The 56,851-nt window shown below is 69.4% G+C and carries 53 protein-coding genes (2 of these 53 cut by a window edge); 33 read left to right on the top strand and 20 right to left on the bottom strand.

The genetic code is table 11. The annotated features are described in order from the left end of the window. The 5 genes in view from AB663_RS17290 to AB663_RS02230 are tightly spaced (each overlapping or abutting the next) and all read left to right on the top strand, a layout consistent with a single transcriptional unit that may run on beyond the window. Positions 1-569, top strand: the 3' portion of a protein-coding gene (locus AB663_RS17290; RefSeq protein ID WP_198147907.1) for an ABC transporter permease. 340 nt of this gene lie to the left of the window's left edge; only the last 569 of its 909 coding nucleotides appear in the window; its start codon lies beyond the left edge, outside the window; it ends in the stop codon at positions 567-569. Beyond that, a complete protein-coding gene (locus tag AB663_RS17285) occupies positions 566-1,408 on the top strand; it encodes an ABC transporter ATP-binding protein (protein WP_198147906.1) in 843 nt (280 codons plus the stop codon). Before AB663_RS17290 ends, AB663_RS17285 begins: the two co-directional genes overlap by 4 nt. Further along, the gene (locus AB663_RS02240) at positions 1,405-2,193 is read left to right on the top strand and encodes an ABC transporter ATP-binding protein (RefSeq protein WP_067195334.1); all 789 of its coding nucleotides are present in this window, start codon (positions 1,405-1,407) and stop codon (positions 2,191-2,193) included. The genes AB663_RS17285 and AB663_RS02240 overlap by 4 nt, the downstream gene beginning before the upstream one ends. Next, positions 2,190-3,455: a hypothetical protein gene (locus AB663_RS02235; RefSeq protein ID WP_067195331.1), complete on the top strand. Its 1,266-nt coding sequence runs from the start codon at positions 2,190-2,192 to the stop codon at positions 3,453-3,455. The genes AB663_RS02240 and AB663_RS02235 overlap by 4 nt, the downstream gene beginning before the upstream one ends. Continuing rightward, positions 3,439-4,626: an ROK family transcriptional regulator gene (locus AB663_RS02230; RefSeq protein WP_067195328.1), complete on the top strand. Its 1,188-nt coding sequence runs from the start codon at positions 3,439-3,441 to the stop codon at positions 4,624-4,626. Before AB663_RS02235 ends, AB663_RS02230 begins: the two co-directional genes overlap by 17 nt. Before the next feature lie 7 nt (positions 4,627-4,633). On the opposite strand, the gene eda is transcribed toward AB663_RS02230, so the two are convergent. The 7 genes from eda to AB663_RS02195 are packed head-to-tail and all read right to left on the bottom strand — an operon-like array spanning position 4,634 to position 10,161. After that, a complete protein-coding gene (eda, locus tag AB663_RS02225) occupies positions 4,634-5,257 on the bottom strand; it encodes a bifunctional 4-hydroxy-2-oxoglutarate aldolase/2-dehydro-3-deoxy-phosphogluconate aldolase (protein ID WP_067195326.1) in 624 nt (207 codons plus the stop codon). Further along, on the bottom strand, positions 5,254-5,655 hold the full coding sequence (gene rbsD, locus AB663_RS02220; protein ID WP_232304606.1) for a D-ribose pyranase: 402 nt from the start codon (positions 5,653-5,655) through the stop codon (positions 5,254-5,256). Before rbsD ends, eda begins: the two co-directional genes overlap by 4 nt. Then, on the bottom strand, positions 5,648-6,370 hold the full coding sequence (locus AB663_RS02215; RefSeq protein WP_067195319.1) for an SDR family oxidoreductase: 723 nt from the start codon (positions 6,368-6,370) through the stop codon (positions 5,648-5,650). The genes rbsD and AB663_RS02215 overlap by 8 nt, the downstream gene beginning before the upstream one ends. Positions 6,371-6,427: 57 nt before the next feature. Then, positions 6,428-7,906, bottom strand: a complete 1,479-nt coding sequence (locus AB663_RS02210; protein WP_067195316.1) for a xylulokinase — start codon at positions 7,904-7,906, stop codon at positions 6,428-6,430. After that, complete coding sequence (locus tag AB663_RS02205) at positions 7,906-8,877, bottom strand: shikimate dehydrogenase family protein (RefSeq protein WP_067195314.1); 972 nt, start codon at positions 8,875-8,877, stop codon at positions 7,906-7,908. Before AB663_RS02205 ends, AB663_RS02210 begins: the two co-directional genes overlap by 1 nt. Beyond that, entirely contained in the window at positions 8,874-9,563 is a 690-nt protein-coding gene (gene deoC, locus AB663_RS02200; RefSeq protein WP_067195311.1) for a deoxyribose-phosphate aldolase, read from the bottom strand. Before deoC ends, AB663_RS02205 begins: the two co-directional genes overlap by 4 nt. Next, complete coding sequence (locus tag AB663_RS02195) at positions 9,556-10,161, bottom strand: glucose-6-phosphate isomerase family protein (RefSeq protein ID WP_067195308.1); 606 nt, start codon at positions 10,159-10,161, stop codon at positions 9,556-9,558. Before AB663_RS02195 ends, deoC begins: the two co-directional genes overlap by 8 nt. 119 nt (positions 10,162-10,280) lie before the next feature. Between AB663_RS02195 and AB663_RS02190 the strand changes: the two genes are divergently transcribed. Next, positions 10,281-12,713, top strand: a complete 2,433-nt coding sequence (locus AB663_RS02190) for a glycoside hydrolase family 2 protein (protein ID WP_067195304.1) — start codon at positions 10,281-10,283, stop codon at positions 12,711-12,713. A gap of 30 nt (positions 12,714-12,743) precedes the next feature. Here the strand turns inward: AB663_RS02190 and AB663_RS02185 are convergent, their stop codons facing one another. The 3 genes from AB663_RS02185 to AB663_RS02175 are packed head-to-tail and all read right to left on the bottom strand — an operon-like array spanning position 12,744 to position 15,585. Then, on the bottom strand, positions 12,744-13,682 hold the full coding sequence (locus AB663_RS02185) for a phosphotriesterase family protein (RefSeq protein WP_067195301.1): 939 nt from the start codon (positions 13,680-13,682) through the stop codon (positions 12,744-12,746). Beyond that, positions 13,679-14,653: an NAD(P)-dependent oxidoreductase gene (locus tag AB663_RS02180; RefSeq protein ID WP_067195299.1), complete on the bottom strand. Its 975-nt coding sequence runs from the start codon at positions 14,651-14,653 to the stop codon at positions 13,679-13,681. The genes AB663_RS02185 and AB663_RS02180 overlap by 4 nt, the downstream gene beginning before the upstream one ends. Then, positions 14,650-15,585 carry an SIS domain-containing protein gene (locus AB663_RS02175; protein ID WP_067195295.1) on the bottom strand — a complete coding sequence of 312 codons (936 nt, stop codon included), beginning with the start codon at positions 15,583-15,585 and terminating at the stop codon, positions 14,650-14,652. The genes AB663_RS02180 and AB663_RS02175 overlap by 4 nt, the downstream gene beginning before the upstream one ends. Positions 15,586-15,647: 62 nt before the next feature. On the opposite strand from AB663_RS02175, the gene AB663_RS02170 reads away from it, so the two are divergent. After that, entirely contained in the window at positions 15,648-16,403 is a 756-nt protein-coding gene (locus AB663_RS02170) for an SDR family NAD(P)-dependent oxidoreductase (protein WP_067195292.1), read from the top strand. Between the two features lie 37 nt (positions 16,404-16,440). Here the strand turns inward: AB663_RS02170 and AB663_RS02165 are convergent, their stop codons facing one another. Next, the gene (locus AB663_RS02165; protein ID WP_067195290.1) at positions 16,441-18,954 is read right to left on the bottom strand and encodes a family 78 glycoside hydrolase catalytic domain; all 2,514 of its coding nucleotides are present in this window, start codon (positions 18,952-18,954) and stop codon (positions 16,441-16,443) included. Next, the gene (locus AB663_RS02160; protein WP_067195287.1) at positions 18,951-20,306 is read right to left on the bottom strand and encodes a DUF3863 domain-containing protein; all 1,356 of its coding nucleotides are present in this window, start codon (positions 20,304-20,306) and stop codon (positions 18,951-18,953) included. The genes AB663_RS02165 and AB663_RS02160 overlap by 4 nt, the downstream gene beginning before the upstream one ends. A gap of 183 nt (positions 20,307-20,489) precedes the next feature. Between AB663_RS02160 and AB663_RS02155 the strand changes: the two genes are divergently transcribed. From AB663_RS02155 to AB663_RS02130, 6 genes are all read left to right on the top strand, one after another. After that, positions 20,490-21,752, top strand: a complete 1,263-nt coding sequence (locus AB663_RS02155; RefSeq protein WP_067195284.1) for an ABC transporter substrate-binding protein — start codon at positions 20,490-20,492, stop codon at positions 21,750-21,752. Positions 21,753-21,835: 83 nt separating this feature from the next. Continuing rightward, entirely contained in the window at positions 21,836-23,098 is a 1,263-nt protein-coding gene (locus AB663_RS02150; protein WP_083511310.1) for an ABC transporter substrate-binding protein, read from the top strand. Then, positions 23,095-25,185, top strand: a complete 2,091-nt coding sequence (locus AB663_RS02145) for a hypothetical protein (RefSeq protein ID WP_067195278.1) — start codon at positions 23,095-23,097, stop codon at positions 25,183-25,185. The genes AB663_RS02150 and AB663_RS02145 overlap by 4 nt, the downstream gene beginning before the upstream one ends. Before the next feature lie 155 nt (positions 25,186-25,340). Further along, positions 25,341-26,309 (top strand): carbohydrate ABC transporter permease, encoded by a 969-nt coding sequence (locus AB663_RS02140; RefSeq protein WP_067195275.1) that lies wholly within the window; start codon positions 25,341-25,343, stop codon positions 26,307-26,309. After that, positions 26,306-27,142 (top strand): carbohydrate ABC transporter permease, encoded by an 837-nt coding sequence (locus AB663_RS02135; protein ID WP_067195272.1) that lies wholly within the window; start codon positions 26,306-26,308, stop codon positions 27,140-27,142. The genes AB663_RS02140 and AB663_RS02135 overlap by 4 nt, the downstream gene beginning before the upstream one ends. 54 nt (positions 27,143-27,196) lie before the next feature. Beyond that, a complete protein-coding gene (locus AB663_RS02130; protein WP_067195269.1) occupies positions 27,197-29,911 on the top strand; it encodes a glycoside hydrolase family 2 protein in 2,715 nt (904 codons plus the stop codon). A 58-nt stretch (positions 29,912-29,969) separates the two neighbouring features. Here the strand turns inward: AB663_RS02130 and AB663_RS02125 are convergent, their stop codons facing one another. Both AB663_RS02125 and AB663_RS02120 read right to left on the bottom strand, forming a co-directional pair. Next, positions 29,970-30,980, bottom strand: a complete 1,011-nt coding sequence (locus AB663_RS02125) for an acetylxylan esterase (protein WP_067195267.1) — start codon at positions 30,978-30,980, stop codon at positions 29,970-29,972. A 69-nt stretch (positions 30,981-31,049) separates the two neighbouring features. Next, a complete protein-coding gene (locus tag AB663_RS02120; protein ID WP_067195264.1) occupies positions 31,050-31,595 on the bottom strand; it encodes a CGNR zinc finger domain-containing protein in 546 nt (181 codons plus the stop codon). Between the two features lie 39 nt (positions 31,596-31,634). On the opposite strand from AB663_RS02120, the gene AB663_RS02115 reads away from it, so the two are divergent. From AB663_RS02115 to AB663_RS02035, 17 genes are all read left to right on the top strand, one after another. After that, the gene (locus AB663_RS02115) at positions 31,635-32,606 is read left to right on the top strand and encodes an EamA family transporter (RefSeq protein WP_067195261.1); all 972 of its coding nucleotides are present in this window, start codon (positions 31,635-31,637) and stop codon (positions 32,604-32,606) included. Positions 32,607-32,710: 104 nt separating this feature from the next. Continuing rightward, positions 32,711-33,019, top strand: coding sequence for a hypothetical protein (locus AB663_RS02110; RefSeq protein ID WP_157540825.1), 309 nt, complete (start codon positions 32,711-32,713; stop codon positions 33,017-33,019). After that, entirely contained in the window at positions 33,016-34,224 is a 1,209-nt protein-coding gene (locus AB663_RS02105; RefSeq protein ID WP_067195255.1) for a hypothetical protein, read from the top strand. Before AB663_RS02110 ends, AB663_RS02105 begins: the two co-directional genes overlap by 4 nt. Before the next feature lie 60 nt (positions 34,225-34,284). Further along, positions 34,285-34,893: a hypothetical protein gene (locus AB663_RS02100; RefSeq protein ID WP_067195252.1), complete on the top strand. Its 609-nt coding sequence runs from the start codon at positions 34,285-34,287 to the stop codon at positions 34,891-34,893. Then, entirely contained in the window at positions 34,886-35,452 is a 567-nt protein-coding gene (locus AB663_RS02095; RefSeq protein WP_067195249.1) for a hypothetical protein, read from the top strand. The genes AB663_RS02100 and AB663_RS02095 overlap by 8 nt, the downstream gene beginning before the upstream one ends. Further along, entirely contained in the window at positions 35,445-36,287 is an 843-nt protein-coding gene (locus tag AB663_RS02090; RefSeq protein ID WP_067195245.1) for a hypothetical protein, read from the top strand. Before AB663_RS02095 ends, AB663_RS02090 begins: the two co-directional genes overlap by 8 nt. A gap of 78 nt (positions 36,288-36,365) precedes the next feature. Continuing rightward, entirely contained in the window at positions 36,366-37,025 is a 660-nt protein-coding gene (locus AB663_RS02085; protein WP_067195242.1) for a GntR family transcriptional regulator, read from the top strand. Further along, the gene (locus tag AB663_RS02080) at positions 37,022-38,548 is read left to right on the top strand and encodes an MmgE/PrpD family protein (protein ID WP_067195238.1); all 1,527 of its coding nucleotides are present in this window, start codon (positions 37,022-37,024) and stop codon (positions 38,546-38,548) included. The genes AB663_RS02085 and AB663_RS02080 overlap by 4 nt, the downstream gene beginning before the upstream one ends. Beyond that, the gene (prpB, locus tag AB663_RS02075; RefSeq protein ID WP_067195234.1) at positions 38,548-39,450 is read left to right on the top strand and encodes a methylisocitrate lyase; all 903 of its coding nucleotides are present in this window, start codon (positions 38,548-38,550) and stop codon (positions 39,448-39,450) included. The genes AB663_RS02080 and prpB overlap by 1 nt, the downstream gene beginning before the upstream one ends. A gap of 1 nt (position 39,451) precedes the next feature. Next, positions 39,452-40,585, top strand: coding sequence for a bifunctional 2-methylcitrate synthase/citrate synthase (locus AB663_RS02070; RefSeq protein WP_067195231.1), 1,134 nt, complete (start codon positions 39,452-39,454; stop codon positions 40,583-40,585). A gap of 190 nt (positions 40,586-40,775) precedes the next feature. After that, a complete protein-coding gene (locus AB663_RS02065) occupies positions 40,776-42,170 on the top strand; it encodes a hypothetical protein (RefSeq protein ID WP_067195227.1) in 1,395 nt (464 codons plus the stop codon). Between the two features lie 81 nt (positions 42,171-42,251). Then, positions 42,252-43,265: a LacI family DNA-binding transcriptional regulator gene (locus AB663_RS02060; protein WP_067195222.1), complete on the top strand. Its 1,014-nt coding sequence runs from the start codon at positions 42,252-42,254 to the stop codon at positions 43,263-43,265. 187 nt (positions 43,266-43,452) lie between these two features. Next, complete coding sequence (locus tag AB663_RS02055) at positions 43,453-44,793, top strand: ABC transporter substrate-binding protein (protein WP_067195219.1); 1,341 nt, start codon at positions 43,453-43,455, stop codon at positions 44,791-44,793. A gap of 50 nt (positions 44,794-44,843) precedes the next feature. Further along, positions 44,844-45,776: a carbohydrate ABC transporter permease gene (locus AB663_RS02050; RefSeq protein ID WP_083511057.1), complete on the top strand. Its 933-nt coding sequence runs from the start codon at positions 44,844-44,846 to the stop codon at positions 45,774-45,776. After that, positions 45,776-46,726: a carbohydrate ABC transporter permease gene (locus AB663_RS02045; protein ID WP_083511056.1), complete on the top strand. Its 951-nt coding sequence runs from the start codon at positions 45,776-45,778 to the stop codon at positions 46,724-46,726. The genes AB663_RS02050 and AB663_RS02045 overlap by 1 nt, the downstream gene beginning before the upstream one ends. 50 nt (positions 46,727-46,776) lie before the next feature. Then, entirely contained in the window at positions 46,777-48,288 is a 1,512-nt protein-coding gene (arfA, locus tag AB663_RS02040) for an arabinosylfuranosidase ArfA (protein ID WP_067195216.1), read from the top strand. Then, on the top strand, positions 48,288-49,262 hold the full coding sequence (locus AB663_RS02035; protein ID WP_067195213.1) for an arabinan endo-1,5-alpha-L-arabinosidase: 975 nt from the start codon (positions 48,288-48,290) through the stop codon (positions 49,260-49,262). Before arfA ends, AB663_RS02035 begins: the two co-directional genes overlap by 1 nt. A gap of 73 nt (positions 49,263-49,335) precedes the next feature. On the opposite strand, the gene AB663_RS02030 is transcribed toward AB663_RS02035, so the two are convergent. Beyond that, on the bottom strand, positions 49,336-49,938 hold the full coding sequence (locus tag AB663_RS02030; protein ID WP_067195209.1) for an HD domain-containing protein: 603 nt from the start codon (positions 49,936-49,938) through the stop codon (positions 49,336-49,338). 128 nt (positions 49,939-50,066) lie between these two features. On the opposite strand from AB663_RS02030, the gene AB663_RS02025 reads away from it, so the two are divergent. The 3 genes from AB663_RS02025 (at position 50,067) to AB663_RS02015 (ending at position 52,519) form a co-directional block, all read left to right on the top strand. Next, positions 50,067-51,344: a D-arabinono-1,4-lactone oxidase gene (locus AB663_RS02025; protein ID WP_067195206.1), complete on the top strand. Its 1,278-nt coding sequence runs from the start codon at positions 50,067-50,069 to the stop codon at positions 51,342-51,344. A 160-nt stretch (positions 51,345-51,504) separates the two neighbouring features. Further along, complete coding sequence (locus AB663_RS02020; protein ID WP_232304605.1) at positions 51,505-52,167, top strand: LacI family DNA-binding transcriptional regulator; 663 nt, start codon at positions 51,505-51,507, stop codon at positions 52,165-52,167. Beyond that, on the top strand, positions 52,157-52,519 hold the full coding sequence (locus tag AB663_RS02015; RefSeq protein ID WP_232304604.1) for a substrate-binding domain-containing protein: 363 nt from the start codon (positions 52,157-52,159) through the stop codon (positions 52,517-52,519). Before AB663_RS02020 ends, AB663_RS02015 begins: the two co-directional genes overlap by 11 nt. A 43-nt stretch (positions 52,520-52,562) precedes the next feature. Here AB663_RS02015 and AB663_RS02010 read toward each other — a convergent pair whose 3' ends face one another. The 5 genes in view from AB663_RS02010 to AB663_RS01990 are tightly spaced (at most 33 nt apart) and all read right to left on the bottom strand, a layout consistent with a single transcriptional unit that may run on beyond the window. Continuing rightward, positions 52,563-53,324, bottom strand: coding sequence for an HpcH/HpaI aldolase family protein (locus AB663_RS02010; protein WP_067195203.1), 762 nt, complete (start codon positions 53,322-53,324; stop codon positions 52,563-52,565). Positions 53,325-53,357: 33 nt separating this feature from the next. Next, complete coding sequence (locus AB663_RS02005; RefSeq protein WP_157540823.1) at positions 53,358-54,155, bottom strand: carbon-nitrogen hydrolase family protein; 798 nt, start codon at positions 54,153-54,155, stop codon at positions 53,358-53,360. Further along, positions 54,152-55,069 carry a LysR family transcriptional regulator gene (locus AB663_RS02000; protein ID WP_067195199.1) on the bottom strand — a complete coding sequence of 306 codons (918 nt, stop codon included), beginning with the start codon at positions 55,067-55,069 and terminating at the stop codon, positions 54,152-54,154. The genes AB663_RS02005 and AB663_RS02000 overlap by 4 nt, the downstream gene beginning before the upstream one ends. Positions 55,070-55,071: 2 nt before the next feature. Continuing rightward, positions 55,072-56,757, bottom strand: a complete 1,686-nt coding sequence (locus AB663_RS01995; protein WP_067195196.1) for a dipeptide ABC transporter ATP-binding protein — start codon at positions 56,755-56,757, stop codon at positions 55,072-55,074. Further along, positions 56,754-56,851 carry the end of an ABC transporter permease gene (locus AB663_RS01990; protein WP_067195193.1) on the bottom strand. 748 nt of this gene lie beyond the right edge of the window, so only the last 98 of its 846 coding nucleotides appear in the window; the start codon falls outside the window, past its right edge; the stop codon is at positions 56,754-56,756. The genes AB663_RS01995 and AB663_RS01990 overlap by 4 nt, the downstream gene beginning before the upstream one ends.

Below are 56,851 nucleotides of genomic sequence, written 5' to 3'. Positions count from 1 at the left end.
GACGCTGGGCCGACGAGGCGTTCTCGCTCATCACGAACATCGCCCTCGTCATCCCCGGTCTTCCGCTGATCATCGTCGTGTCGAGCTACGTCGAGAGCCGCGGCCTCGGCGTCGTCGCGCTCATCCTGGCGCTCACGAGCTGGGCGGGCGGCGCACGTGTGCTGCGAGCCGTGACGCTGAGTCTGCGCAGCCGTGACTACGTCGCCGCTGCCCGGGTGGCAGGGGAACGGACCTTCCGGATCATCACGGTCGAGATCCTGCCCAATCTGCTGCCGATCCTCGCATCCTCGTTCATCTTCGGCGTGGTGTCGGCGATCCTCGCCGAAGCGGGGCTGTCGTACCTCGGCCTGGGCGTGACTGCGGACTACACCTGGGGTCGCATGCTCTTCGACGCGCAGATGGGATCGGCGCTCCGAGCGGGGGCGTGGTGGTGGTTCGTCCCGCCGGGCCTGCTCATCGCCACTCTCGGCGCCGCGCTCTCACTCGTCAACTTCGCGCTCGACGAGATCGTCAACCCCAAGCTGCGGCTGCCCGCGGCTGCCCGCCCCCGTCGGAAGGCCGTCTCATGAGCGATGTCGTCTTGAGCATCGAGGATCTGCGTATCGACTACGCCTCCGATCCCGTCGTCCACGCCGTCGCCGGGGCGAGCTTCGAGCTTCGGCGGGGCGAGATCCTCGGCATCGCAGGGGAGTCGGGATGCGGCAAGACGACCCTCGCGTACGGCATCACGCAGCTGCTGAAGCCGCCGGCCGAGGTCGTCGGCGGGGCCGTCCGGTTCCTCGACGGCGACGAGTCGGTGCGCGTCGACCATCTGGAGGGCGCCGCGCTGCGGGCGTTCCGGTGGGACCGGATCTCGATGGTCTTCCAGGGGGCGATGAATGCCCTCAATCCCGTGCTTCGCGTGCGCGCACAGCTCGAGGATGTGCTGACCACCCACAGACCGGCGATGACCAAGCAGGAGCGCCGCGATCGCTGCGAGCACCTCATGCGAGTGGTCGGCGTGCCGGTGGAGCGCCTCGACGCGTACGCGCACGAACTCTCGGGCGGTATGCGTCAACGCGTCATGATCGCGATGGCGCTGCTGCTCGACCCTCCCGTGATGATCATGGACGAGCCGACCACCGCTCTGGACGTCGTGGTGCAGCGTGAGATCATCGCCGAGATCACGCGGCTGCGGGACGAGCTCGGCTTCGCCGTGATCTTCATCACCCACGACCTGCCGCTGCTGCTGGAGATCAGCGACCGCATCGCCATCATGAGGCAGGGCGAGATCGTCGAGCTGGCTCCCACCCGCGACATCTATCACCACCCGAAGGACCCGTATACGCGGGAGCTGCTCGCGGCATTCCCGAGCCTGACGGGCGAGCGGCTGCACTATGCGGGCGCAACGACGGAGGAGGACGCATGAGTGCGATCGAGGCCATCGGGCTAGGCAAGACCTATGGCACGGGCCGTGGTGCCGTCGAAGCCGTGAAGGGAGTCGATCTCACACTCGACTATGGGCGGACCGTGGCCCTCGTCGGCGAGAGCGGCAGCGGCAAGTCGACCATCGCGAAGATGCTGCTGCTTCTCGAGCAGCCGACAGGAGGGGAGATCCTGCTCGATGGCGAGAAGCCGCCGACCCGCGGGCGCGCGGCACGCGAGTACCGCACCGCCGTGCAGATGGTGTTCCAGGATCCGTTCGCGTCGCTCAATCCCTTCCACTCGATCTACCATCACATCGCGCGGCCCCTCGTGATGTCGGGCCGCGCGAGAGGGCGCGCGCAGGTGCGCCACGCGGCGAGTGAGCTGCTCGAACGCGTCCACCTCGACCCCGGTGAGTACCTGCACCGGAGGCCGCACGAGCTGTCGGGCGGGCAGCGTCAGCGAGTCGCGATCGCCCGGGCTCTCGCACCGGGCCCCCGGGTTCTCATCGCCGACGAGCCGGTGTCGATGCTCGACGTGTCGATCCGCCTCGGCGTGCTCCGCCTGCTCGCCGACATCCAGCGTCAGGACGACCTGGCCGTGCTCTACATCACGCACGATCTGGCCACCGCCCGGCACTTCTCCGACGAGATCCTCGTGATGTACCACGGCGAGATCGTCGAACGCGGCCGGGCCGACGACGTCATCCTGCATCCGCAGCACGCCTACACGAAGCGGCTCTCGGATGCGGCGCCCGACCCGCACCGTCGTTTCGCGGACGCATCGTGAGCGGCTCGGCGGTGCGGCCGCAGCGGGCCCACACGTGGGTGACCCCGAAGATCTTCGCCGACCTCGCCGACCCGGCGCCGGGTGTCGCCGCGTTCTTCGACCACTACGCGGACTGGTTCGGCCGCGTCGACGAGGTCGTCGTCACCTTCTGCGCGGGGAACGGCGATCACGTGCTCGCGTATCCGGGGCCGGGCAGCGGAACAGCGCGCTTCGACTGGGGGCGATACAACTCCTATGTCGGCACGACGGTGTCGACGCGAGATCACAACGCCCACTGGCTGCGTGTCGCACGGGAGGACCGCGTCATCGCGGGCAACCCGTATCACGCGGGACCGGCCTTCGTCCTGAGCGAGCAGGAGATGGACTACGACACGCTCGCCGCCATCTACGGCGCCTTCCGTGACGAGGGCCGGCGGCGCGGAATCCCCCTCGTGCTGCTCGAGTACCTCGAACCGGGGTCGGAGTTCTGCGCGTGCGAGTGGAAGACGCGCCGGCATCCCGAAGCGGCGTCCGGCTGGGTGGATGCCGGCGGCAACATCGCCCCTGGACTGCTCGACGTCGCGGCCGTGCTCGACGCCGACGCGGAGGCGTACGCGTCGTATCCGCAGGGCATCCCGCACGGCGAGCCGGTCGAACGGTTCGTGGCGCGTCAGATCGCCGCGTTCGTGGCGGACTTCGGTCTCGACGGCATCACGCTCGGCAATCAGTTCGGGCTGATCGGCCTCTGGCATCCCGAGCACGCCGTCGCGTCGACGCCCGAGCGACGCGCGGCGGTCACGCGGTTCTTCACCAGGCTGCGCGGCCTCTTCGACCGCGATCCGACCGAAGACGGGCGGGTCCGCCGCATCTACTGGCAGGACTCGTTCTGGCCCGTCGAGGTCGAACAAGAGGTCTGGGGGATGACCGACGAGGCCTACGCCTCTCTCAGCGGCATCATCGTCTCGAACTTCGCGGTCCTCGCGCGCGAGGAGAACATCGCGGAATCGGCGCTGAGCAAGATCGCGTTGCGCGAGCGCCTCGGGACGGACCTCGAGGTCATCTACTCGGTGGACTTCGTCGACCCCTGGTACTGGTACCGCGTCTATCTCGACTCGCCGCACTTCTGGCACCGCCAGCGCGCCGTCTACGGGGAGCTGAGTGGGATGCTGGACGGTGTCATGTTCTTCGCCAACGACACGTTCGGGCACTTCGTGATGCCCGACCCGCTCGGCACCACGCTCGCGTTGCTGCCGCGGTTCCGCGCCGATGCGTCCCGCCTCTGACGCCGACGCGGCGCCGGCGCGGCGCCCGACTCGAGCCGTCGTGCTCGAGCTGATCCGCGTGGCCGGCCCGATCAGCCGCATCGAGCTCGCCGAGGCGACCGCGCTCACGCCCGCCACGATGACCACGGTCGTACGGGACCTGATCGCGGACGGGCTCGTCGTCGAGACCGGGGTCGGCGAGCCGACCGGCGGGAAGAGACGCACGCTGCTCGAGGCTCGGCCAGACTCGCGCTACGCGATCGGCGTCGTCCTGGGGTTCGCGGGGACCTCGTATGTCGTCGTGAACGCGTGGGGCGAGCTCGTGGCCGAGCGGCCGGGGCCCGGCGCCGATCGGCTCGAACCAGCCGAAGTGGTGCGCCGCATCGCCGGGGAGGTCGACTCGATCATCGCCGAGACGGGCATCGACCGCGAGATCGTCGCCGGGGTGGGGATGGTGGTCCCCGGACCCATCGACATCGCGAGCGGCGCAGCGGTGCAGCTGCCCTCGTCGTTGCCGTGGTCGGACTTCAGCGTGCGCGACGCGCTGGCGCGTGCGCTCTCGCTTCCGGTCGTGATGGAGAACGACGCCACCGCCGCGGCCGCGGGCGAGTACTGGTCTCGGGCGACCGGCGGTCAGGGCACGTTCGCGACCATCCACATGGGCATCGGCATCGGTGCTGGCATCATGATCGCGGGCGAGCTGCTGCGGGGCATCAGCGGAAATGCGGGCGAGATCGGCCATGTCTCCATCGACCTCGACGGACCGCGCTGTCACTGCGGCAACCGCGGGTGCCTCGAGCTGTTCGCCGCACCTCCCGCAGCCGAGGAGCGATACCTCGCGCTGACCGGTGTGCGCCGTGGCTGGGCGGAGATCGCGGCACGGGCGAACGCAGGCGATGATCCGGACGCGATGATGACGGTCGGCCGTTCGGCGGAGGCGCTGGCCGTCGCCGTGACGAGCCTGGTGAACCTGCTCGACCTCGACCTCGTGGTCCTCACCGGCGCGGGGTTCGCGGGCACGGCGCCGGCCTTTGCCGAGCGGATCGGCTCGGCGCTCGCCGAGCGCTTCTTCGTGCGTCGCTCTCACCCTGTGCGTGTCGTGGCCGCCGCCGATCCCGATCGCTCCGCCGCGCTCGGCGGAGCGGCGATCGTGCTGCGCGAATACCTGGCGTCTCCGCGCCCTCCGCTGTGACGCCGCCTCAGGACGCGCCGGCCACGGCCCCGGACGCCTCGCGGGAGAGACGCTCGACCGTGCCCCAGTCGCCCGCCCGCAGCGCATCGGCCGGCACCATCCACGAGCCGCTGACGGCGAAGACCGCGGGATCGGCGAGGTAGTCGCGGGCGTTCGCCGCCGAGACCCCGCCGGACGGCAGGAAGCGGACCTCGGGGAAGGGGCCGGCGAACGCGCGGACGGCCGCGAGACCGCCCACGAGTCCGGCGGGGAAGAGCTTCAGGTGACGGATGCCGCGGCGCAGCGCGGACTGGATGTCGCTCGCGGTCGCGACGCCGGGCACGATCGGCAGGTCGCGCTCGGCGCAGCGGTCGACCACGTCGGCGTCGAAGCCGGGCGACACCGCGAAGGCGGCTCCCGCGTCGACGACCTGATCGACCTGTTCCCGGTCGATCACGGTACCAGCCCCTACGAGGATGTCGCCGCGTCCGCTCAGAGCGCGGATCGCCTCCAGACCCGCCGGCGTGCGCAGCGTGATCTCGGCGCAGCGGATGCCGCCGGCCACGAGTGCATCCGCGAGGGGGTGGGCGTTCACGGCGTCGTGCAGGACGACGACGGGCACGATCCGCTCGCCGTGCAGCGGGCCGGTCATACCGGGAACCCGACGCCTGCGGTCAGCACGACGTTCGCGTACGGCGTGTCCTCGCCCGTCCGCACGGCGAAACGGAGGTCTCTCGTCTGCTTCAGCTCCGTGTGCGACACGGTGGTCGCATCGGGAAGGTGCCGCCTGAGAGCGGTCGCGAGACCGGGATTCGCCTCCGCGAGCTCGTCGGCCACGACGGCGCTCTCCACGACGACCTCGGCGAGGATCGCCTCGAGAACGGGCACGAATCCGGGCAGGCCGTAGACCACGCGCAGGTCGACGACGGGCACCCCCGCCGGCACGGGGAAGCCGGAGTCCGTCACGGCGAAGCGGTCGGTGTGGCCGAGCGCGGCGAGGCGGCCGGCGAGATCGGCGTTCAGGATGCCCGAGCGCTTCACGTCAGGCATCCTGCGACGTCGGCGCGACCACGATCTCGCGGAAGCTGATGTGCTGCGGCAGCTGGTATGCGGTGAGGATCGCCTGCGCGACGTCCTCGGGCGCCAGCCCGCCGCCGATGCTGCGCTTGTAGTCGAGGTACCCGTCGAGGACCTCGCCGTGCGTGTGCCCGAGCAGCGAGGTGTCGACCATGCCGGGCGCGACGAGCAGCACCCGGACGCCGTACGCAGCGTTCTCCCGGCGCAGTCCCTCGGTCATCGCGTGCACGGCGAACTTCGTGCCGTTGTAGACCGTGTGGTCGCCGTACAGCTGCTTGCCGGCGATCGAGCCGATGTTGATGATGGTTCCGTGGCGGCGCTGCTGCATGCGGGGCAGCACCAGCTGGCTGTTCTTCATGAGCGCCACGCAGTTGACGTCGAACTGCTCTTGGACGAGTGCCGGATCCTGCTCGGCGACGCTCGAGAGCGCCATCAGGCCCGCGTTGTTGATCAGGAGGTCGACGGGGCCGAATCGCTCCTCGGCGCGCGCGAGCGCCGAGGACACCGCGGCGGTGTCGTTCACGTCGCAGGCGGCGAGCTCGGCGTCGGCGATGCCGAGGTCCCGCATCGGCTCGAGGCGTCGAGCGATCAGGAGAAGGGGGTGGCCGGCGGCGGCGAACGCCCTGGCGGTCGCCGCGCCGATTCCGGAGCTGGCGCCGGTGATGACGACGAGCGGATGCTGAGACATGGATTCTCCTCGAGCGGGGTGGGTCTGGGCGGGGTCAGCGGTGAGCGGAACGGACGGTCAACGAGTCGGCAGGTCGCGCAGGCCGGAGGCCGCCGCTTCGAAGCGGGCCCTGGCCAGGTCGTATGCGGCAGGATCGCGGGGCGTGATCCGCTCCGTGTGAGAATGCGCGCGATCCGCCGCGGTGTAGTCGGGCCAGACGCCCAGGCCGACGAAGACGACGGCCGCGGCGCCCAGGGTCGACGCCTGCTGCTCGACGTCGGTGCGCACGAGGGGTCCGCCGAGGACATCGGCGTAGATCGCGTTCCAGACCGCTGAGCGGCTGCCGCCGCCCGTGATCAGCAGTTCCTCGGTGCTGCCGCTCAGCTCGCGCATGAGGCGCAGGGACCGCTCGAGCGAGAAGGCGATGCCCTCGAGGCACGCGCGCACGAGGTCGGCCTGTGCGGTGCCGAGTTCGAGGCCGGCCAGAGCGCCGCGCACGGCCGGTCCACCCTCCAACGGCGTCCCGCCCGCGAGCGTGGGGACGAAGACGGCGCCGTTCGCGCCGGGCGGGCTCGCGGCCGCGGAGTCGATGAACTCGCCGATCGGCCGGCCGGGGTCGAGGAGACGGTGCAGCCAGGTCAGGCTCGTGCCGCTGCTGAACGTCGACAGCGCGCTGATGTGCATGCCTGGGATCGCGTGACGGAAGACGTAGGGGCGCGCCTGCAGATCGATCACCGGAGTGGCGCTGCTCACCGTGATCCAGCTCGACGATCCGAGTGCCGCGTAGATGCGGCCCTCCGAGGTGTCGCGGGAACCCAGGGCCATCGCGGCGTTGTCCACTGCTCCGGCGAACACGGGGACACCTGCAGGCACGCCCAGCTCTGCGGCGGCTGCCGGGAGCAGGGCGCCGATGCGATCGTGGGACTCCCGGGGCTCTGGCAGCATCGAGCGATCGACCTCCGCCGCCGCGAGGATCGCGTCGTCGTAGCCGCCGTCGGCGAGGGAGTACGCCCCGGAGCCGGAGGCCATCGAGTGGTCCGTCGCGACGACCCCGGTGAGTCGGAGGTTGATCCAGTCCTTCGACCCCAGCAGGAGCCGGGTTCTCGACCAGGTCTCAGGATCCTCGCGGCGCAGGGTGCGTACCTTGAACACCGGATAGAGCTCGGCGCCGAAGCCGTTGCCGGTCCGGCGGTACCAGTCCTCCTCGTCGGCCGCGTCGGCCAGCGGTGTCGCGTCACCGCGATCGTCCGACCAGATCGGGGTCGTCGCGGATACGAGCTCGTGGCGGTCGCCGACCTGGACGACGCCGAGGCTCTGACCGGACAGGGCGATGCCGGCGATGCGCCCGGACGCCTCCGGGACACGATCGAGGAGAACGCGGGTCGCCCGCACGATCGCATCCCACCAGTCCTCAGGGCGCTGCTCGCTGCGACCGGGGGCCGGATGCAGGGTCGGGTACTCCACGACGGCCTCGGCCAGCATCCGCGCCTCTGCATGCCACAGCGACGCCTTGCAGCCTCCTGTGCCGAGGTCGTACGCCAGCGCGAGGTCGCCCATCACGGCCTCGCGGACCGGGCGAGCTCGCCGAGCCGCTCGAACGACGGGCCGCTCGTCGGGATGCCCACGTGGAACACCTCCGCGATGACCTGCGTCCAACCGTGCACGAAATAGATCCAACCATCCTCCACCCGCAGCGCGCGAGCGTCCTGCTGGGCCCTGGCCTGATCGAGGAAGACGAGGTCGCCGCGATAATTGAGGTCCCAGGCGATCCCGTGCTCCGGGAAGACGCCGGCGTCCGTGAGCGGAGAGCCGGGGGCGTCCTTGCCGAGCCCTGTCGCATTCACGACGAGCGAGCGCGGCGGGAGCGTGGCGAGCACGCGGTCGTTGTCCTCCCTGGTCGGGGTGAGCACGTACTCGAAAGCGGTGTCGGTGTCGAGCTGTGCGTGGATCTCGCGGAGGTGGTCGAGACGGGCTTCCGAGCGGTTCGTGACGACGATCCTGGCCGGTCGGTCGGCGCCGGACTCCCGCCGTGACAGGTACCAGCTGATCGCGATGGTGGACCCTCCGGCGCCCATGCTCAGCGCATGCGCCTGCGACTGCGACCACCATCCCTCTGGCACGAAGGCGTCGAGGGCGAGACCGCTCGAGATCGGGTCCTTGGCGTGGCAGACGAGCCTGCCGTCGCGTTTGGAGATGCAGCTGGTCTCGCCCATGAGGCGGGCGAACGGATCGATCTCGTCGAAGAGGTCGGAGCACGCGTCGTACAGGTCGATCTTGTGCGTCGTCACGAGGGCGCCGAGGCTGAGCGGGTCGGCCGCGATGAACTCGACCACCCGGCGGTAGTCGTCTCGTGGGGCGTGCAGGGGCAGGTCGATCCCCTGCAGCACCGCGCCGTCGAGCCCGAGTGCGTCCGCCCACAGCGGGAACACGTGCTGGATCGACGAGCTGCCGGTGGTGACGCCGATGAAGTACAGGGTCGGCACTTCGGCGGCGCGCAGCGTGTCGGCCGAGAATGTCGGGAAGGTCATCGGAGCTCCTTCGACGCAGCTACGGCGGCGATCGCGGCTTCGGCGTTCATTCCGAACCGTGTCACACCGAGATCGGCCATCGCGGTGATGGTGTCGATCGAGCGGATGCCGCCCGCGGCCTTCAGCGACGCACGACCCGCGGCACGCTCGGCGATCACGCGGACATGCTCGATCGTGGTCGGCCGACCCGACCAGCCTGTGCCGGTCTTGATCCATGGCACGCCGGCCTCGACAGCCGCATCCACGCCGCGACGGATGTCGTCGTCGGAGAGATGGCCGACCTCGAGGATCGCGCGCAGGGGCACGCGGCCGTCGACGACGGCGACGATCTCGGCGAGCTCCGCGGCCACGTAGTCCTTCTCGCCCGACCGCAGCCGTCCGATCGGCACGACGACGTCGAGTTCTTGTGCGCCGAGCTCCAGCAGCTCCTGGGCCTCGGCCACCTTCACGGACGTCGTCGCTCCGCCGCTCGGGAAGCCCACGGGCGAACCGGCGAGCACGCCGGATCCCTCCAGGAGCGCACGCAGGTCCGCGAGCCGGTTGGGAAGCACATGCGCGCTGACGAACCTTCCGTCGCGCGCCCGTGCGGCGAGTTCCTCGATGTCGGATGCGGTGTGCTGCGCCTGGACGCAGCTGATGTCGATGTGAGCCGCGAGGTCGGCGAGCACGGCGTCGCGATCAGGCACGGTAGCCTCCGTGATCCGGGTTCGGGCGGGTGGTCCAGCCGCCATCGCCGTCGTCGACGACGAGTGTGCTCATCCCGCCGGCACGTTCAATGATGCCGTAGTCCTGTCCTGCTTCGGTCGCGTACGCGAACACGGTGACCAGGAGGTCGGTGCCGACGTTGACGCTCCGGTGCACCCAGCCGCCCGGCACATGCACGCTGATGCCAGGGCCGATGGGCAGTGCGCGGGATTCGCCGGTCACGCTGTCGAGCAGCATCACACCGGAACCGGAGATCCCGTGATAGAGCTCCGCGAATTCGGACTGCGCGTGCAGGTGCCCACGGGTCATCGCGAACTCATCCCCGATCCGTCCGGGGCGCAGCACGCTGAGCCCGACCGTGAGGGCACCGCGACCGGTGTCCGGCGTGCTGCTCTCGACCCAGTAGACCGGTTCGCCGTCGTCGGCGGCGAGGGCGGCCTCGAAGGCGGCATCCGACCTGTAGATGCCTCGCAGGTCGGCGAGGCGTTTCTCGTAACGCTCCGACGACCCGTCGAAGAGGCCGCGGTCGGCGTCGACGCGCAGGACGACGGGTTCAGCCGGATGAGCAACGGTGGGCATGCGGTGGTTCCGTTCTGTCAATGTGTAGTGATACTACGCGAACTGTGGTTCCGGCCGCAATCTGCACCTACCCTGAGCGGAAATCAGTGGATTTTCTGTAGTTGTGCTACTTCTAGAGCATGAGCTTTCGCGAACTGGATGCCGGCTGGACCTTGTCGCTCGCGGGGGGAGAAGCTCCCGAAGGGGTGCGGGAAGCGCTCACTCGGGGCATCCCGGCCCGCGTGCCAGGCGTCGTGCACACGGATCTCCTCGCGGCGGCCCTCATCGACGATCCCTATGTGGACGACAACGAATCCGCGCAGGAGTGGATCGGATATGCCGACTGGGAGTATGCCGTGGAGTTCGACCACGACGATGACGGCCATGCCCGGTACGACCTCGTCGCCGACGGGCTCGACACCGTCGCGACCGTGAGCCTCAACGGCACCGAGGTCGCGCGCACCGTCAACCAGCATCGCGAGTACCGCTGGCCGGTGGCGGAGCTGCTGCGCACGGGGCGCAACGAGCTGCGGATCGCCTTCCGTTCACCCATCGCGTACGCGCGCGAGCGCGAAGCGGTGCTCGGCGAGAGGCCACACTCCTACGTCCACCCCTTCAACGCCATCCGCAAGTCGGCCTGCAACTTCGGCTGGGACTGGGGCCCCGCCCTCGTCACCGCCGGGATCTGGCGCCGAATCGGCATCGAGGGCTGGAGCGGCGCGCGGATCGCCCGGGTCCGCCCCGTCGTCGGCGTCGACGGCGATCCTCGTCGGGTCGACGTGCACGTCGACGTCGAGCGCGAGGGGGCGGGTGGTGACCTCAGCGTCACCGCGGCGGTCGCCGGAGTCGCGGGCGAAGCGATGCTGGCAGGCGACGACACGAGCGCGGTCATCCGACTGCACGCGAAGGGTGCCGCGCTCTGGCACCCCAGGGGGTATGGCGCGCCGGATCTGCACGAGCTCGTCGTCCGCCTCGGCGGCGACGAGACCTGGGCCGGCCGCATCGGCCTCCGCACGGTCGAACTCGACGCCTCGGCCGACGAGCACGGCAGCGGATTCCGCATCATCGTCAACGGGGAGCCCGTGTACGTCCGCGGTGCCAACTGGATCCCGGAAGACACGTTCTTCCCGAGGGTCACGCGCGAGCGCCTCGCCGAGCGCTTCGACGACGCCACCCAGGCGAACATGAACCTGCTGCGGGTCTGGGGCGGCGGCATCTACGAGAGTGAGGACTTCTATGCTCTCGCGGATGAGCGCGGCATCCTCGTCTGGCAGGACTTCCTTCTCGCGTGCGCGGCCTACAGCGAGGACGAGGAGCTGTGGAAGGAGTTCGAAGCGGAGGCGAGGGATGCCGTCGCCCGCCTGACCGCGCATCCGAGCCTCGTGCTGTGGAACGGCGGGAACGAGAACATCTGGGGCTGGGTGGACTGGCATTGGCGGGAACGCCTGCAGGGTGCGACATGGGGCGAGGGCTACTACCAGGAGCTCTTCCCGCGCGTCGTCGCCGAACTGGCACCGACGACGCCGTACTCGCCGGGGAGCCCGTACGGCTTCAGCCGCTACGTGCATCCCAACGATCCTGCGCACGGCACCATGCACATCTGGGACGTATGGAACCGTGTGGACTACGACGTGTACCGGGACTACACGCCGCGCTTCGTCTCCGAGTTCGGATTCCAAGGGCCGCCTGCATGGAGCACGTTGTTCTCCGTGGTGCACGACGAGCCCGCCGACCCGTACGGGCCGCTGATGCTCGTGCATCAGAAGGCGGCCGACGGCAACGGAAAGCTGGAACGGGGACTCGGGACCCATATCGCGGCGCCGCGTAACATCGACGACTGGCACTGGGCCACCCAGCTGAATCAGGCGCGGGCCGTGCGCTTCGGGATCGAGCACTTCCGCTCGCTGCATCCGATCAATCAGGGGGCGATCGTCTGGCAGCTCAACGACTGCTGGCCCGTGATCTCCTGGGCGGCGGTCGACGGACACGGGATCCGCAAGCCGCTCTGGCACGCGCTGCGCGCCGCCTACGCCGACCGCCTCGCGACGATCCAGCCGCGCGCCGGTCAGCTCGCCCTCGTGCTCCACAACGACACGGGGGCGCCGTGGGAGGCCGAGCTCGTCGTGCGCACGCTGACCCTCGACGGCGTCCAGCTCGACGCGCGGCGGAGCACCGCCCTGGTGTCTCCCCGTTCGGCGTCGACCGTCGAGCTCGACCCCGCCCTCGACGATCCGCACACGCAGTTCGTCGTCGCCGAGCTGTCGACCGGCGAGCGCGCGTTCTGGTACGGCGCTGAGGACACACGGCTGCAGCTCGACCGTGCCGCCGTGCATGCCGTCGCCGCCGCGGTCGAGGGCGGCTATCGCGTGCGCGTGGCAGCCTCGTCGCTCGCCAAGGACGTCACGCTGCTGGTCGACAGAGCGCATGCGGATGCGCGAGTCGACCGGTCGCTCGTGACCGTGCTGCCCGGGGAGGAGGCGGACTTCCTGGTGAGGGCGCCGGAGGGCCTCGACCCGGCGATCTTCACCGATCCGCTCGTGGTGCGCTCGGCGAATGACCTCGTCCACGGCTGACGCCGCGTGCTGCCGGAGGCCGTCTGACGTTCAGCCGGCCGGCCTCCACGTGAGCCAGCGCGCGGGATTCGCGCGCAGCACCGCGTCGACCAGGTCGTCGCCGCCGATCGCGCGCAGGCGGGGCACGAAGCGCTCTCCGAGATACGCGAGCCCCGGGATGCCGCCGTAGGCGCGGTACCGGCTGCGGCGAGCGACATCTCCGCCCAGCAGGATGCGATCGCCCCCACCGGAGCCGGCGGTGCGCACGAGGCAGTCCAGAAGCGTCGAGTCCGGCCACTCGCGATGGCGCGCGGGGCCGTCGTAGCCCAGATACGCGCCCGTCGCGGCGAGCTCGGCGTGCAGCCCGGGATCGGGGTTGCGATCCATGTGCGCGAGCACGGTCGATGACGCGGCGACCCCGGCGTCCGCCAGCCGATCCAGCACCTCGAATGCCGCCGTTCCGAACTCCAGGTGCACCATCACCGGCGCACCTGTGATCCGATGAGCTTCGCCGATCGCGGAGATGGCGCGCCCAGCCAGCTCGTCGATCCGCCAGTATCCGAGCCCGACCTTGAGCACTCCTGCGCGGATCTGCGGCGCGCGGCTGCTGTCCTCCTCGACGGCGCCGTCGAGAAGGTCGGCGGTGAAGGCCGCGGCCAGCTCGGATTCGGATGCCGCGAGCAGCGGGTCGTCCGCTGCGTAGTGCTCGCGGCGGTGCACTCCGGTCGTCAGCACGACGATCAACCCGGTCTCCCGCGAGATGCGGGCGATCGCCGAGGGGCGGCGTCCCAGGCCGAGAGGGGTGGCGTCGACCATCGTGTCGAAACCCGAGCGCCGCAGGTGCCCGGCCTCCGCCGCGCTCGCGGTCTCGTCGTCCAGATCGTCGCCGGGCAGCAGCGGCGACACCTGGAACAGGTGCTCGTGGTAGTCGGTGCGGCCCAGATCACCCGGTGACACGTCGCCGGTCGCCGTGCGGACGAAGCCGTTCATGCCGTGGCCGATGCCACGACGTGTGCGGCCGGTCGGCCATCGAGGACGGCGAGCAGATCGTCCGTCGCCATGCGCCCCATTCCGTCCACTCCCTCCCGGGTCTGCGCGGCGAGGTGCGCCGTGACGATGACCCTGTCCGAGATGTCCGGCGCGAGCAGCGGCGAGACGTGGTCGGCGCGGTCGTCGGCGCTGCTCTCCGTGGAGAGGGTGTCGGCGGCGTAGGACGAGACGCGTCCGCGCCGTATGGCCTGCGCGAGAGACGACTCGTCGACGAGGTCGGCGCGAGCGGTGTTCACGAGGATCACCGGACGATCGGATGCGGCGAGCCAGGCCTCGTCGATGACGACGCGACCTCCCGGAGCATGCAGGCTCACGACATCGGCCTCCGTCGCGATCGTCTCGAGATCGACGCGTTCCGCCTGTGCCCATACCGGGTCGTCGTGCGGCACCCACGGGTCGAACCCGAGCAGCCGAGGGTGGAACCCGGAGAGGCGCGCGATGACGCCGCGGCCGATGCGGCCGAGCCCGACGATGCCCACAGTGAGGGCCCCGAGCTCCCGTGTCGACCAGCCCGACCAGTCGCCTGCGCGCACGCGGCGATCGGCTGCGGGGATGCCTCGGAGCGCGGCGAGCAGAAGGGCGACCGTGTGGTCGGCGACCGCTCCGGAGTTCGCACCCGGCGTGTTCGTCACCGTGATGCCGCGGCGTTCGGCATCCGCCAGATCGACGTTGTCGACGCCGACGCCGTAGCGGGAGATCACCCGCAGCCGGGGGGCGAGGTCGAGATGGGCGGGCGTGACGGGACCGGTTCCCGCGATCCAGCCATCGACCCGGGGGAGGACGTCGGCCAGTTCCGCGAGATCGTGGGTCGAGCTTCGTCGCACGACTTCGTGTCCGGCCGCGAGGAGCTCGCGCTCGAGGGCGAGCGCGCCGCTCCCGAAAGACCGCGACGTGACGAGGACCACGCTCATGCTCGTGTCTGCTCCTCCGGCTGCTCCTGCTGGCCCTCGCCGTCAGCGCCGTGGCGCATCGAGGCGAGCTCGCTCTTCATGCGACGGATCGCGGCGGCGCGCTCGGGGCTGCGCAACGCGACGCCGGTGGCGAGCACGTCGATCACGACCAGGCCGGCGATCCGGCTGGTGGACGGCGTGTAGACGTCGGTGTCCTCGAACGTCCGCACCACCAGCGGGACGTCGGCGAGCTCGGAGAGCGGGCTCACGCGGCCGGTGATCGAGATGACCGCGGCGCCGGCCTTCTTTGCGGCCTCGGCGACGATCATGGTCTGCTCGGTGTGTCCCGTGTTCGAGACGGCGACCATCACGCTGCGAGGACCGCTCATGGTCGCGGCGATGAACTGCTGGTGGAAGTCCTCCGGTGCCTGGCAGGGGACGCCGAACAGCGGGAACTTCTGCTGCGCGTCCTGGGCGATGATGCCGCTGGCCCCGAACCCGACGAACAGGATGTCGCTCGCGCCGCGGAGCAGCTCGATCGCTCGCTCGACGGCGTCGGGTGCGAGCGTGCGTCGGGCGCGGTCGAGGCTCGAGATGGTGTGATCGAACACCTTCTCGGCGAGGTCGGCTGCCGAGTCGTCAGCCGTGATGGACGAGTGCGTGACGGGCAGACCGAGGGCGAGGGTCTGTGCGAGCTGGATGCGGAAGTCCTGGAAGCCCTCGCAGCCGATGGAGGAGCAGAACCGCATGACGGTGGGCTCGCTCACCTCGGCGGCGTCGGCCAGGCCGGCCATGGTGAGCTGAGACGCTCCCACGGGATCGTCGAGGACGATCGCCGCCACCCGCTGCTCGGAACGGCGCAGCAGCGGAACCTGCCGCGTGATGCGCTCCAGAAGCGTGTCGGTGGACTCGTCCGCTGCGGCCCCGGTGCCGAGCGAATCCTGGATCGACATATCGACTCCCTCTCCATGTAGTATCGCTACAACCTGAGAGCACGTTAGCAGAGAGGAACCGCATGTACCGAGAACTGCTCGAACTGAACGGCAAGGTCGCCGTCGTCACCGGAGGGTCACGCGGCATCGGCCTGGCGGTCGTGTCGGCACTGCGCGAGTTCGGCGCGCACGTCGTCATCGCGGACCTCCTGGACGAGCAGGGCGAAGCCGCGGCCGCCTCCTTCGGCGGGGGAGTCGAATACGTCCACCTCGATGTCACCGACTCGCGTTCGGTGGAGGAGATGTTCGCCGATGTCGCCTCTCGCCATGGCGGTGTGGACATCCTCGTCACCTCGGCCGGCATCGCGAATCACCAGCCCTCCCTCGAACTGGAGCGCGACGCATGGGACCGCGTTCTGGCCGTCAACGCCACGGGGACCTTCTGGTGCGCACGCGAGGCGGCGCGGCACATGCGCGACGGCGGGGGGTCGATCGTCGCGATCGGCTCCATGTCCGGAGAGATCGCCAACGCGCCGCAGCGGCAGGCGGCGTACAACGCGTCGAAGGGAGCCGTGCACCTGGCGGTGAAGTCGCTGGCGATCGAGTTCGCGGAGCAGGGCATCCGCGTGAACGCCGTGGCGCCCGGGTACGTGGGCACCGAACTGACGAAGGAGGGCGTGCCCGAGGACTGGTGGGACGACTGGGTGCGTCGGACGCCCATCGGGCGGCTGGGCCGGCCGGAGGAGATCGCCTCCCTCGTGGCGTTCCTGGCGAGTGACGCGGCCTCCTACATGACCGGCTCCATCGTGCTGATCGACGGCGGCTACGCGGCCTGGTGAGCTGCGCACCCCGCGCTCGTGCGCTCGGGCGCGGGGGTCACCGCGCCCGAGCGGCCCGGAGCACGTGCGTGCCGGAGCCGAGCACCTGACGGACCCCGGGCAGCTCCACCTCGGCTGCGACCCCGACGGGGATCGTGCATCGCAGCTCGACGTCCTCGCCGTGCTCCCGCCATGACACCGACAGGTCACCGTGCGGAGTGCGCACCGTGGCGGACGCGTGGCCGAGGCCGCGACCCAGCAGGAGGGGTGCGATCCGTGTGTGTCGCCATCCCGCCTCTGCCGGAGCCACGCCCGCGACGTGGCGGAACAGCCAGTCGTCGATCGTCCCGAGGAAGTAGTGCCCTCGTGACCGCGAAGCCTGGTGCCAGTGCTCCCACAGCGAGGTCGCGCCCTGCGCGACCCAGAACCCCCAGCCGGGGAACGTCGTCTGCAATGCGACGGCCATCGCCGCGTCCTCGTGCCCGAACGCCGTCAGCACCGGGAGGATGTGCTTCGTCGCGAGTGCGCCCGTCCACAGATGGTCGCCCCGCTCGCGCACGTCCTGAGCGAGCCGGTCCGCCGCCGCCTGGCGCACGCCGACGGGCAGCACGTCGAAAGCCAGCGCCAGTACGGCATGGGCCTGCCGGTACCCCTCGTCTCCGATGCCCCGCACGGTCGCGGTCGACTCATCCCAGAATCGCCGGGCGAACGCGGTACGGCTGCGTGCCGCGGCATCATCCCACTCCCCGGCGTCCTCTCCGATCACACGCGCGATCGCCGCGGCGGTGTCGCACATCGCGATGAGGTAGGCGGTCGCGGCGATGCGCGTGTCCTCGGGGGCGTTGCCGCCGCCCGGATCCGTCTCGGGGCTCACCCAGTCGCCGAGCGTCGTCTGCGCGATGCCGTCGGGGCAGCGGTCGAGCTCGAAGCGGAGGTAGTCGCTCGCATCGGGCCAGATCTCCTCCAGGAGGCGCACGTCACCGGTTCGGAGGTACACCTCCCACGGCACGAGCAGCAGCGCCGAGTGCCATGTCGGCGCCGGCGTCCAGTCCATGCGCCACCCGCCGTGGGGGGCGATCACCTCCGGCGCGCCAGCGCCGTGGCGCGAATGCGCGATGTCGAGCGACCACTTGGCGAGCAGCTCGTGCACGTCGAGATTGTTCAGCATGAGCTCCGCGCCCAGCATCCCGTCGCCGGTCCAGCCGTTCTTCTCGTACTTCGGGGTGTCGGTGGGGATGCCGTGCAGATTGTTCAGCACCGTGCGCACCGTCAGGTCGTGGATGCGGTTCAGCAGTTCTGATCCCGACTCGAAGGCCCCGGTGCGCTGCGCCGTCGTATGGACGAGCTGCGCCTGGATGCGGGGCCGCATCGCCGCACGGATCTCGACGTGCTGGAACCCGTGCCAGACGAACCGAGGATGCCAGCGCACCGGCCCTCCGTCGAGGATCAGCCGATCGGTCTGGAAGCGGCCGTCGAAGTACCCCTTCTCGTCGACGCAGTTGGGGGACCCGTCCTCCATGAGCGACTCGCCGAACCGCAGCTCGACGGCGGAGCCGGCCGGGCCGTCGGCCTCGACCACGGCCCACCCCGCGATGACCCGCTCGAACGACGCCACCCACCGCCCCGGCTCGAGCTCGCGCACGCTTGTCGGGTCGAGGGTCTCTGCCACGCGGATGCCGGGCTGCCGCTGTGCGACCGCTCGTCCTCGGGGCCCGTCGACGACGCGGGCCCGTTCCCAGGTCGTGTCGTCGAGATCGGGCCGGCTCCACCCGGGGATCCGCAGGCGCGCATCGTGGTCCTCGCCCGCATACAGATCGTCGAACGTCGTCGGGCCGGCGGCTGTGCGCCATTCGTCCGAGGTGGTGAGCGCGCGCTCTCCCGAGGCGGTGCGCACCACGAGCAGCGCGCGCACCGACGGTTCGGCGTGCCAGGGCGCCGTCTCCCAGTTCCAGGTGTTGCGTCCGCGCATGCCGTAGAAGCCCCGGCCGAGCTCGATGCCGATGACGTGTGCGCCGATGCCGAGCCGATCCGTCACATCGACGACCGTGTACTGTGTGACGACGTCGTAGTCGGTGAACCCGGGTCCCAGCACCGTGTCGTCGACAGGCTCTCCGTCCAGCTCGACGTGCGCGAGGCCACCGGCGCCGACAGCGAGGTACGCGCCGAGCACGGGTTCATCCACGCGCAGCGCGTGGCGCAGCAGCGGGGCAGTGGCGCTCTCGGCATCCGCTCCCGCGATCCACTGCGCGCCGCGCCAATCGCCGTCGACCACGCCAGTGACGAAGGTGCTCGACGCCGACGCCGTCCCGGTGCTCGTCTCGACCGTCACCGTCCAGCGGTATCGCTGCAGCGGCGCCAGGGGAGGGCCGCCGTACTCGACGTCTGCGGCCCGGTCGTCACGGATGGTGCCGGAGCTCCACACCGGGCCGGCCGCGTCGGCGACCTCGATCGCCCACGACAGCTGCTGCGTGTCGGGGACGTCCGTCTCGATCCACCAGCCGAACCGCGGCACCGCGTCGACGCCCACCGGTTCGCGGGCGTGTTCGACCGTCAGGTGCGAGAGGGCGATCACGCGCGGTCCCGCGGCGAGGATGCCGTGCGTGCGCGCCCCGCGGCCTCACGCAGAGCGACGAGCTCCGGTGCCGATCCATAGCGCGCGGCCAGAGCCTCATCGATCTCGGGGTGCGCCGCGAGGAAGGTGTGCAGGGGCACCGGAACGTCCTGCGGTCGGGTGCGCTTCTGATTGATCTCGCCGAGCAGGCTCCAGCGGCGGTCACCCAGTTCGGTGGGCTCTCGCTGATCGGTGAGATACGACGTGTGGTCGAAGACCGAGACGCCGTCCGCGTCCTCCACCACGCCGAGGCGGAAGTCCGCAGTCATGAACCACGTCACGGTCTCGCCGGCGCGCGAGGCCTGCACTCCGCTGCCGCTCTGCTGCAACAGGTACGCCAGGGCTTCATTGTCGGGGTGCGCCGCGCGCCACGCTTCGCCGAAGTCCGCGATCGTCGGCATGCGCAGGTCGGGCCAGCGCTGGTGCAGGCCCGAGAGCCATCCCGCCCAGGCGTCCAGCATTCCAGGGTCGGTCGCGAGCCCGCGCGCCACTTCGCTGATCTCGTAGTTCACGGTCAGCCACCCCATGCCGTTGCGTTCGACGTTGCGCTCGTTCAGATGCGCCTCGCTCGTCGCGTACAGCTCGGTCAAGGCGTCTTCCCGAGGGAGCCGGTGCAGGGTCTCGATCGGCCCGAGCCCCAGGCGAGAGTTGAACTCGCTCGACATGCCGGCCGTGCGGGCGGCCACGAGATCGACCGTCCAGCCGTCCAGCTGCACGGCATCGACTCGATCCTCTCCGCGCCCTGGCACGAGGAAGTGTGAGCGCGAGGGATAGTACGGGTACGCGATCGAGCCGTCTCCGTCCTGAAGATCGATGTCGAACTGGCTCCAGATGTTGCCCTGCACGGTGCGCAGGCCGAGCTCGCGCGCGTGTGCGATGTTCTGCGCCGAGAGGAAACCTGCCACCAGCGAGCGCGTAGGGCGGTCGAAGCTCTCGTTCAGGAGCCTCACGGCGTCTTCGATGTCGCGGTTGACCTCGTCGCGGGTGCCGTACAGGTTCGCGAAGAAGCCGCCGGGAACGAAAGCGACGTCGTCATGGTGCTCGTTGCTGATCCGCGCCAGCGTGCGGCGGATGTCGCGGTAGCGTCGTGACGTGTCCGTGATCGCACCCCAGGAGAGCGCCCACGTCACGCGAGCGCCGGGGATCGCCTGCCGAACGGCATCCGAGAACCGCTCCACGAGTTCTGCCGAGTGCAGCTCGGACTCGTCCTCCCAGAGGGAGCGCGTGCGCGTCGCTTCGATCTGATGGCGGCGGATGACGGTGTTCACGGTGAGACTGCGGCCCAGGGGCGCGTGTGCAGCGGGTGCGTTCATGGGTCGACACACTACCGGCGATGAGCGGGATTCACGTAGTTTTACTAGCGAATCTCTCAAGGAAGGCGGTGATTTCCGACATTTCCCTTCCCATTTCAGGGATGTTGTGTAGTATCGCTACCAATCACATTCCACGTCGCGGAGTGCACCACCGCGGCCATCGACGGAGATAAAGGAGAGGCCATGACGAAGTGGCTCAGGGGCGCAGCGTTCGCGGGGGTCGCCATCGCAACGGCCGGGATCCTCACCGGCTGCACCGGCGCCGGCGGAGACGGCAAGGTCGAGATCAGCTTCATGATGTGGGGCGACGGCGGGGACACCCAGACCGCGTATGAGGATGTGATCGATGCCTTCGAGGAGGAGAACCCCGACATCTCGGTCAATGCCGAGTTCTTCAACACGAACGACTACGACAACATCCTGAAGACCCGCCTGTCCGGCGGGGCGGGGCCGGATGTCTACGGCTTCGACCTCGGCAACATCGACAGCTTCATCAAGGACGGCTTCGCGGCCGACCTCTCCGACGGCGGTGAGAGCTACCTTTCCAAGCTGAACGACGAAGCGGCGGAAGACAGCCGGCGTGGCGGTGGCACCTACAACCTCCCGATCTCGGTCTCGGGCAACGGCATCATCTACAACAAGGCCCTCTTCGAAGCTGCGGGCATCACGGAGGAGCCGACGACGTACACCCAGCTGCTCGAGGACTCGCAGAAGCTGAAGGATGCCGGGTACACGCCTTTCGCCATGAGCGCGCAGGACAACTGGTGGCCGCAGTTCATCGTCTACTACCCGCTCGCCGAGCACGGAGCGAACGAGGAGCTCGGAGCCGAGATGGCTGCGGGCAAGGCGACCTTCACCGGCAACAAGGCGTGGACCGAGTCGCTGGACATCGTGAAGGAGCTCACGCCCTATTACATGCCGAACCCCGTCGGCACGAGCCAGACCGCGGCGCAGTCGGCGTTCCTGGCAGGCGAGGCGGCGATGTTCCCCGCCACCTGGATCCTCTCCGACGCGCGGGACGCAGGCCTCGACGTCGGCTACATGAACTTCCCCACCACGGACGACGGGAGTGACGACATCTGGGGCACCTACCAGGTCCGCTTCGGAGTCAACCCCAACAACGGCGACGCCAAGCTCAAGGCTGCGCACAAGTTCCTCGACTTCTTCCTCCAGGACGACGTGTACGCGGAGTTCCTCGGCAAGGTGAAGCTGTTCCCCACCACGACCGGCGTCGAGATCGGTGAGGACGTCGACCCGCTCTTCCCCGACATGCAGAAGTCGTGGGAGGGCAAGAAGTTCATCGCGGCCTTCTCGCCGACCGACCCGAGCATCCAGGACCAGCTGCTCGTCGGGCTGCAGGACATCATCAGCGGGCAGAAGAACACCGAGCAGGTGCTCAGCGACCTCGATCGTGCCCTCGAGGAATACGTCGCCAACAACAAGTGACGCAGCACGGGGCGGGCCGCACGACACGTGAGGCCCGCCCTGTCGCGTCTGCGCGGGATCCGCGCGAGGAAGGACCGAACGACATGAAGTGGCAGTCGAGGATCGCGGCCGTCGCAGCCGTCGCGGGGCTCAGCATCGGCGGGCTCACGGGATGCTCTGGCGCCGCCGACTCCGGCGCGACCGAGCTCAGCTTTCTGATGTGGGGAGACGGAGGCGATTCTCAGAAGGCCTACGAGGGAGTGATCGAGGCCTTCGAGGATGCCCATCCCGACATCACGATCAACGCCGAGTTCGTCAACACCAACGACTACGACAACGTGCTCAAGACGCGACTCTCCGGCGGTGCGGGCCCGGATGTCTACGGCTTCGACCCGAAGAACCTCACCGACTTCGTGCGCGACGGCTTCGCAGCCGACCTCTCGGAGATGCCCTTCCTCGCCGAGCTCGACGACGCGGCGGCCCAGGAGGCGCACCGCGGGGGCGACGGCTCTACGGCCTACTACGTGCCCATCTCGCAGTCGGGCAACGGCATCATCTACAACCGCGAGCTTTTCGCGCAGGCCGGCATCGACGAGGTTCCGAACACCTATGCAGAGTTCCTGTCCGTATGCGAGCGGCTCAAGGCCGCTGGGACCACGCCGCTCGCCATGAGCGCGCAGGACAGCTGGTGGCCGCAGTTCATCGCGTACTACGCCATGGCGCAGCATGTCTTCCCGACCGATCCCGACATCGTCGAGGACCTGCTGGCGGGCGAGACGACCTTCGCCGAGACCCCCGGATACGCCGAGGCGCTGCAGGTCGTGGAGGACCTGGTGCCGTTCTACATGCCCGATCCGCTCGGCACGAACCAGTCGTCAGCGAAGACGGCCTTCCTCACCGGCAAGGCTGCGATGTTCCCGGCGACCTGGGTGCTCTCCGAGGCGCGGGGCGCTGACATCGACGCCGGATACATGAACTTCCCCACGGTCGACGAGGCCGTCCCCGACATGTGGGGCAGCTATCTGGTCGCCTGGGGCATCAACCCGGGCAACGACAAGGTGGAGGCGGCCGAGAGCTTCATCGAGTTCTTCTTCCAGGACGACGTCTACGCCGAGTTCCTCGACGGGGTCAAGGCGTTCCCCACGAAGTCCGGCATCGACGTGGCCGAGGCCGATCCGCTGTACCCGGACATGCAGGCCGCCTGGGAGGGCAAGACCTTCCGCCCCGTCGTGCTCCCCGCGGATCCACAGCTGCAGGAGTCGCTCCTCGTCGGGATGCAGAACCTCATCGCCGGACGCGAGTCGGTCGATGACGTGATCGCGCGGATGGACGAGGCGCTCGTCGCTGTGCGCGAGGCGGCGCAGTGACCGGCGCACCACAGCGCAGGCCCCGCCGAGTCGATGCCGCGGCTGCACCACCCGTCGTCATCGGCGATGCGCACACCACGGTCTCCTTCGACCCGGTCACCGGTGCGGTGCAGGGTCTGCGGGACGCTCGGGGCGTGGAGTGGATCCGCCCGGATGTCGAGGGCTCGCTCTTCGTGATCGAGATCCCCCGCGGCGGTGACCGCACGGTCGTGATCGAGACCGATCGGCAGCAGCTGGACACCGCCGCGGTAGAGCGCGGCGGCGCATCGGCCGTGCTGCGGTGGACCGACCCGGTGACCTCGACGGGCGAGAGGCTGACCGGCTGGATCGAGGTGAGGGCCACCGTCGAACGCTCCGCGCTGCGCCTCGGGCTCTCCCTGCACCTCGACGACGGCGGTGTGGAGGCCGTGCGCTTCCCGTCGCTGCGCGGCATCCGTCCCGAAGATTCCGAACGGCTGGATCTGCGCGGCGTCGACTACTCGACCGGCACGCGCATTCCGCTGCTGCCGGCCTTCGACAGCAACGCCCCGTACTGGGGCACGACGTTCCCCGACTACGCCAGCGGCAACCTGCGCCCCGAACTGGTCGGCAACCCCACGTCCCCGTTCATCGTGCTCGCCGCCGACTCGGGTGGTCTCACGGTTCTGCCGAGCGCTCCGACACTGGATTTCATCGGCTGGCGGGCCTCGCTCGAGCCCGGTTTCGCCGACAGCATGGCGCGGACCGCGGGAGACGAGGGGGCCGTGACCCTGGACGCGATCCACTTCCCGCCGGGTGCGGGTGCCGACGTGACGCTGCCCGACATGACGATCGCTCCGTATTCGGGGGAATGGACCGACGGCATGGCCGCCTACAGACGCACGCAAGGCCCGACGCGCCGGTCGAGGGCGTCGTGGCTGGACGAGCCGAGATCCTGGCTCCAGGTGCAGCTCATGTCGACCGAGGGCGAGCCCCGGTACGACTTCGCCGACCTGATCGACATCATCGAGGAATGCGCGGATGCCGGTATCGGCGCGATCCAGATCGTCGGCTGGAACGACGGCGGACAAGACGGCCTCGTCCCCGTGCACCGCGTCTCGGAGAAGCTCGGCGGCGCTCCCGCGCTGCGGCGTGCCCTCGAGCGCGCCGCGGAGCTCGACGTCAAGACGGTGCTGTACGTGAAGTACGTCTGGGTCGAGAAGCCGGGACCGCACTGGGACGAGTTCTCGGGCGCCGTGGCGCTCGACGCCAACGGTCAGCCGTACGCCCAACCCGGCCCCGTCTACCACTCCGCTCGCAAGAGGTACGGCATCAGCACGCCCTGGTACGTCCCCGTGTGCTTCGGCGTGCGATGGATCCGCGAACGCTTCGCAGCGGAGATCGCGGGCATGGCCGATCTCGGCGCCGACGGGGTGCTCGCCGACGAGTCGCTGTATCACGGGCGCTCGCTGCTCTGCTTCGCCGCCGACCACGGGCATGCGATCGGTGAAAGCACCTTCCGCTGGGACGGCGAGTTCATCGACGACGTGCGCCGCCGCCTGGGCGACCGGGCGGAGGGCTTCGTGATCGCCGCCGAAGGCGCGTTCGACGCCCAGTTCGAGCACTACGACGTCTCCTACTTCCGAAGCGCTTCCCCGTCGCACCGGCCGGTGGGGCGGATGCTGCGCCCAGGAGCACCGATCGTCACGGCCCTGACCGGCTTCGACGACCGGTCGATGGTGAACCAGGCGCTGCTGTTCGGGTACGGGCTCAGCTTCGAGCCCTTCAACTTCAAGGGCAGGCCGCGAGACATGCCCGATACGGTGAGCTACGGCGTACGGATGGACGCGCTGCGGGCGAAGTTCGCAGATCGGCTGTGGCGCGGCGAGCTCGTGGACGTGCGCTCCGGGGCCGCCGACGGGCTGCCAGACGGCATTCATGTGACCCGCTGGCGCGCAACCGACGGGGCCGCGTGCGTCGTCGTCGCGAATCAGGGCGACGGAGATGCAGAAGTGCGTGTCGACGACATCCCGCCGGGTGCGGTGATCAGCCGTCCCGATGACGAGGTGATCGAGGAGTTCGCCGGCACGGTGCGTCTCGGCGCACGCTGCGCCGCGATCATCGGGTAGCCGCACTAGCGACATCGGCCGCAGGGGACGCTGCTCTGGGCGCGAACGCGCTCGAGATCGACGCTGAGGTCACATTCATGTAGTATCGCTACATACCGACTCAAGGACGATAGGAATCCCATGACTCACCGAACGTGCGATGGAGGGGAAGCGGCGTGAGCGCACTCATCGATGAGCGTCCCGTCACGATCACGGCGGCGCGACCCTCTCGGACTCTGGTCGATCGCCTGTGGACGGGACAGACGCCGACCGGCAAGTTCTGGGTCGCGATCGCGCCGGCGCTCGTGCTCTACGGGGTCTTCACGATCTACCCGATGATCCAGGTCATCGTCGCGAGCCTCACGGACGCGAAGGGCTTCAACCGCCCCTGGGAGTTCGTCGGCCTGGAGAACTTCGTGCGCATCTTCTCCGGAGACCCCGATCTCATGCGAGCGGTCGGGAACACGGCCATCTACGCGTTCTTCAAGATCGTGGTCCAGACCGTCATCGCGTTCCTCATCGCTGTGCTGCTGCACCGCCAGCTGCGGCTCGGCAACATCTACCGTGCGGTGTTCTTCGCGCCGATGGTGATCTCACCGGTCGCGATCGTCTTCACGTGGAGCTTCATGTACGACCCCACGTCGGGCACCTTCAACACCATCCTGCGGAGCATCGGTCTCGGCGCTCTCGCCCAGGACTGGCTCGGCAACTACGACCTGGCGCTGTACAGCGTGATCCTCGTCGACATGTGGAGCGGCCTCGGATTCAACATCGTGATCTTCCTCGCGGGTCTGTCCACGATCCCCTCCGAGGTCCTGGAAGCGGCGAAGGTCGACGGCGCGCGCGGGTGGAAGTCTCTGCGCTACATCACCCTGCCGCTCATGATCCCGTCGATCGGGCTCGTCCTGGTGCTCGCCGTGAACGGCGCGCTGAGGGCCTTCGACACCGTGTACCTCATGACCAAGGGCGGTCCGGGCAACTCCACTCAGCTCTATATGACAGAGGTGTTCCAGGAGGGGCTGGTCAACAACAACTTCGGCTATGCATCCGCCATGGCGGTGCTGGTGATCATCCTCCTGATCGGCATCGCCGCCCTGCAGAACCGACTCAACAACCGCATCGCCGAAGAAGAGGAGAGCCGATGAACCGTCGTCCCGCGATGCGGATGCTGCGCCGCGTTCCCGTGAACGTGCTGCTGATCGTGCTCAGCATCCTGATGGTGTATCCCATCGTGATCATCGTCATCACGGCGTTCAAGCCGAACCTCGAGGTGCTCACCAACCCCACGGGGCTCCCGATCGCTCCCACGTTCGACAACTTCGTCACCTCGTGGCAGCAGGCCGGATTCACCAACCTGTTCGCGAACTCGATCATGCTGACCGTGGTCAGCATGACCCTCGCGACCTTCATCGCCGCGCTCGCCGCCTACGCGATCGTGCGGCAGGCCACGAAGATCGGATCGGGCATCTACCTGCTGATCGCGGCCGGCATCTTCCTGCCGCTGCAGCTCGCGCTGGTGCCGCAGTTCCGAGTGGTGCGCGATCTCGGCCTGATCAACAACTACATCGGCGTGATCCTCATCTACATCGCCGGCGCCATCCCGTTCGGCGTGTTCCTCATGGCCGCATTCATGAAGCAGGTGCCGAAGGAGATCGTCGAAGCAGCCATCATCGACGGCGCAGGATACTTCCAGCTGTTCTGGCGCATCTTCTTCCCGCTGGCCCGCCCGTCGGTCGCGACCTTCTGGGTGCTGCAGGGCGTGGGCGTCTGGAACGACTACCTGGTGCCGCAGCTGTTCCTCACCGATCCGAGCAAACGCACGCTCACCACCGGTGTGCTCTACTTCAAAGCGCAGTACCTGGCGGACTGGGGCAACATCATGGCCGCGGTGCTCATCATGAGCCTGCCGATCCTCCTGCTGTTCATCTTCGCGCAGCGGTACTTCGTCAGCGGCCTGTATGCGGGCGCGGTGAAGTAGACGATGTCTTCGGAGCCGTCGCGGTCCTCGCTCGAGCGGGTCGAACGCGCTCGAATGCTCGCGTCGCCGCTCTGGGGCGATCGTGCCGTCGAGATGGATGCAGCCGTGGTGTCGACGCCCGCCTCCGTCGAGGCGGCTCCCGCTCCGACGTCCCGTGTCGTCCCCCGGTGGCTCGACCTCGACGGAGACTGGCTGATGCGGGGCGCGGCACCGGCGCGGGAGTTCTCTCTCGAGCGCTGGACCGACGACCGATCCGAGCGGGTCAGGCGCCAGCCGGTCGGGTGGCATCGCGAGGACACCGACCGCTCCGAGTGGATCGTGGCGAGCGTCCCCGGCACCGTCCAGGGGGCGCTCGTCGCCGCGGGGGCGATGCCCGATCCGCTCCTCCAGGACAACACCTACCGGGAGCTCGTCGAGCACGGCACGCCTGTCGAGCGGCCGTGGTTCTTCCGGCGAACACGGGTCGAGGAGCAGGAGTGGTGGTACGCCCGCCGATTCCGAGTTCCCGCCGAATGGCGGGACGAGCGGGTGCGGCTCGCTTTCGACGGCATCGACTACGCGGCGGCCGTCTTCCTGAACGGGGAGCCGATCGCGCGTCATACCGGTATGTACGGCGGTCCGGACGTCGAGGTGACTCGGCAGCTGAGATTCGACGCGGAGAACGAGATCGTCGTGCGGATCGATCCTCCGCCGCGTGACTGGCATGGCGTGATGAAGCCTTCGCCGGGCTGGGGCTGGCACTACGGACACCTGATCAGCATCGGGATCTGGCGGTCCGTCCGGCTCGAGGTGATACCGGCGGTCGAGGTCGAGGATCTGTTCGTGCAGACGCTCGAGGCCGGCGCCGAACGCGCAACGCTCCGCGTGCAATGGGACATGCGCTGGGCTGAGGTGCAGGAGGCGCAGGAGGCGCCCGTGAACATCGTCCTGCGGGATCCCGAGGGCGCCGCGGTCGTCTCCGTCGAGGCGCACATCGAGGGTCGCGGTCACTCACGTCACCATGTCGATCTCGCGGTCGACGAGCCGCGGCTGTGGTGGCCGTTCGGCTACGGCGACCAGCCCCTGTACACGGTGGAGGTGTCGACTCGGACGGATGCGGCGGCGACGACCATCGGCATCCGTTCGGTCCGCTGGCTGCCGCTGGCCGGCCGCAGCGGGCCTGATGTGTACGACTGGCAGTTCACCATCAACGGCCGGGCGCTGTTCCTCAAGGGAGCGAACTGGTGCTGGACCGATCCGATGGCGCGCCGCGGCGTGGAGATCGACCTGCACCTGCTCGACCTCGTCGAGCGCGCGAACCTGCAGATGCTGCGGGCATGGGGTGGCGGGACGGTCGAGAGCGACGCGTTCTATGCGGAATGCGACCGCCGCGGCATCCTCGTGCTTCAGGAGTTCCCGTTGTCGTTCGGCCTGGACTCGACCGGTGCCGACCTCGCGACGATCGATGAGCAGGTGTCCCGCGTCGTGCGGCGGCTGCGCAACCATCCTTCGCTCGTGCTGTGGGGCGGCGGCAACGAGAATCCCGAGTCCATCACTTCGGACGACCTGATGACCGTGATCGGGAAGCGGGTCGCCCAGTACGACCCTTCACGGGTGTTCCACCGCACCGACCCGTGGGGTGGAAGCGAGCACTTCTACGGTGTGTATCACGAGGGAATGCCCGTCGACGCGTACCGGGACCACGTCCCCGTGGTCTTCGGCGAGTACGGACTGTCGAGTCAGTGCGACATCGAGAGCATGGCCGAGTTCCTCGATCCCGCCATCCTGGAGCAGTGGCCGCCGGCCGAGCACGGCGCGATCCTCCAGCACCAGTCGCAGTTCTCCCTCTTCGACCTGGTCAAGCAGGCCAGGTATGCCGACTACGGCCCGCTCACGGACTGGAAGACCTTCATCGAGTATTCGCAACTCGCGCAGGGCGATGCGCTGCGCTTCGCCTCGGAGCGGATGCGTGCCCGGAGCGGCGTCGAGACGGCGGCGTACTGGTTCTACAAGGTCGGCGACGTGTTCCCCGGTGCGTCGTGGGCGGTCATCGATTACTACGGTCGGCCGAAGCTCTCGTACTACCGCGCCCGGCAGTTCGGCGCGCCGCTGTCGGTCTACGCGGTGGCCGACCGCACCGAGTGGAGGGCGGGGGAGAGGTTCGCTGCGAGCGTGCACGTGTCGAATGACACCGTCGAGAAGGTGACGGATGCCGTGGTCACAGCGCGCCTGTACGACGCGTGCTTCCGGGTGCTCGCTGAGCGGACGGCCCTGGTGTCGGTGCGGCCCGACGGCCGCGCCGACGTCTTCGACCTCGTCGCTGATCTGCCCGACGCCGATCTCGCGCCGCTCGTTCTCAGCGTGCGGCTGGACGACGCCCGGGGCGAGCGGCTGGATTCGTCCTGGTACGCGTTCAATGCCCATCCGAAGTCCGCGCGCGTGCGCGAACTCGAGGCGCTGCCTCTCGACGAGCTGCAGGCGCTGCCCGCCGCGGAGACGCTCGCCGCTTATGCGGAGGCGGGCCCTGCTCCGCTTCGCGAGCAGCCGCAGACGACGCTCGTGCTCGATCTGGTCGACGGAGCGCTGCGTATCGCGAACACCGGTGGGGTGCCCGCTCCGGTCGTCATCATCGACGGTTTCCCGTATGCCCCCGGGCGCTGGCTCGAGGACAACGCCTTCGGGCTCGAGCCGGGCGAGGTGCGGTTCGTGCGGTTCGAGGCGGGCGCCGCCGACGTCGGTGGGGTGTCCGTGCGGGCGTGGAACGCGCCGACGGTGAGAATCGGCCTCTGAGTTCGCAGGCCCCTGCTTCTGAGCTCGCAGGCCCCTTGGGTGCTGAGCGAACAGTGGCTCAGTGATGCGACGCGCCCTCACCGACGGGCGTGTGTGCTGCGGCGAACGAACGCTCGAGGTGAGCGCGGCCGTCGGCCACCATGCCGGCGATGACCGCATCCATGCCGGGATACTCGGCGTGCCCTGCGGGCAGCACGGCGAGCTCCGGCGTCCGCGCTGCGTTCGCGACGCCGAACTGACCCGCGGGCGGAACGTACTGGTCCCAGAGCGCTGCCTCGATCCGCACGGGGGTCCGGGTGAAGCCGAGCGCGGTCGAGGCGTCGAACCAGCGGAGCACCTCTCGCGCTTCGGGGTGATCCGCCACGTACCGCCGCACAGCTTCGCCGCTGCCGAGGCATGGCACCCGGAGGCGCTCGTCGTACTGGCCGAAGCTCGGCACGCCCAAGGTCGCGCCGAAGAAGCGGTCGTCCCACGGCAGGGCGAGTGCACCGACGCCACCGCCGAAGCTCTCGCCGAAGTAGTAGAGCGGCACCGATCCCGCTCGTTCCTGCAGCACGTCGGCGGCGAGCCAGAGGTCGCGAGCGCTGAGGCCGATGACGTAGCGCTCGGGGTCGTCGATGCCGGTGATCACGTGCTCCGCGGCGGTATCGGGTGCGCCGATGCCGACGTTCAGGGTCTGCAGTCCACGGGCCAGCGGAAAGATGGCCGCGGCATCATCCGGGATGCGGTCGAACTCCACGGCGTCGCGCCCCCCGTATCCGTGGCCGTGCACCACGCCAAGGCGCGCGGGGCCGTTCACCGGCTCGGCGTACCACGAGCGGAGCCGGACGCCGCCGATGCCGGCATGCTCGATGATCGAGACGTTGCGTCCGCCCTGGACCGACGTCGACAGCACGACGGGCGCGGTGGCCACGGAACGAGCTTCGTCGCGCCAGCGCATCCAGCGATCGGCGAAGCCGTCGAAAGCGGGGACGGGCTCGATCGCGCGCAGCGTCTCGAGGGTGTGTCCGTAGCTGCCGTCGAACGCGGCGCCGGGGAACCAAGAGTCGTAAGGAGAGGGGAGAGTCATGATCTGCTCCCGACCTTAGCGGAGCACCGAGGCCGCGGCATCAGCGAGCTCACGAGTCTCGGTCACCGCTCAGCGGTCCGAGGCTGCGCCACGGCGGGCTCGGTACGCCGCGACGGCGTTGCGGTTCGCGCACGTCGTGGAGCAGTAGCGCTTGGAGCGGTTGCGGGAGAGATCGAGCGCCAGCGCCTGACAGGTGTCGTCGTCGCAGACCGATATGCGCGAGCCCTCGTCGGCGCGGATGACGTCGACGAGCGCCATGGCGGTCTCGACGAGGACGCGGTCGGCGAGCGGGCTGTCGTCGGCGATCGCGTGCAGGTGCCAGTCCATGTCGCCGTGCCGCGTGAGTCGCGGCGTCACGGTGACCGAGGCGAGCGCGCGGTTCACCGCCTCGGCCATCTCGTCGCGCGGGGCGAGCAGCATGGCGCGCAACTGCGGCCGCAGTGCCCGCAGCGCCGCACGCTCGGCATCGTCGCGGTCGAGCCGGCCGGTGTAGGGGAACTCCGCGAGGAAGGCGTCTTCGTCGGCGGCGTCCGCCATCGTCTCGGGATCCTCCGCGGTGTTGACGAGCCGGACGGCCGCGCGCAGGGCGTCCTCCGTGTCATCGGTGAAGATCATGTTGACACCTTACAGTGCGCGCGAGTAGCGTCACATGCCATGAGCTCAATGACCCATGACGCCGGCGTACGGCTCGGTCTGCCGCTGGCGATCGGCGCCGCGTTCTCGTTCGGCATGTCGGGGGCGTGGGCCCGAGGTCTCATCGATGCGGGCTGGACCCCCGGCGCCGCCGTCACCGCCCGGGTCTGGGTCGCGGCGCTCGTGCTGCTCGTGCCCGCGATCCTCTCGCTGCGCGGCAGGTGGGGGATGCTGCGCAAGAACGCTGGCATGATCGCCGCCTATGGTCTGCTGGCCGTGACGGCGACGCAGCTGTGCTACTTCCAGGCCGTCGCGGTGATGGACGTCGGCATCGCCCTGCTCGTCGAGTACACCGCCCCCGTGGCCGTGATCCTCTGGCTCTGGCTCCGTCGCGGCGAGCGGCCGAGCGGGCGCAGCATCCTCGGCGCCGTGATCGCGTTCGCCGGGCTCGTGCTCATGCTCGACATCGTCACCGGAGCCACCGTCAACGCCGCGGGCATCGCGTGGGCGCTCGCCGCGATGGTCGGCGCCGCGACCTACTTCGTGCTGTCGGCGAAGCAGGACACCGGCCTGCCGCCCATCGCCCTCGCCGGCGGCGGCCTGCTGCTCGGCGCCCTGGGGCTCACGATCGCCGGGGTCGTCGGCATCCTCCCGATCGCGTGGAACATGGCCGACGTCGAGTACCGGTTCGGCAGCGTGCCGTGGTTCTTGCCCGTGCTCGCCATCGGCCTCGTCGCCACCGCGCTCGCGTACCTGCTCGGCATCGCCTCGACGCGGATGCTGGGCTCGCGCCTCGCGTCGTTCGTCGCGCTCGCCGAGGTGGTCGCCGCGCTGCTGTTCGGCTGGCTGCTGCTCGGCCAGCTGCCGGACCTGCTGCAGGCGCTCGGCGGGGCGCTCGTGCTCGCCGGGGTGATCGTGGTCAAGCTCGGCGAGCCGGTGGCGGTGCCGGTGGATGCCGAGCTCGCGCCCGCGGTCGTGTCGGCGCGCGACTGACCACAGGACTGACTCCCATCACGCGCAAAGGCGGTGCTTCCCATCGCGTTCCCATCGTGAGGGATCCGGCGCCCACCTAGGCTGTCGTCGGCAGGGGGGGCGACATGGCTGACGGGGTGGACATTCCGCTGCGCTCGATGAAGGAGCTCAGCGAAGCGCTGGGCGAGATCCTGACAGAGTTCGGAGAGAAGGGTGCCGGTGCACGCACGGGCGGGCTGGTCGAGGCGATCGATGATCCGCTCGGCGACTCGCGCCTCGCGCGCGCGGCCGACGAGTTCGAGTCGGCCTGGGACGACAAGCGGGAGACGCTGCGCCGTGATCTCGAAGAGATGAAGAAGCGCATCGACGACGCGCACGACGGATGGCGCGAGGCCGATCTCGAACTCGCGAAGAGTCTGGAGCCCGAGAAGTGACCGAGAACTCGTACATCTACTCGCAGGAGGAGATGCCGCACACCCCCGGTCGACGCCGGGTGCGCACCATCGCCGGCTCGCCCGGCGCGATCGCAGCCCATGCGCATGCGATCGAGGAGATCGGCGAGAAGATGGCGCGCGCGGCGCGCACCCTCGAGCTGTTCGCCGACGGCACGGTGGGCAAGGGGAAGTCGTTCGAGGCGATCCGCGAACAGGCCAATGAGGTGCACGCCGACCTGGCCACAGCCGCGAAGCGCTACCTGCCCAGCGGCGAGGCGCTCGCCCGATACAGCACGGCGCTGAGCACGGCCCAGGGAGAGACCGGATGGCGCGTCGCCGGCGCCGAGCGCACCTGGGAGGAGGTGCGTGCCGCCTCGCGCGCCCTCTCCGGCGCGTCGAGCGAGAAGGCCGAGTGGGAGCGCAACGAACGCAACGACGTGGAGCAGACCGGGACCGCGCCGTCGGACGACGCCGAGCAGGCGGCGTTCGACACGGCGGTCGAGAACTGGGAGTACTACTGGGGCTCGTACGACGCGCCGGTGGAGACCTGGGAGCGTGCCTACGACACGGCGTGCGGCGGCCTGGAGAAGGTCAATGCCGACGGCGTCTCGGACAGCTTCTGGGACAACTCCATGCCGTTCGTCGAGGCGATGCTCGAGGTGCTGCTCTGGGTGGGCATCGCCCTCCTGTTCGTCGCGTTCTTCGTCACCGGCCCGCTCGCCCTCCTCGCAGGCGTGCTCGCCGCTGTCGCCGGCGTGCTGAGCCTTCTCGGAGAGATCTCCAAGCTCGCCGCGGGCCGTGGGGACTGGGGGAGCGTCGCTCTCGCAGCCATCGGGATCATCCCGTTCGGGAAGCTCGCGAAGTTCGCCACCTTCGTCAACCCCGGCCGCTTCCCGAAGGTCGCCGCCGTCTTCCGCATCGCTGGAGACGACTTCGCACAGTACGGCGGCAAGCTCGACGACTTCCTGCGGGGGCGGATCCCCGACCTCTTCACGAACCATGGTCTCAACTCGCAGAACCTCATGCGGATGCTGTACACGCCGAGGTTCCTCGCGTCCGACTTCGGCCGGGTCGGCGGCTGGGGAGCCGGATGGCGAGCGCTCGCCGGCAACCCCACGAACGCGATCGAGGCGATCGGCGGATCGATCGACGCGTTCGTGAAGATCATGAGCCCGCTGAAGGACCTCGCAGGCAAAGCGAGCTAGCCGTTAGGCTCGACCTTCGACGCACCCGCCGTCCGCACCGGAGAATCAGGGAGACCGCAGATGTCCTTGCGCGCCGAACTCATCAGCCCAGGGGCGGGGATGCCGGCCTTCGCCGTGCTGCTTCCCGACGGCTGGGAGGCGACGGACTCCTCGTTCGCCTCGATGCGCCCGCGCCTGGACGAGGTGCTCGACCGGATGCCCGTGGCGAACCGCGCCGTCATGCGGGCACGCGTCGAGGAGATGCTCGCGTCGGCCCGCGCCGAGGCGTCGCGCGCCGACGTCGTGCGCGTGTTCGCCCCCGCGGGGGTCGACCCCGACGACGTCCTTCCCGTGAGCCTCGTCGCGTCGTGGCTGCGCGCGCCGGCCGGCGGATCGGTGCAGGATCTCGGGGGCGGCCTCATCGCGAATCGTGGCGCCGCGCCGCTCGACGAGGGCGGGACGATCCTGCGCTGGTCGATGGATCAGAAGAGCAGGATCGAGGACGGAGAGGTCGACATCGCCGGAAGCGGCTATCTGCTTCCGGTGCCCGGCCATCCAGCCGTCGGTCTGATGTTTCGCTCGCAGATCCTCCGCGGGGCCGGCGGCTCCGCGCTTCCGGAGGAGGGTGAACGGGCGATGTCGCTGCTGTGCGACGCGATCGTGGCGAGCGTGAGGTGGCGGCGTGGTTGAGCTGGTGCTGCGACCGGACCCCGGCGTCTGGCAGGTCGTCCCGGAGGCGACCGACGTCGCTGCCTGGTATGAGCGCCAGGTCGAGACGGCGCCAGCGGACGCGCGGGAGGCCGTGGCGACGGCATCCGCGCTCGCGCTCCGTGCGCGCGTCGACTCCGATCTGAGCGCGGTGCTGCTGCTCTGCGACCCCGCCGCCGAGCTGTATGCGATGCTCGGCGTCGTCGCGCTCGACGGCGTGCCCGCGCCGTCCACCGGCGAGGGGGCCATCAGCGTGGCGGAGGCGCTGGTCCCGTCGCCGTGGCCGGGGCAGGCGCTGCCTTTCGACTTCGGCGGTGTCACGGGCTGGAGAGTCACGCTGCTCGACGAGGAGGGGGTCGGCGGCGACGACCAGGTGGCGCTGCCCCAGACCGTGTCGACGGTGTACGTGGCGGCGGTGCGCGGCCGCTGCGTCGTCGCGGCACTCTCGCCTCTGCAGCCGCTCGTGGCGGCGGTGGCGCAGCCTCTCGTCGAGCAGGTTGTCGCCACCTTCGATGTCGAGGCCGGAGACGCCCGTGGCTGATGAGCTCGCGGTCCAGGTGGCGCGCGTGCGCTCGACCTTGCCGTCCAACCGTGCACACATCGACGCCAAGGAGGTCGAACGTCTCGCCTTCGAGGTGGTCGGGCGACGCGAGCTGGGTCTGCAGATCTGGGCGGATGCTCGTGAGGCGGCCGAGCAGGCGTGGAGGGACTGTCGATCCCGGATGCGCGCGCGGTACGGCGCGCGAAGCCCCCACGGTGGATGGCTGATGCCGGTCTTCTTCGTCGCCGTGCTGTTCGGGGCGTTCTCCGCGGTCCTGGCGAGCGGGTTCCGCACCGAGCCGGCGGAGACGACCGGCATCCTCGCGATCCTCGTGGGCGTGGCGGCTGCCGCGGATCTCCTGGGCCTGGCCGTCGCCGGCCTCCGCCCGCTGAACTGGGCGGCGATCCGGATGCAGATCGGAGTCGCGGTGACGCTCTGCGTGGCCGCGGCGTTCCACCTGTCCCGCCCCGTCGTGCCGGTGACCCCCGTCGTCGTCGCGGGTGCGGTGATCGGTCTCGTGGGTCTGGTGCTGGTGCTGATGGCGCGCGCGATGCGCCCGTCTGAGCGCCTCGCCATCGACAACGCGATCAATGTGGCCGTTGCCGAGATGCAGCCCGAGCTCGACGCGATCGGCGCGCGGATCGTGTCTGACGCGGCAGCGGAGTTGAGCGCGGAGGAGCGCGACCGTATCGTCGCTCTGCGCACCGCCGTGCTCGCCGACCTCGCCGCGGAGGGGATGACCCTCGAACCGGTGGCCGTGGGCACGCCGGCCGGCGCCGTGATCGTCGGCTCGCTCACCGCGCACTGGAATCCGTACAGCAAGAAGGCGGGCTGAGACGCCGGAATGTATACCGGGTGAGGCCGACGGCGGGCGTCGATCCCATCATTCCGGGCTTATGTATACAATAAGGGCATGACCCTCACCGCTGAGCGCACCACGGCGAGCGAGCGCGCCTACGCGGACCTGCTCGACGGCATCCAGTCCGGGGCGCTGCCCGCGGGCTTCGTGCTGGCCGAGGTGGAGCAGGCCGAGCGCCTCGGCATCAGCCGCACGCCCCTGCGGGAGGCGCTGCGCCGCCTCGCCGCCGAGGGGCTCGTGGTGCAGCAGTCGCCGCGCGTGACGGTCGTCGCCGGACTCGACGCCGACGACATCCGCGCCCTCTTCGAGATCCGCCGCGCGCTGGAAGAGACCTCCGCCCGGCTCGCCGCCGCGCGCGGCGACGCCGCCGAGTTCGCCGAGCTGGCCGCGGAGTTCGCCGCCGTCGACCTCGACCGCGCTGCGGGGCGCGACGCCTACTACGCGCTGATCGCGCGCTTCGACGCAGCCCTCGACGCCGCGGTCGACAACGACTACATCGCCTCGGCCCTGCGCACCGTGCGCACCCACCTCGTGCGCGTGCGGCGCATGGCCCGCGACAAGCCTGCGCGGCTCGCAGCCTCCGCCGCCGAGCACCGCACCATCGCCGAGGCCCTCGCCGCCCGCGACGGCGACCTCGCCGCCCACGCCACGCACGTGCACCTGCACAATGCGCTCACCGGCATCCTCGAGACCCTGAACGAAGGACAGAAATGACCGTCACCCACCACGTCCGCGTGCACCGCAGCGAAGAGAACCTCGTCCGCGAGGACCAGCTAGCCTGGAAGATCGCGGAGGTCGCCGCCGACCCCGTCGATGTCGAGCCCGCGGTGGTCGACATGATCGTGAACCGCATCATCGACAACGCCTCCGTCGCTGCGGCATCCCTCACCCGCGGGCCCATCAACGCGGCTCGCGCACAGGCGTTCAGCCACCCCGTCTCCACCGGCGGCGCCGGCGCCACCGTGTTCGGTGCGGCACTCGACCGCCGCACGAGCCCCGAGTGGGCGGCATGGGCGAACGGCGTCGCCGTGCGCGAGCTCGACTACCACGACACTTTCCTCGCCGCGGAGTACTCGCACCCCGGCGACAACATCCCGCCGATCCTCGCCGTCGCGCAGCACGTCGGCGCCGACGGGCGCGCGCTCGTGCGCGGCATCGCCACCGGCTACGAGATCCAGATGGACCTCGTGCGCGCGATCTGCCTGCACAAGCACAAGATCGACCACGTCGCCCATCTCGGCCCCTCGGCCGCGGCCGGCATCGGAACCCTGCTCGGCCTCGACGTGGAGACCATCTACCAGGCGGTCGGCCAGGCCCTGCACACCACGACCGCGACCCGGCAGAGCCGCAAGGGTGAGATCTCCACGTGGAAGGCGCACGCCCCCGCCTTCGCCGGCAAGATGGCGGTCGAGGCCGTCGACCGTGCCATGCGCGGCCAGACCAGCCCCGCTCCGATCTACGAGGGTGAAGACGGCGTGATCGCCTGGATGCTCGACGGCAAGGACGCCGCGTACGAGGTGCCGCTGCCGGCATCCGGAGAGCCCAAGCGTGCGATCCTCGACTCGTACACGAAGGAGCACTCCGCCGAGTACCAGGCGCAGGCGTGGATCGACCTGGCCCGCAAGCTCGGCACCGAGAACCCCGCGCTGCGCGACCCCGCGAACATCGAGGGCATCGTGCTGCACACCAGCCACCACACGCACTATGTGATCGGATCGGGGGCGAACGACCCGCAGAAGTACGACCCGTCGGCGTCGCGCGAGACGCTCGACCACTCGATCCCGTACATCTTCGCGGTGGCACTGCAAGACGGCGGCTGGCACCACGTCGACTCGTACACGCCCGAGCGCGCGGCACGCCCCGACACCGTGCAGCTGTGGCACAAGATCACCACGGCCGAGGATGCCGAGTGGACGCGCCGTTACCACTCGGAAGACCCCGACGAGAAGGCGTTCGGCGGTCGGGTCGAGATCCGTCTGACCGACGGCTCGACCGTGGTCGACGAGATCGCCGTCGCCGACGCGCATCCGCTCGGCGCCCGCCCCTTCGCCCGCGCGGACTACATCGCGAAGTTCCGGCTGCTGGCCGAGCCCGTGCTGGAGCCGGCCGAGATCGAGCGGTTCCTCGACCTCGTGCAGCGGCTTCCCGAGCTCACGGCATCCGAGGTCGGCGAGCTGTCGATCGTCGCGAAGCCCGGTCTGCTCGAGGCCGCTCCGGCGCCGAAGGGGCTGTTCTGATGCTGTACTCCACGACGACCCCGGCCGAGAAGCGCCGACTGTTCCGCGAGCGTCTCGCGAGCGGCGAGCTGCTGCGGTTCCCCGGGGCGTTCAATCCGCTGAGCGCGCGGCTCATCGAGCAGAAGGGCTTCGAAGGCGTCTACATCTCCGGTGCAGTGCTCTCGGCCGATCTCGGCCTGCCCGACATCGGTCTCACGACCCTCACCGAGGTGGCCGGGCGGGCCAAGCAGATCGCCCGCATGACCGACCTCCCCGCGATCGTCGACGCCGACACGGGCTTCGGCGAGCCGATGAACGTCGCCCGCACGATCCAGGAGCTGGAGGACGCGGGGCTCGCCGGCACGCACATCGAGGACCAGGTCAACCCCAAGCGCTGCGGCCACCTCGACGGCAAGAGCGTCGTCGACGAGGACACCGCGATCAAGCGCATCCGTGCCGCCGCCGACGCCCGGCGCGACGAGAACTTCCTCCTCATGGCGCGCACCGACATCCGTGCGATCGAGGGGCTCGACGCGGCGATCGACCGCGCGAAGGCGCTCGTCGACGCCGGCGCCGACGCGATCTTCCCCGAGGCGATGCGCACCCTCGACGAGTTCGAGGCGATGGCGGATGCGCTCGACGTGCCGATCCTCGCCAACATGACCGAGTTCGGCAAGAGCGAGCTGTTCTCCACGGACCAGCTGCGCGATGCCGGGGTGAGAATGGTCATCTGGCCGGTGTCGCTGCTGCGCACCGCGATGGGCGCGGCGGGCCGCGCCCTGGATACGCTGAACGACGAGGGGCACCTGACCTCGAAGCTCGGCGAGATGCAGCACCGCGCCGATCTCTACGAGCTCATCGACTACGAGTCCTACAACCGCTTCGACTCCGGCGTCTTCAACTTCACCATCACGAAGGAGTGACATGACCGACCCCGACATCAAGAAGGGCCTCGCCGGGGTCGTCGTCGATACGACGGCGATCTCGAAGGTCAACCCCGAGACGAACAGCCTTTTGTATCGCGGATACCCCGTGCAGGAGCTGGCCGACACGCAGCCCTTCGAAGCGGTGGCCTATCTGCTGTGGCACGGCGAACTGCCGGATGCCGCGCAGCTGGCGGAGTTCCGGTCCACTGAGCGCCGGCACCGGGCCCTGGCCGACAACGTGAAGGCCGCGATCGACCTCATCCCGGTCGAGGCGCATCCGATGGACGAGGTGCGCACGGCGGTCAGCGTGATCGGGGCATCCGACCCCGGTGCCGGCGGATCGGTGCTGAACGCCGGCGGTAGCCCCGAGCAGAACCTCGAGCGCAGCATCCGCCTGTTCGCCGCCCTGCCGGCGATCGTCGCCTACGGTCAGCGACGCCGCCGCGGGCAGGAGCCGATCGCGCCGCGCGACGACCTCGACTACTCGGCCAACTTCCTGTGGATGACGTTCGGCGAAGAGCCGGAGCCGAAAGTCGTCGACGCGTTCAACCGCTCGATGATCCTCTACGCGGAGCACTCCTTCAACGCGTCGACGTTCACGGCGCGGGTCATCACGTCCACGCTGAGCGATCTGTACTCCGCGGTCGTCGGGGCGATCGGCGCGCTCAAGGGCCCGCTGCACGGCGGCGCCAACGAGGCCGTGCTGCATATCTTCGACGAGATCGGCGAGGCTGCGAACGTCACCACCTGGCTCGACGAGGCGCTCGCGCAGAAACGCAAGATCATGGGCTTCGGGCACAGGGTCTACAAGAACGGCGACTCGCGCGTGCCGACCATGAAGGCCGCGCTCGACACCCTCGTGGAGCACTACGACCGCCCCGACGTCGCTGCCCTGTACGACGCGCTGGAGTCGGAGTTCGTGGCGCGCAAGGGCATCTATCCGAACCTGGACTACCCGTCCGGTCCTGCGTACAACCTCATCGGATTCGACACGCTCACGTTCACGCCGCTGTTCGTGGCCGCGCGCGTCACCGGGTGGACGGCGCACGTGATCGAGCAGGCCGGGGCGAACGCCCTCATCCGGCCGCTGTCGCACTACGACGGCGTCGAGGAGCGGCACGTCGCACGCTGAACCTCGACTGCCGATGAGGGCATGGGGAGAACTCCCCATGCCCTCATCGTCTGCGAGACGACAGGGAGCGATACCCTGACGGAAGTCCCGGTCGGGCTGATCGTGATCCGGTCGCCGCCGGAGAGGCCGTTCCGTGCGGGGCGGTGATGCCAACGGATGCCGCGGCCGTCGCCGCGCGAGGAGACGAGTCATGAACGAGACGCCCGACAGCACGCAGCCGACCGAGCCGGGGCCGTCCGCCGAGCCGGGGCCGTCCGCCGAGCCGGGGCCGTCCGAGGGGTATGCGGCGCCGGATCACGCTTCGTCGCCCTGGCCGGGTGCGCCGCACGCCCAGACACCGCAGCATCCGGTCGACCCGAACGCGTACCCGCAATATCCGGTCGACCCGAACGCTGCGGCGCAGTACCCGGGCCAGGCTCCGCAGTACCCGGTCGACCCGAACGCCTACCCGCAGTATCCGGTCGACCCGAACGCCGCTGCGCAGTACCCGGGCCAGGCTCCGCAGTACCCGGTCGATCCGAACGCGACCGCCGCGTACCCTGGCCAGGCGCCGCAGCATCCCGGCCAGGTGCCGACCGGAGCGTACGCGGGTGCCGCGCTTCCCCCGAAGAAGGGTCTGTCCAGGGGCGCCCTCATCGGGATCATCGCCGGCGCGGCGGCCGTCGTGCTCATCATCGCGGCCGCCGTCATCGTGCCGATCGTGCTGCGCCCCGCGCAGGCCTCGGCATCCGATTTCGTCGAGGGGTACCTCACCGCGCTCGCCGACGGCGACGCGGAGAAGGCGCTGACCTACGTCGAGACGAGCGGTGAGGACGCGCTTCTCACCGACGACGTGCTGCAGGCGTCACTCGAGCTCGGCGCCATCGACGACATCACGATCGGCGAGAAGGAGTCCGACAACGAGTACGGCGACGCGGTCGTCGAGGCCTCGTTCACGATCGGCGGCGAGGAGGTGTCGCGCACGTTCGACGTGTACAGCTCGTCGGACGGCGACGACATGTACATCACCGACGGTCTCGTGTCGTTCTCGAGCCCGTACGGATTCGAGGGTCTCGGTCTCACCGTCAACGGTGCAGAGGTGCCCGATCACGGGTACGTGTTCCCCGGCACCTATCGGTTCGCGGTGGGCCTCGACGCCTTCGCGATCGACGGCGAGTCGACCTTCGTGCTCGCGACCGACGACGACTCCGAGGCGCTGTACGACGTGAGCGCTGTGCTCAGCGAGAAGGGCACGACGACGTTCCGCGACCTGGTCAACGCCTCGTTCGCCGAATGCCTCGCGATGAAGAGCCTGAACACGCCCTGCGGCATGGACGTGACCGAGATGTCGCAAGACGGCTACACGCCCGTCGACGGCACCGTCACGCGCACCATCGACGCCGAGGCCCAGACGACGCTGGCGAACCTGGAGCCGGTGGTGAGCGAGCGCGCGGTCGTGTCGACCTACGACTACTGGAGCGTCGACATCACCCTCGATGCCTCCAACGGCAGCGAGACCGCGGCCTTCGAGGTGCTCTTCGGCGGCCAGGTCCTCACGCCGAAGGTCGACTTCGCGGCCGAGACCCCGACGGTCGTGTGGGAGTGACCGCGTCGCCCTGACGCGACCTCGGCATGCGGTAGGCGATCACCTGCAACGTTGTAGACTGGATGCGCCGAGGGGAGACGAATGGCTGCGACACTGCACGACGTTGCGAGGCTCGCCGGCGTCTCCATCAAGACCGTGTCGAACGTCATCAACGACTACCCGCACATCCGCCCTGCCACGCGCGCGAAGGTCGAGGCGGCGATCGCAGAGCTCGGCTACACGCCGAACCTGACGGCCCGGAACCTGCGATCAGGGCGCACGGGCGCGATCGCGCTCGCGGTACCCGATCTGAGCCTGGCGTACTTCGCCGAGCTCGCGGCGGAGGTCATCGCTGCGGCCGAGGCGGCCGGAGTCGTGGTGCTCGTCGAGCAGACGGGCGGTGACCGCGACAGGGAGTTCGAACTGCTGCGCAGCCCCCGGCTCAAGCTGACGGACGGCCTCATCTTCAGCCCGCTGGGCATGGGGCAGGAGGACGCAGCGGCTCTCGACGTGCCGTACCCGATGGTGCTGCTCGGCGAGAGGATCTTCGACGGCCCGACTGACCACGTGACGATGCGCAACGTCGAAGCGGCACGCGCCGCGACGGAGTACCTCATCCGATCGGGGCGCCGCCGGATCGCGGTGGTCGGCGCGCACGAAGGCGAGCTCATCGGTTCGGCGGCCTTGCGTCTGCAGGGGTATCGAGCGGCGCTGGAGGCCGCCGACATCCCCTACGACGATCAGATCGTCGGATACACGACTCTGTGGCATCGGGCGAACGGCGCGGAGACCATGCGGGAGATCCTCGCCAGGGGAGTCGAGTTCGATGCCGTGTTCGGCTTGAACGACACACTCGCCCTCGGCGCCATGCGCGTTCTGCAGGTGGCGGGGAGGCGCGTGCCAGACGACGTCGCCGTGATCGGGTTCGACGGTCTCGACGAGGCGGAGTATTCGATCCCCAGTCTCACCACGGTCGATCCGGGCCGCGACTGGATCGCGAAGACCGCCGTGGCGACGCTGCTCGAGCGCATCGGCGGCGCGGCGGAGGCTCCGCCGCGCACGCTGCTGGCGGAGTTCCGCGTGCTGGAGCGGGAGTCCGCGCCGGCCTCGATGTGAGCCGGCGGGCACGAGGTCGTCTCCGCGCTTGACACGCGCGTACCGGGTTGTCAAAATGTGTCTACAACGTTTACTTTCCAACGTTGTAGAGACTTGGGCCCGACGAGGTGCCACCCGGCGCAAGCGTGGCTCGAAGCCCTCTTTTCCCGAGACAAGGGTGTCCCGTACACCGAGAGGAACACAGCGCATGAAGAGGAAGATCCTTGCCGCATCTGGTGCCATCGCCGTCGCGGCCGTCGCATTGACCGGCTGCTCAGGCGGGGCGCAGGCCGGTGGCGGCGACTCCTGCACGAACAAGATCGTGAACAAGGACGCGACGCAGGTCAGCGTGTGGGCCTGGTACCCGGCCTTCGAGGAGGTCGTCGATCTGTTCAACGAGAACCACGACGACGTGCAGATCTGCTGGACCAACGCGGGCCAGGGCAACGACGAGTACACCAAGTTCTCGACCTCGATCGAGTCCGGCTCCGGGGCCCCCGACGTGATCATGCTCGAGGCCGAGGTGCTCTCCAGCTTCGCGATCCGCGACGCACTCGTCGATCTGTCCGAGTACGGTGCCGACGAGGTCAAGGACGACTACACCGAGGGCGCCTGGAAGGACGTCTCCTCGGGCGACGCCGTCTACGCCATCCCGGTCGACGGCGGCCCGATGGGGATGCTCTACCGCCAGGACATCCTCGACGAGTACGGCATCGCGGCGCCCACCACGTGGGACGAGTTCGCCGCAGCCGCGCAGAAGCTGAAGGACGCAGGCGCTCCGGGTGTCCTGGCGAACTTCCCGCCGAACGGCCGCGCGTTCACGCAGGCGCTCTTCGCGCAGGCCGGCTCCACGCCCTTCGAGTACGACAGCGCGAACCCGCTCGAGATCGGCATCGACGTCAACGACCAGGCCTCGAAGGACGTGCTGAGCTTCTGGCAGGGGCTGACCGACAGCGGCGCGGTCGCGGTCGACGAGGCCTTCACCGCCGACTACAACACCAAGCTGGTCGACGGCACGTACGCCATCTACCTCGCCGCGGCCTGGGGCCCCGGCTACCTGCAGGGACTCGAGGGCGCTCAGGAAGGCGCCGTCTGGCGCGCGGCTCCGCTCCCGCAGTGGGACGCGGCCAACCTCGTCCAGGTGAACTGGGGCGGCTCCACCTTCGCCGTGACCGAGCAGGCGAAGGACAAGGAGGCCGCGGCCGTCGTGGCGAAGGAGATCTTCGGCACGGAGGAGGCGTGGAAGATCGGCATCGAGAAGGCCGCGCTCTTCCCGCTGTGGAAGCCGATCCTGGAGTCCGACTACTTCCGTGACCTGGAGTACCCGTTCTTCGGTGGCCAGCAGATCAACAAGGATGTGTTCCTCCAGGCCGCCGCCGGCTACACCGGGTTCACCTTCAGCCCGTTCCAGAACTACGCCTACGACCAGCTCCAGGAGGAGGTCACAGCGGTGGTCGTCGACAAGAGCAAGGATCCGTCGACCGCCCTCGACGATCTGCAGAGCTCGCTCGAGAAGTACGCCACCGAGCAAGGCTTCGAACTCAAGTGACCGCGGTGGGCCGGCCTCCGGGCCGGCCCACCCATCCTCATGGAGATCTCATGACCACTCAGGCACTCAGCGCCTCGCCCGCGAGGCCGCAGCGACGTCGCGCGAGCGGCATCGTCCGCCGTCAGCGCGTCGGCTGGCTGTTCGTCGCGCCGTTCCTCGTCGTGTTCGCGGCCTTCCTGATCTTCCCCCTGATCTACGCGTTCGGGATGAGCCTGTTCAGCTCCACGCTCGCCACCGGGACGAAGTTCGTCGGCATCGACAACTACATCAAGGCGTTCACGGATCCGCTGTTCCTCGGGGGAATTGGACGCGTCGTGCTGTACGCCGTCGTCATGATCCCCGCCCAGCTGCTCGTGGCTCTCGTCGCAGCGCTGCTGCTCGACAACCTGGCGACGTGGCTGTCGAAGCTCTCGCGCCTGCTCATCTTCGCGCCCTACGCCATCCCGGTCGTCATCGGCGCGTTGATGTGGAGCTTCCTCTACAGCCCGCGCTTCGGACCGGCCGGCACGATCTTCGGTCTGTTCGGTCTCGACGCGCCCAACTTCCTGTCGAGCGACTCGATCTTCTTCAGTCTCGTGAACGTGGTCACGTGGCAGTGGTCCGGCTACTACATGATCGTCATCTACGCCGCGCTGCGCTCGATCGATCCGGCGATCTACGAAGCTGCCCGGATCGACGGCGCGAACGGATGGCAGATCGCCACGCGGATCAAGGTTCCGATGATCTCGTCGTCGATGGTGATGGTGATCACGTTCGCGCTGATCGGCACCCTGCAGTTCTTCACCGAGCCGACCGTGCTGCGCTCGATCGCGTCGGGCGCCCTGCCTGCCGACTACACGCCCAACATGTACGCCTTCGCGCTCGCGTTCAGCTACAGCCAGTTCAACTACGCCTCCACGATCGCGTTCTCGCTGGCGCTCGTCGTCTTCGTCGGCTCCTTCGGCTTCCTCTTCCTCACACGCAAGCAGAATGGACTGAAGTGATGGCCATTCCCACCGCATCCCGGCCGGCCGAGCCCACGAGCGACAGCACCCGGCTCATCGTCACAGGCGGCGGGCGCTCACGCCGTCGACCGCCCAGGGGCACCGCGCAGGGCGGCCGGCGCATCGGCTCCCATGTGCTCCTCCTCATCCTGGCGCTGTACTTCGTCATCCCGATCTGGTGGCTGTTCGTCGCGGCGACCAAGAGCACCGGCGGACTCTTCGGCAGCGGCGCGTTCTGGTTCGACGACCCCGGTCAGTTCTTCGTGAACATCGCCGGCCTCTTCGAGCACCAGGGCGGCATCTACTGGCGCTGGCTCGGCAACTCGTTCCTCTACGCCTTCGTGTCGGGGATCGGTGCGACCGTCGTCGCGGTGCTCGCCGGCTACGGCTTCGCCAAGTACGCCTTCCGTGGGCGAGGCTTCGTGTTCGGCATGATCCTCGGATCGGTCATGGTGCCGCTCACCGCCCTCGTCATCCCGCAGTTCATGCTGCTCAGCGAGTACGGGCTCATCAACACGGGCTGGGCGGTCATCCTCCCGTCGCTGTTGAACCCGTTCGGCGTGTACCTGATGCGCGTGTACACGCAGGACTCGGTGCCGGACGAGCTGCTCGAGGCGGCGCGCATCGACGGCGCCGGCGAGTGGCGCACCTTCGCCACGATCGTCGTCCCGTTGCTGCGCCCGGCGATCGTCACCGTACTGCTGCTGAGCGTCGTGGGCACCTGGAACAACTTCTTCCTGCCGCTGGCGATGCTCACCAACCCCGAGACGCTGCCGGTCACCGTCGGGCTGAACCGCTGGCTGGCCCTGTCGAACGCCGGTGCCGGCGGCGAGCAGGTGTGGAACCTCATCACCTCGGGCGCGTTCATCTCGGTGCTCCCACTGCTGTTGTCGTTCCTGCTCCTCCAGCGCTACTGGCAGGGCGGGCTGACGCTCGGCAGCGTCAAGTGAACGACTCCTCCTCATCCTCCGATCTCCGTACCACGAAAGAAAGCAACCGCATGCCCACCGCACGTCTGACCATCGACCCGCACTTCGTCGCCGGGCGCATCCAGCGTCGCCTGTTCGGCGGCTTCGTCGAGCACCTCGGCCGCCACGTCTACGACGGCATCTACGAACCGGGCCACCCGACGGCGGATGCCGAGGGCTTCCGGCAGGACGTCATCGAGCTCGTCCGCGAGCTCGGAGTCTCCACGATCCGCTACCCCGGTGGCAACTTCGTGTCGGGCTTCCGCTGGGAGGACTCCGTCGGCCCGCGCGAGCAGCGCCCGCGCCGCCTCGACCTGGCGTGGCACTCGACCGAGACCAATGAGGTCGGGCTGCACGAGTTCGCCTCCTGGCTCGAGAAGGTCGGCAGCGACCTCATGATGGCGGTGAACCTCGGCACGCGCGGCACGCTCGAGGCGCTCGACCTCCTCGAGTACTCGAACATCCGCGGCGGCACGACGCTGAGCGAGCTGCGCCGCAAGAACGGCCGGGACGAGCCGTTCGCGGTCGAGATGTGGTGCCTGGGCAATGAGATGGACGGTCCGTGGCAGCTCGGCCACCGCTCCGCCGACGACTACGGCAAGATCGCCTCGCAGACGGCCAAGGGCATGCGCCAGCTGGACCCCGACGTGAAACTCGTCGTCTGCGGCTCGTCGAGCGCGCACATGCCGACCTTCGGCGAGTGGGAGCGTGTCGTCCTCAGCCACACGTACGACGACGTCGACTACATCTCGTGCCACGCCTACTACGAGGAGAAGGGCGGCGACATCGGTTCGTTCCTCGCCTCGGCCGTCGACATGGACCACTTCATCGAGACGGTGATCGCCACCGCCGACCACGTCGGCGCGGTGCGCGGGAGCACGAAGAAGATCGACATCTCCTTCGACGAGTGGAACGTCTGGTACATCGACCGGTTCCACGGCGTCGACAAGATCGAGGGCATCGACAACTGGCCCGTCGCTCCGCGCCTGCTGGAGGACGTGTACTCGGTCGTCGACGCGGTCGTGTTCGGCAACCTCATGATCTCGCTCATCAAGCACGCCGACCGGGTCACGAGCGCGTCGCTCGCGCAGCTGGTCAACGTGATCGCGCCCATCATGACCGAGCCCGGCGGGCCGGCGTGGCGGCAGACGACGTTCTACCCGTTCTCGATCACCTCGCGGCTCGCGCAGGGCGACGCCCTCGAGCTCAAGCTCGACGCGCCGACCTATGAGACCGCGCTGTACGGCGAGGTGCCCCTCGTCGACGCCGTGGCGACCCACGACGCCGAAGCGGGGCGCTCTGCGGTCTTCCTCGTGAACCGCAGCACGACGGAGGCCATCACGGTGACGGTGGACATCGCCGGCCTCGGCGACGTGTCGGTGCTCGAGGCCCACACCCTCAGCGATGACGACGTGTACGCCAAGAACACGCTCGAGCAGCCCGAGCGCGTCACGGTGCACGGCAACGACACGGTGCGGATCGAGGGCGGCGAGCTGACCGTCACGCTGCCGCCCGTCTCCTGGTCCGCGATCGCGCTGGGCTGATGATGCGCCGTCTGAGTGCCGTCGCCGTCCTGGCGGCGGCACTCGTCGTCTCAGGATGCAGCGCGGGCGGTGCACGGGACGTGAGCGGCGACCTCGCCACTCACGACCCGGCGCTCGTCCAGGAAGACGGCGTCTGGTACGTCTACTCGACCGGCAACGGCACCGTGTCCGACGGCAACGTGCAGATCCGCTCCTCGCGCGACGGCGTCGACTGGCGCTACCGGGGAGAGGTGTGGGACGACAAGCCGGAGTGGATCGGCGAACGGCTCCGCGGCGTCGACAACCTGTGGGCTCCCGAGCTCGTCGAGCACGACGGCACGTGGTACCTGTACTACTCGGCATCCGTGTTCGGGAAGAACACGTCGGTCATCGCCCTCGCCACCAACGTGACGCTCGCCCCCGACGACCCCGACTACGAGTGGGTCGACCAGGGCGTGGTCATGGAGTCGGATGCCGGGGACGACTTCAACGCGATCGACGCGGGGATCGTCGAGGACGCCGAGGGGACGCCATGGATGGCGTTCGGCTCGTTCTGGAGCGGCATCCGCATGGTCGAGCTGGAGTGGCCGAGCGGCAAGCGGGCGGACGACGCGGAGCCGCTGCGGCTCGCCGATCGCAGGACCCCGCCGAACGCGATCGAGGCGCCCTACATCGTCGAGCACGACGGCGACTACTTCCTGTTCGTGTCGCGCGACTCGTGCTGCCAGGGCGTGAAGAGCACCTACAACGTCGCGGTCGGGCGAGCGGACGCGCCGCAGGGGCCGTACCTGGACCGCGACGGGGTGCCGCTGCTCGAAGACGGCGGGACGCCGGTCCTCGCCGGCGAGGGAGCCCGGATCGGTCCGGGTGGGCAGTTCGTGTTCGGCGACACGCTCGCCGTGCACTACTACGACGCGGAGCTGGGCGGAGCCTTCCAGCTCGCGCTTCTGCCGATCACGTGGGATGCCGACGGCTGGCCGACTGTGCACTGGTGAGCGTGTGGGCACTGGTGAGCGTGTGTGCACTGGTGAGCGTGCACGGCCCGACGTCGGCTCTCGGATCAGCCCGTCAGAGCCTCTCGAGCGGGTTGTCCGCCAGCTTTGCGGTGAGGCCGCCGTCGAGCAGGCGGCGTGCATGACTGTGCGGCTTGCGCTCGGCCTGCTCGCTGACGCCTGTGCCGAACTCCTCCGCGAGAGCGAGGCGGGGGTGGGCCGCCAGCACCTCGCGCCGGAACTCGAGCGGGATGTCCTCCGCGCGGCGACCCGAGATGTCGAGACCCGTGGCCGTCTCGAGCAGATACCCCTCGAGGTCGAACCCCGGGTCGACCTCGGGGCAGTTGTGCCGCACGATGACCTCGTTGATGCGCACACGGCGTTCGCGTGGCCAGCCGGCGCCGGCCGCCATCGCCTCGCCGACGTGCCCGCCGGCCTCCTCGTATCCGAGCAGGTGGTTGTCGAACGCCGGCGCCAGCCCGATGTCGTGCAGCAGGGCCGCGGCGTAGAGGAGCTCGTGGTCGACGCCCTCGCGCCCCTCGACCACGGCGAACGCCTCCGCCCACAGCCACGACCGCTGCACGTGGTTGACCAGCGCGGGGGAGTGGTACTCGTGCATCAGCTCGCGGGCGCCGCGCGCCGCCGCAGTGTCGGGAACGGGGAAATCCGAGATGCGCATGCTGTCAGGCTAGCCAGGCGCACCCGAGCGATTCGGACAAGCTCAGACGGGAACCTGCCATTCGCGATCCGGCGCTCGACCGTCCTGCGCGCACGAGGCCGACGCAGAAGCATGGCTACGCTGACACCATGAGCAACGAGCGCAACTGGGCGGGCAACCTCGCCTATCGGGCCCAGCGGGTCGAGCATCCGGCATCCGTCGACGAGCTGCGCGAGCTGTTCGCGGAGCCGGGATCCGTGCGCATGCTCGGCACCCGGCACTGCTTCAACGACATCGCCGACACCGCGGGCGTGCTCATCGCGCTCGACCGGATGCCGGCGACGTACGAGGTCGACGCCGGCCGCGACGCCGTGCGCGTCGCCGGCGGCCTGCGCTACGGCGACATCGCCGCGCGTCTCCACGCCGACGGGCTCGCTCTCGCGAACCTCGCCTCGCTGCCGCACATCTCGATCGCGGGCGCTGTCGCGACCGGGACCCACGGCTCGGGCGACGAGATCCGCTCCCTCGCCGGCGCCGTGCGCGCGCTCACGCTCCTGGGGCCCGACGGTGGACTCGTGCAGCTCCAGCGCGGGGACGAGGGCTTCGACGGCGCCGTCGTGAGCCTCGGCGCGCTGGGCGCCGTGCTCGACGTGACGCTCGACGTCGAACCGACGTACCAGGTCGCGCAGCACGTGTTCGAGAGCCCCGGGTGGGACGCGATCCTCGCCGATCTCGACGCCGTCACGAGCGTGGGCACCAGCGTGAGCATCTTCTCGCGGTGGCAGCAGACCGCGCACGCCGACCAGATCTGGGTCAAGCAGCGCGTCCCCGCCACGCGCGCGGACGCCGGGGCGCAGCGGCAGCGCCGCGAGGAGGTCATGTCGCGCCTCGGGGCCGTCGCGGCCGACGGCAAGCGGCATCCGATCATCGGGGTGGACCCGGAGGCGTGCACCGACCAGGGCGGCGTGGCAGCTCCCTGGTACGAACGGCTGCCGCACTTCAAGCTCGAGTTCACGCCGTCGGCGGGCGAGGAGATCCAGAGCGAGTACCTCGTGCCGCGCGGGGACGCCGTCGCCGCGATCGAGGCCATCCGCTCCCTGGCCGACCGCATCGCGCCGCTGCTGCTCGTGAACGAGATCCGCACGGTGCGCGCGGACGACCTGTGGATGAGCTCCTCCTACGGCACGGATGCCGTGGGCCTGCACTTCACGTGGAAGCCCGACGAGGCCGCGGTCCGGGCGCTCCTGCCCGAGATCGAGGCCGCGCTGCCGGCATCCGCTCGTCCGCACTGGGGCAAGGTGTTCACGCTCGACGGCGCGGAGGTGCGGGCGCGCTATCCGCGCTGGGCCGACTTCGCCGCGCTCGCCGCGGAGCACGACCCCGAGCGCCGTTTCGTCAACGACTATCTGGAGCGCCTCGGTCTCTGAGCGCCGCCGTGCCGCTTTCGAGTCGCATGATTGCACCTCGAATCGGCGATAAGAGGGTCATTCATGCGACTCGAAAGGGTTTCGGGTGCAGCCGAGGGCGATTGCGTCCGCATCCGTGTTCTCGGTAACATCGCACCGGGCGAGACTGGTGGAGGTGCGCATGGCCAGCCTCGGGTCGGAGAAGCCCGGCATCCGCCATGTGGCAGACCTCGCCGGGGTGTCGCACATGACCGTCTCCCGGGTGCTGAACGATCACCCGAACATCAAACCGGACACCCGGCGCCGCGTGCTGGAGGCGATCGAGGAGCTCGACTACCGCCCGAACCTCGTCGCCCGCGCCCTCGCGACGCAGCGCACCCGACGCATCGGCGTCATCATCGAGAGCGCGGTGTCGTTCGGGCCCACCAGCATCCTGCGCGCCGTCGAGGTCGCGGCCCGCACCTCTGGATACTCCGTCACGGCCGTCGCGCTGCACGAGGGCGACGCCATGACGCCGCAGGATGCCGTCGACAACCTCACGACGCAGGGTGTTGACGCGCTGTGCGTGATCGCTCCGCGGTCGTCGTCGGTGGCAGCCCTGCGGCGGCTGTCGCTCAGCGTGCCGATGCTCGTGGTCAAGGCGGATGCCGACCGTTCTCATCACGCGCGACGGCGGCATCCCGCCGGAGATGACGACCATCATCACCGGCGGCATCCTGCTCGTCTTCGTGCTGCTGCAGCGCGCGGTCACCCGCCGTCGCGACTAGCGCGGCCGGCGGGGCACTCCCCCCGCACGGGCAGGCGAGGCCGGGTTGGATTTCGTGGGGGAGCCGATGCTGGCTGAGTGGACGGAGCACTGGGGGCGAGACGCAGGCGCGCTCCTGCTGCAGCGGCATCCGGAGATCGATGCGATCTTCTGCGGCTCCGACCAGATCGCGCGCGGCGTGCTGGATTCCGCGCGCGATCTGGGCCGCTCCGTACCCGACGACCTGGCAGTGATCGGGTACGACAACTGGGAGGTGCTCGCGACCAACGCACGGCCGGAGCTGACGAGCATCGACGCCAACCTGCAGCAGCTGGGCCGTCAGGCCGCGCTGCGGGTGTTCGACGCGATCGATGGGATCGACATCGGAGAAGGCACTCACCACCTGCCGGTGCGGCTCGTGATCAGGGGGTCGACGATCCCGCGGCGCTGAGACGGTTGTCGCAGCGCCGCGTCACGATCGTGGCCGAGCGTGGTCAGGATGCCCCGGCCGCCGAAGCGCCGGCGATGAGCTGGTCCATGAGCGCGCGGGCGTTGCCGTAGCCCTCGGAGATGGCGGCGTGCTGCATCGTCAGCAGCACGTAGTCGGCCTTCTCGGCGATCGCGAATTCCTTCTCGACCGTCGTCCACGCCGGCAGCACCCACGGCTTGCCGTTCGCGCGCGCGGCGGCGATGATCCGGCGGAAGTCGTCGAAGTCGGCCTCGGTCTGGCGGTAGGCGCCGCGCCCGCTCATGGCCGCGAGATCGCCCGGGCCGATGAAGATGCCGTCGACCGTCGGCAGCGCCGCGATCGCCTCGACGTCGCGCAGGGCGCGCGGGTCCTCGACCATCGGGAACACCTTGATGTCACGGTCCTGCGCCGCGATCCATTCGTCGGAGTACCCGCGGTAGTTCATCGTGCGGCCGCCGGCGAGGCTGCGCGAGCCGAGCGGGGGGAACTTGGCGAAGTCGGTGATGCGCTTGGCGTGCTCCAGTCCCTCGATGTGCGGGATGATCACGCCGTCGGACCCGAAGTCGAGCGCCTGCTGGATCGCGCCGCGCTCGGGCACGAGCACCTTCGACAGTACCTCGAGTCCCAGGCCCTTGAGCAGCGGGATGAAGCGCTCCAGGACCGCGAGGTCGAACGATCCGTGCTCGATGTCGAGCACGACGAAGTCGTAGCCGAGGCCCGCGACGATCTCGCCGATCGCGCTGCTGCCGTCCGAGAGCCAGGCCCCCTGCTTGAGCGTGTGAGTCATGATGTTCCTTTCGTGTTGCGGAGAGTGAGGGCGTCAGGCCGACGCGGCGACGGTGAAGCGGCGGTTGGCGAGCGAGGGGTTGACCGATCGCACCTGCGCGACGCGCTCGGGGCGGGCGTCGGCCACGGCGATGCCGCTGCTCTCACCGATCTCGCCGAGCGTGATGCCCATCGGGTCGACGATGATGCTGCCGCCCGTGCCGACGCCGGGGCCCTGCGAGACGGCTGCGACGTAGAAGGTGTTCTCGATCGCGCGGGCGCGGGCGAGCGTGTTCCAGTGGTCCTCCTTGCGCGTGCCCGGCATCCACGCCGCGGGGTAGAGGAGCAGATCGACTCCGGCGTCGGCGTGCTCACGGGCCGCCTCGGGGAACCGCAGGTCGTAACAGGTGAGCATCCCGACTTTGACGTCGTCGATCGCGAAGGTCACCGGACCGGTGATGTCGCCAGGGCGGATGTGGTCGGACTCCTTGAATCCGAACGCGTCGTACAGGTGGAGCTTGTGATAGACGCGCGAGAGCCCCTCGTCGGGGGTCACGAGCACGAGGGTGTTGTAGCCTCTTGCGTCGCCCTCGATCCGTTCGAGCATGCCGGCGACGATCGCGACACCCGTGCGGCGCGAGAGCTCGGCGAGCCCCGTCACGAACGGGCCGTCGAGCGGCTCGCCCTGCTTGACGAACTCCTCGTCGAGCACGGGCACGTCGAACATCGCGAACTCGGGGAAGACGGCGAGACGCGCCCCTGCGGCCGCCGCCTCCTCCGTGAGCCGCGTGATCTCCGCGAGGTTCGCGGCCTTGTCGTCGCCTGAGACCATCTGGCCGATCGCGAACTTCATGATTCTCCTTTGATCGAGGTGAGGCTCTCCGGGACGGAGAGCTCGGTGATGCAGTGCTGCACGAAAGCGCGGCCGACCGAGTCGAGTCGCCGCTCGAACCGCGATATCGACGTCGTGAGGCCCACCGAGGGGTTCACGAGCGTGCGGTACACGACGTCGTGCTGCGGGATGTCGGCGAGCGACTTCGGGATGAAGCACACACCCATGCCGGCGGACACCATGGCCGCCTGGTCGAGATACGAACCCATGACCTCGAGCGATCGCGGCGAGAACCCGGCGCGCATGCATGCCGTCACAATCGCGTCGTACCCGCTCGGGTTTGCGCTGCGCGGACCCTGCAGGATGCGCTCGTTGCGCAACATCGCGAAGTCCACCTCATCGACCCCGGCCAGCGGATGGTCGTCGGGGAGCGCGACGAGGTACTCCTCGCTGAAAAGCGCGGTCGACGTGAGGTCCTTGATGTCGGGTTCGGTGAGGAGGATCGCCACGTCGATCGATCCCTGTTCGAGCTCGTCGATGAGCAGCGAGGTGGCGATGCTGCGCACCTGCACGGTCGCGGTCGGATGCGCCCGGATGAACTGCCGCACGGCCCGCGCCGGCGAGCTGAACATCATGGCGGGCACGATGCCCACCCGCACGCGGCCGAACTCGTGGTTGTGCTGGTCGTCGAGCAGCCGGGTGATGGGCTGCATGGCCTCGAGCACCCGGCGGCAGCGGTAGTAGAACTCGCGGCCCGCCTCCGTCGGCACGATCGGTCGCATGCTGCGGTCGATCAGCGCGACCCCGACGTCCTTCTCGAGCCGGGAGATCTGCTGTGAGAGCGCGGGTGCGGTGATGAAGAGGCTCGCGGCGGCCTGCTTGAAACCGCCGGCATCGACCAGCGTGACGAACAGCTCCAGTCGTCGTGTCTCCATGCTCAGCCCCGCCTCGCCGCCAGGCGTTCCGCGCGCCGGACGCGCTGGATCTCGGGGTCGGGCACCGGGGCCGCTGCGATCAGGCGCTTGGTGTACTCGTCGCGCGGATGGTGCAGCACCTCCTCGGTCTCGCCCTCTTCGACGACGTCGCCGTGCCGCAGCACGACGACGCGGTTCGACAGCGTCTCGACCACCGACAGGTCGTGGCTGATGAACAGGCACGAGAAGCCGAGCTCCCGCTGCAGCGCGAGGAACAGATCGAGCACCTGCGCCTGCACCGACACGTCGAGCGCCGAGGTGGGCTCGTCGGCGATCATCAGCACGGGGTCGGTCGCGATGGCCCGCGCGATGCCGATGCGTTGGCGCTGACCGCCCGAGAGCTCGTGCGGGTAGCGGTCGGACCAGTCGGGATTGATCTGCACCCGCTCCAGGAGCTCCTTCGCGCGTGCGCGCCGCGCGCGGGGATCGCGGACCAGCCCCTGCCACAGCAGCGGGTCGGAGATCGCCTGGCCGATCGTGCGCCGAGGGTTGAGCGACGACGCGGGGTCCTGGAACACCATGGTCACGTGGCGGCGCAACTGGCGCAGCGCCCTGCCCGGTCGGCCGGTGATGCGCTCGCCGCGCACCTCGAGGACGCCCTCGGTCACGGGCAGCAGGCCGATCACGGCCTTGCCGATCGTCGACTTGCCCGAACCCGACTCGCCGACGAGGCCGACGATCTCACCGCGTGCGACCTGCAGATCGATGCCGTTGATCGCCTGGAAGCCGGGGCGCCGCCAGCGTCCGGGGTAGCGGATCACGGCATCCTGCAGGCGCAGCACGGTCTCGGGCAGCGGGGTCGTCGCCGTCACGCCGTCGATGCGCAGCTTGTTGCGCGCGGCAGAGAGGAAGTCGTCGGCCTTGCCCAGGTGCGGGACCGCGGCGAGCAGGGCCTGCGTGTACGGCTCCTGCGGGCTGCGGAACAACTGAGGGGCTGCCGCGCTCTCGACGACCCTGCCGTCCTTCATCACGACGACCTCGTCGGCGACGTCGGCGACAACCCCCATGTCGTGCGTGATGATGAGCACGGCCATGCCCATACGTTCCTGGATCTCGGAGATCAGGTCGAGGATCTCCGCCTGCACGGTCACGTCGAGCGCCGTGGTGGGCTCGTCGGCGATGAGCAGGTCGGGCTCCGACGAGATCGCCATCGCGATCATGGCGCGCTGGCGCTGACCGCCCGAGAGCTGGTGCGGATAGTGGTCGACCTTCTCTTCCGGCGCCGGCATGTGCACGTCGCGCAGCAGCTGCACGGCGCGCTCGCGTGCGGTCCTGTGGTCGAGGTCGTGGTGGCTGGTGAGCGCCTCGATCAGCTGGTGCCCGATCGTGTAGACCGGGTTCAGCGCGGTCATGGGTTCCTGGAAGATGGTTGCGATGCGCGAGCCACGCAACGGACGCAGCCCCTTGTCGCGCAGCGTCACGAGGTCGACGCCGTCGAACACGATGCGCCCAGTGCGGCGGGTGTTGGGCGGGAGCAGGTCGAGGATCGACATCGCCGTGACCGACTTGCCCGAGCCCGACTCGCCTACGAGAGCGAGCGTCTTGCCGCGGTCGACGCGGAACGACACGTCGTACGTGACCTGACGCCAGCCGTCGGGCGTCTGGAACTCGACGGACAGGCCGTCGACGTGCAGCAGCGGTTCGTTCATGAGCGCTTCTTCGCTTTCGGGTCGAGGAGGTCGCGCAGCGCGTCGCCGAGGATGCCGAACGCGAGGATCGTCAGCACGATGACCGCGCCGGGAA

The organism is Microbacterium sp. XT11 (assembly GCF_001513675.1).
In the GTDB taxonomy this organism is placed as follows: Bacteria; Actinomycetota; Actinomycetes; order Actinomycetales; family Microbacteriaceae; genus Microbacterium.
Note: the sequence above shows the minus strand (reverse complement) of the source record. Positions and strands in the feature narration are given on the sequence as shown.

Bases quoted from the DNA above. Each gene is read 5' to 3' on its own strand.
- AB663_RS17285 (WP_198147906.1), top strand. From the start codon at position 566: ATGAGCGATGTCGTCTTGAGCATCGAGGATCTGCGTATCGACTACGCC.
- AB663_RS02240 (WP_067195334.1), top strand. From the start codon at position 1,405: ATGAGTGCGATCGAGGCCATCGGGCTAGGCAAGACCTATGGCACGGGC.
- AB663_RS02230 (WP_067195328.1), top strand. From the start codon at position 3,439: ATGCGTCCCGCCTCTGACGCCGACGCGGCGCCGGCGCGGCGCCCGACT.
- eda (WP_067195326.1), bottom strand. From the start codon at position 5,257: ATGACCGGCCCGCTGCACGGCGAGCGGATCGTGCCCGTCGTCGTCCTG.
- rbsD (WP_232304606.1), bottom strand. From the start codon at position 5,655: ATGCCTGACGTGAAGCGCTCGGGCATCCTGAACGCCGATCTCGCCGGC.
- AB663_RS02215 (WP_067195319.1), bottom strand. From the start codon at position 6,370: ATGTCTCAGCATCCGCTCGTCGTCATCACCGGCGCCAGCTCCGGAATC.
- AB663_RS02210 (WP_067195316.1), bottom strand. From the start codon at position 7,906: ATGGGCGACCTCGCGCTGGCGTACGACCTCGGCACAGGAGGCTGCAAG.
- AB663_RS02205 (WP_067195314.1), bottom strand. From the start codon at position 8,877: ATGACCTTCCCGACATTCTCGGCCGACACGCTGCGCGCCGCCGAAGTG.
- AB663_RS02195 (WP_067195308.1), bottom strand. From the start codon at position 10,161: ATGCCCACCGTTGCTCATCCGGCTGAACCCGTCGTCCTGCGCGTCGAC.
- AB663_RS02190 (WP_067195304.1), top strand. From the start codon at position 10,281: ATGAGCTTTCGCGAACTGGATGCCGGCTGGACCTTGTCGCTCGCGGGG.
- AB663_RS02185 (WP_067195301.1), bottom strand. From the start codon at position 13,682: ATGAACGGCTTCGTCCGCACGGCGACCGGCGACGTGTCACCGGGTGAT.
- AB663_RS02180 (WP_067195299.1), bottom strand. From the start codon at position 14,653: ATGAGCGTGGTCCTCGTCACGTCGCGGTCTTTCGGGAGCGGCGCGCTC.
- AB663_RS02175 (WP_067195295.1), bottom strand. From the start codon at position 15,585: ATGTCGATCCAGGATTCGCTCGGCACCGGGGCCGCAGCGGACGAGTCC.
- AB663_RS02170 (WP_067195292.1), top strand. From the start codon at position 15,648: ATGTACCGAGAACTGCTCGAACTGAACGGCAAGGTCGCCGTCGTCACC.
- AB663_RS02160 (WP_067195287.1), bottom strand. From the start codon at position 20,306: ATGAACGCACCCGCTGCACACGCGCCCCTGGGCCGCAGTCTCACCGTG.
- AB663_RS02155 (WP_067195284.1), top strand. From the start codon at position 20,490: ATGACGAAGTGGCTCAGGGGCGCAGCGTTCGCGGGGGTCGCCATCGCA.
- AB663_RS02150 (WP_083511310.1), top strand. From the start codon at position 21,836: ATGAAGTGGCAGTCGAGGATCGCGGCCGTCGCAGCCGTCGCGGGGCTC.
- AB663_RS02135 (WP_067195272.1), top strand. From the start codon at position 26,306: ATGAACCGTCGTCCCGCGATGCGGATGCTGCGCCGCGTTCCCGTGAAC.
- AB663_RS02130 (WP_067195269.1), top strand. From the start codon at position 27,197: ATGCTCGCGTCGCCGCTCTGGGGCGATCGTGCCGTCGAGATGGATGCA.
- AB663_RS02125 (WP_067195267.1), bottom strand. From the start codon at position 30,980: ATGACTCTCCCCTCTCCTTACGACTCTTGGTTCCCCGGCGCCGCGTTC.
- AB663_RS02120 (WP_067195264.1), bottom strand. From the start codon at position 31,595: ATGATCTTCACCGATGACACGGAGGACGCCCTGCGCGCGGCCGTCCGG.
- AB663_RS02115 (WP_067195261.1), top strand. From the start codon at position 31,635: ATGAGCTCAATGACCCATGACGCCGGCGTACGGCTCGGTCTGCCGCTG.
- AB663_RS02110 (WP_157540825.1), top strand. From the start codon at position 32,711: ATGGCTGACGGGGTGGACATTCCGCTGCGCTCGATGAAGGAGCTCAGC.
- AB663_RS02100 (WP_067195252.1), top strand. From the start codon at position 34,285: ATGTCCTTGCGCGCCGAACTCATCAGCCCAGGGGCGGGGATGCCGGCC.
- AB663_RS02085 (WP_067195242.1), top strand. From the start codon at position 36,366: ATGACCCTCACCGCTGAGCGCACCACGGCGAGCGAGCGCGCCTACGCG.
- AB663_RS02080 (WP_067195238.1), top strand. From the start codon at position 37,022: ATGACCGTCACCCACCACGTCCGCGTGCACCGCAGCGAAGAGAACCTC.
- prpB (WP_067195234.1), top strand. From the start codon at position 38,548: ATGCTGTACTCCACGACGACCCCGGCCGAGAAGCGCCGACTGTTCCGC.
- AB663_RS02070 (WP_067195231.1), top strand. From the start codon at position 39,452: ATGACCGACCCCGACATCAAGAAGGGCCTCGCCGGGGTCGTCGTCGAT.
- AB663_RS02065 (WP_067195227.1), top strand. From the start codon at position 40,776: ATGAACGAGACGCCCGACAGCACGCAGCCGACCGAGCCGGGGCCGTCC.
- AB663_RS02060 (WP_067195222.1), top strand. From the start codon at position 42,252: ATGGCTGCGACACTGCACGACGTTGCGAGGCTCGCCGGCGTCTCCATC.
- AB663_RS02055 (WP_067195219.1), top strand. From the start codon at position 43,453: ATGAAGAGGAAGATCCTTGCCGCATCTGGTGCCATCGCCGTCGCGGCC.
- AB663_RS02050 (WP_083511057.1), top strand. From the start codon at position 44,844: ATGACCACTCAGGCACTCAGCGCCTCGCCCGCGAGGCCGCAGCGACGT.
- AB663_RS02045 (WP_083511056.1), top strand. From the start codon at position 45,776: ATGGCCATTCCCACCGCATCCCGGCCGGCCGAGCCCACGAGCGACAGC.
- arfA (WP_067195216.1), top strand. From the start codon at position 46,777: ATGCCCACCGCACGTCTGACCATCGACCCGCACTTCGTCGCCGGGCGC.
- AB663_RS02035 (WP_067195213.1), top strand. From the start codon at position 48,288: ATGATGCGCCGTCTGAGTGCCGTCGCCGTCCTGGCGGCGGCACTCGTC.
- AB663_RS02030 (WP_067195209.1), bottom strand. From the start codon at position 49,938: ATGCGCATCTCGGATTTCCCCGTTCCCGACACTGCGGCGGCGCGCGGC.
- AB663_RS02025 (WP_067195206.1), top strand. From the start codon at position 50,067: ATGAGCAACGAGCGCAACTGGGCGGGCAACCTCGCCTATCGGGCCCAG.
- AB663_RS02020 (WP_232304605.1), top strand. From the start codon at position 51,505: ATGGCCAGCCTCGGGTCGGAGAAGCCCGGCATCCGCCATGTGGCAGAC.
- AB663_RS02015 (WP_232304604.1), top strand. From the start codon at position 52,157: ATGCTGGCTGAGTGGACGGAGCACTGGGGGCGAGACGCAGGCGCGCTC.
- AB663_RS02010 (WP_067195203.1), bottom strand. From the start codon at position 53,324: ATGACTCACACGCTCAAGCAGGGGGCCTGGCTCTCGGACGGCAGCAGC.
- AB663_RS02005 (WP_157540823.1), bottom strand. From the start codon at position 54,155: ATGAAGTTCGCGATCGGCCAGATGGTCTCAGGCGACGACAAGGCCGCG.
- AB663_RS02000 (WP_067195199.1), bottom strand. From the start codon at position 55,069: ATGGAGACACGACGACTGGAGCTGTTCGTCACGCTGGTCGATGCCGGC.
- AB663_RS01995 (WP_067195196.1), bottom strand. From the start codon at position 56,757: ATGAACGAACCGCTGCTGCACGTCGACGGCCTGTCCGTCGAGTTCCAG.